The organism is Mesorhizobium sp. WSM4808, from assembly GCF_055811675.1.
In genome coordinates this window covers 460388-504934 of sequence record NZ_JBVVQX010000003.1, presented here as the reverse complement: position 1 = coordinate 504934, position 44547 = coordinate 460388, and the positions used below count along the sequence as shown (strand labels likewise).

Annotated in this window: 47 protein-coding genes (1 of these 47 running past the window's edge); 32 read left to right on the top strand and 15 right to left on the bottom strand. The window is 63.1% G+C overall.

Going from position 1 to position 44547, the window contains the following annotated elements; genetic code table 11:
• Positions 1 to 51: 51 nt before the first annotated feature.
• The 5 genes from AC0L2U_RS07750 to AC0L2U_RS07730 all read right to left on the bottom strand — a co-directional run bounded on the left by AC0L2U_RS07750 (position 52) and on the right by AC0L2U_RS07730 (position 3799).
• A complete protein-coding gene (locus AC0L2U_RS07750) occupies positions 52 to 1632 on the bottom strand; it encodes an AAA family ATPase (RefSeq protein ID WP_473601696.1) in 1581 nt (526 codons plus the stop codon).
• Positions 1619 to 1861 carry a hypothetical protein gene (locus tag AC0L2U_RS07745; protein ID WP_473601695.1) on the bottom strand — a complete coding sequence of 81 codons (243 nt, stop codon included), beginning with the start codon at positions 1859 to 1861 and terminating at the stop codon, positions 1619 to 1621. Before AC0L2U_RS07745 ends, AC0L2U_RS07750 begins: the two co-directional genes overlap by 14 nt.
• Positions 1862 to 1972: 111 nt before the next feature.
• Positions 1973 to 2176, bottom strand: coding sequence for a hypothetical protein (locus AC0L2U_RS07740; RefSeq protein ID WP_473601694.1), 204 nt, complete (start codon positions 2174 to 2176; stop codon positions 1973 to 1975).
• Positions 2173 to 2343 (bottom strand): helix-turn-helix transcriptional regulator, encoded by a 171-nt coding sequence (locus AC0L2U_RS07735; RefSeq protein ID WP_473601702.1) that lies wholly within the window; start codon positions 2341 to 2343, stop codon positions 2173 to 2175. The genes AC0L2U_RS07740 and AC0L2U_RS07735 overlap by 4 nt, the downstream gene beginning before the upstream one ends.
• A 238-nt stretch (positions 2344 to 2581) precedes the next feature.
• Positions 2582 to 3799: a tyrosine-type recombinase/integrase gene (locus tag AC0L2U_RS07730; RefSeq protein WP_473601693.1), complete on the bottom strand. Its 1218-nt coding sequence runs from the start codon at positions 3797 to 3799 to the stop codon at positions 2582 to 2584.
• 36 nt (positions 3800 to 3835) lie between these two features.
• On the opposite strand from AC0L2U_RS07730, the gene AC0L2U_RS07725 reads away from it, so the two are divergent.
• Positions 3836 to 4096, top strand: coding sequence for a zinc-binding dehydrogenase (locus AC0L2U_RS07725; protein ID WP_473601692.1), 261 nt, complete (start codon positions 3836 to 3838; stop codon positions 4094 to 4096).
• 45 nt (positions 4097 to 4141) lie between these two features.
• Here AC0L2U_RS07725 and AC0L2U_RS07720 read toward each other — a convergent pair whose 3' ends face one another.
• Both AC0L2U_RS07720 and AC0L2U_RS07715 read right to left on the bottom strand, forming a co-directional pair.
• On the bottom strand, positions 4142 to 5359 hold the full coding sequence (locus AC0L2U_RS07720; RefSeq protein ID WP_127395400.1) for an NAD(P)/FAD-dependent oxidoreductase: 1218 nt from the start codon (positions 5357 to 5359) through the stop codon (positions 4142 to 4144).
• Between the two features lie 15 nt (positions 5360 to 5374).
• On the bottom strand, positions 5375 to 6139 hold the full coding sequence (locus AC0L2U_RS07715) for an HpcH/HpaI aldolase family protein (RefSeq protein ID WP_127395399.1): 765 nt from the start codon (positions 6137 to 6139) through the stop codon (positions 5375 to 5377).
• 109 nt (positions 6140 to 6248) lie between these two features.
• On the opposite strand from AC0L2U_RS07715, the gene AC0L2U_RS07710 reads away from it, so the two are divergent.
• Genes AC0L2U_RS07710 through AC0L2U_RS07690 form a run of 5 tightly spaced genes read left to right on the top strand, consistent with a single transcriptional unit; the run spans position 6249 to position 9975 of the window.
• A complete protein-coding gene (locus tag AC0L2U_RS07710; protein WP_473601691.1) occupies positions 6249 to 7139 on the top strand; it encodes a 2-hydroxy-3-oxopropionate reductase in 891 nt (296 codons plus the stop codon).
• Positions 7140 to 7145: 6 nt separating this feature from the next.
• Entirely contained in the window at positions 7146 to 7958 is an 813-nt protein-coding gene (locus tag AC0L2U_RS07705) for a shikimate dehydrogenase family protein (protein WP_473601689.1), read from the top strand.
• Complete coding sequence (locus AC0L2U_RS07700) at positions 7951 to 8757, top strand: SDR family NAD(P)-dependent oxidoreductase (RefSeq protein ID WP_473601688.1); 807 nt, start codon at positions 7951 to 7953, stop codon at positions 8755 to 8757. Before AC0L2U_RS07705 ends, AC0L2U_RS07700 begins: the two co-directional genes overlap by 8 nt.
• Positions 8758 to 8788: 31 nt before the next feature.
• A complete protein-coding gene (locus AC0L2U_RS07695; protein ID WP_023810158.1) occupies positions 8789 to 9136 on the top strand; it encodes a RidA family protein in 348 nt (115 codons plus the stop codon).
• Positions 9137 to 9186: 50 nt separating this feature from the next.
• Positions 9187 to 9975 carry a FadR/GntR family transcriptional regulator gene (locus tag AC0L2U_RS07690; RefSeq protein WP_164749433.1) on the top strand — a complete coding sequence of 263 codons (789 nt, stop codon included), beginning with the start codon at positions 9187 to 9189 and terminating at the stop codon, positions 9973 to 9975.
• A gap of 42 nt (positions 9976 to 10017) precedes the next feature.
• Here the strand turns inward: AC0L2U_RS07690 and AC0L2U_RS07685 are convergent, their stop codons facing one another.
• On the bottom strand, positions 10018 to 10281 hold the full coding sequence (locus AC0L2U_RS07685; protein ID WP_292139170.1) for a hypothetical protein: 264 nt from the start codon (positions 10279 to 10281) through the stop codon (positions 10018 to 10020).
• On the opposite strand from AC0L2U_RS07685, the gene AC0L2U_RS07680 reads away from it, so the two are divergent.
• From AC0L2U_RS07680 to AC0L2U_RS07575, 22 genes are all read left to right on the top strand, one after another.
• Positions 10265 to 10975 carry an SDR family oxidoreductase gene (locus tag AC0L2U_RS07680; protein WP_127321703.1) on the top strand — a complete coding sequence of 237 codons (711 nt, stop codon included), beginning with the start codon at positions 10265 to 10267 and terminating at the stop codon, positions 10973 to 10975. The two genes, AC0L2U_RS07685 and AC0L2U_RS07680, sit on opposite strands and share 17 nt — an antisense overlap.
• An 11-nt stretch (positions 10976 to 10986) precedes the next feature.
• Positions 10987 to 11736: an SDR family NAD(P)-dependent oxidoreductase gene (locus AC0L2U_RS07675; RefSeq protein WP_127321702.1), complete on the top strand. Its 750-nt coding sequence runs from the start codon at positions 10987 to 10989 to the stop codon at positions 11734 to 11736.
• Positions 11737 to 11832: 96 nt separating this feature from the next.
• Complete coding sequence (locus tag AC0L2U_RS07670) at positions 11833 to 12783, top strand: LysR substrate-binding domain-containing protein (RefSeq protein ID WP_023810154.1); 951 nt, start codon at positions 11833 to 11835, stop codon at positions 12781 to 12783.
• An 86-nt stretch (positions 12784 to 12869) separates the two neighbouring features.
• A complete protein-coding gene (locus AC0L2U_RS07665) occupies positions 12870 to 13904 on the top strand; it encodes an amino acid ABC transporter substrate-binding protein (RefSeq protein WP_023810153.1) in 1035 nt (344 codons plus the stop codon).
• An 82-nt stretch (positions 13905 to 13986) separates the two neighbouring features.
• Positions 13987 to 15150 (top strand): ABC transporter permease subunit, encoded by a 1164-nt coding sequence (locus tag AC0L2U_RS07660; protein ID WP_127809346.1) that lies wholly within the window; start codon positions 13987 to 13989, stop codon positions 15148 to 15150.
• A gap of 3 nt (positions 15151 to 15153) precedes the next feature.
• Positions 15154 to 16233: an amino acid ABC transporter permease gene (locus AC0L2U_RS07655; RefSeq protein WP_127395253.1), complete on the top strand. Its 1080-nt coding sequence runs from the start codon at positions 15154 to 15156 to the stop codon at positions 16231 to 16233.
• An 11-nt stretch (positions 16234 to 16244) separates the two neighbouring features.
• Positions 16245 to 17009 (top strand): amino acid ABC transporter ATP-binding protein, encoded by a 765-nt coding sequence (locus tag AC0L2U_RS07650; RefSeq protein WP_473601686.1) that lies wholly within the window; start codon positions 16245 to 16247, stop codon positions 17007 to 17009.
• 32 nt (positions 17010 to 17041) lie between these two features.
• Positions 17042 to 18472, top strand: a complete 1431-nt coding sequence (locus AC0L2U_RS07645; protein ID WP_473601685.1) for an FAD-binding oxidoreductase — start codon at positions 17042 to 17044, stop codon at positions 18470 to 18472.
• A 95-nt stretch (positions 18473 to 18567) separates the two neighbouring features.
• Positions 18568 to 20238 carry a thiamine pyrophosphate-binding protein gene (locus AC0L2U_RS07640; protein ID WP_473601684.1) on the top strand — a complete coding sequence of 557 codons (1671 nt, stop codon included), beginning with the start codon at positions 18568 to 18570 and terminating at the stop codon, positions 20236 to 20238.
• The gene (locus tag AC0L2U_RS07635) at positions 20235 to 22328 is read left to right on the top strand and encodes a hydantoinase/oxoprolinase family protein (protein ID WP_127395256.1); all 2094 of its coding nucleotides are present in this window, start codon (positions 20235 to 20237) and stop codon (positions 22326 to 22328) included. The genes AC0L2U_RS07640 and AC0L2U_RS07635 overlap by 4 nt, the downstream gene beginning before the upstream one ends.
• A complete protein-coding gene (locus tag AC0L2U_RS07630; RefSeq protein WP_127320509.1) occupies positions 22325 to 23944 on the top strand; it encodes a hydantoinase B/oxoprolinase family protein in 1620 nt (539 codons plus the stop codon). The genes AC0L2U_RS07635 and AC0L2U_RS07630 overlap by 4 nt, the downstream gene beginning before the upstream one ends.
• Complete coding sequence (locus tag AC0L2U_RS07625) at positions 23941 to 25143, top strand: pyridoxal phosphate-dependent aminotransferase (protein WP_473601683.1); 1203 nt, start codon at positions 23941 to 23943, stop codon at positions 25141 to 25143. The genes AC0L2U_RS07630 and AC0L2U_RS07625 overlap by 4 nt, the downstream gene beginning before the upstream one ends.
• A 3-nt stretch (positions 25144 to 25146) precedes the next feature.
• Complete coding sequence (locus tag AC0L2U_RS07620) at positions 25147 to 25959, top strand: NAD-dependent epimerase/dehydratase family protein (protein ID WP_127408347.1); 813 nt, start codon at positions 25147 to 25149, stop codon at positions 25957 to 25959.
• 355 nt (positions 25960 to 26314) lie between these two features.
• Positions 26315 to 26539 carry an alkylphosphonate utilization protein gene (locus AC0L2U_RS07615; protein ID WP_013529641.1) on the top strand — a complete coding sequence of 75 codons (225 nt, stop codon included), beginning with the start codon at positions 26315 to 26317 and terminating at the stop codon, positions 26537 to 26539.
• A gap of 259 nt (positions 26540 to 26798) precedes the next feature.
• Positions 26799 to 27101: a DUF982 domain-containing protein gene (locus tag AC0L2U_RS07610; RefSeq protein WP_127269540.1), complete on the top strand. Its 303-nt coding sequence runs from the start codon at positions 26799 to 26801 to the stop codon at positions 27099 to 27101.
• 447 nt (positions 27102 to 27548) lie between these two features.
• The gene (locus AC0L2U_RS07605) at positions 27549 to 27638 is read left to right on the top strand and encodes a K(+)-transporting ATPase subunit F (RefSeq protein ID WP_032808122.1); all 90 of its coding nucleotides are present in this window, start codon (positions 27549 to 27551) and stop codon (positions 27636 to 27638) included.
• Positions 27639 to 27658: 20 nt separating this feature from the next.
• Complete coding sequence (gene kdpA / locus AC0L2U_RS07600) at positions 27659 to 29362, top strand: potassium-transporting ATPase subunit KdpA (protein WP_473601682.1); 1704 nt, start codon at positions 27659 to 27661, stop codon at positions 29360 to 29362.
• A gap of 7 nt (positions 29363 to 29369) precedes the next feature.
• Positions 29370 to 29585: a hypothetical protein gene (locus tag AC0L2U_RS07595; protein WP_127270652.1), complete on the top strand. Its 216-nt coding sequence runs from the start codon at positions 29370 to 29372 to the stop codon at positions 29583 to 29585.
• Positions 29582 to 31675: a potassium-transporting ATPase subunit KdpB gene (gene kdpB / locus AC0L2U_RS07590; RefSeq protein ID WP_127321034.1), complete on the top strand. Its 2094-nt coding sequence runs from the start codon at positions 29582 to 29584 to the stop codon at positions 31673 to 31675. Before AC0L2U_RS07595 ends, kdpB begins: the two co-directional genes overlap by 4 nt.
• Before the next feature lie 12 nt (positions 31676 to 31687).
• The gene (gene kdpC, locus AC0L2U_RS07585) at positions 31688 to 32254 is read left to right on the top strand and encodes a potassium-transporting ATPase subunit KdpC (protein WP_128288342.1); all 567 of its coding nucleotides are present in this window, start codon (positions 31688 to 31690) and stop codon (positions 32252 to 32254) included.
• Positions 32255 to 32308: 54 nt separating this feature from the next.
• Positions 32309 to 35044 (top strand): sensor histidine kinase, encoded by a 2736-nt coding sequence (locus AC0L2U_RS07580; RefSeq protein WP_128288341.1) that lies wholly within the window; start codon positions 32309 to 32311, stop codon positions 35042 to 35044.
• Positions 35041 to 35733 carry a response regulator transcription factor gene (locus tag AC0L2U_RS07575; RefSeq protein ID WP_128288340.1) on the top strand — a complete coding sequence of 231 codons (693 nt, stop codon included), beginning with the start codon at positions 35041 to 35043 and terminating at the stop codon, positions 35731 to 35733. The genes AC0L2U_RS07580 and AC0L2U_RS07575 overlap by 4 nt, the downstream gene beginning before the upstream one ends.
• 21 nt (positions 35734 to 35754) lie before the next feature.
• Here AC0L2U_RS07575 and AC0L2U_RS07570 read toward each other — a convergent pair whose 3' ends face one another.
• The 7 genes from AC0L2U_RS07570 to AC0L2U_RS07540 all read right to left on the bottom strand — a co-directional run bounded on the left by AC0L2U_RS07570 (position 35755) and on the right by AC0L2U_RS07540 (position 41371).
• On the bottom strand, positions 35755 to 37191 hold the full coding sequence (locus AC0L2U_RS07570) for an MFS transporter (protein ID WP_473601680.1): 1437 nt from the start codon (positions 37189 to 37191) through the stop codon (positions 35755 to 35757).
• 211 nt (positions 37192 to 37402) lie between these two features.
• The gene (locus tag AC0L2U_RS07565) at positions 37403 to 37882 is read right to left on the bottom strand and encodes a DUF992 domain-containing protein (protein ID WP_023810132.1); all 480 of its coding nucleotides are present in this window, start codon (positions 37880 to 37882) and stop codon (positions 37403 to 37405) included.
• A gap of 95 nt (positions 37883 to 37977) precedes the next feature.
• Positions 37978 to 38454, bottom strand: a complete 477-nt coding sequence (locus tag AC0L2U_RS07560) for a DUF992 domain-containing protein (RefSeq protein WP_127290636.1) — start codon at positions 38452 to 38454, stop codon at positions 37978 to 37980.
• A gap of 202 nt (positions 38455 to 38656) precedes the next feature.
• Positions 38657 to 39499, bottom strand: a complete 843-nt coding sequence (locus tag AC0L2U_RS07555; protein WP_127267752.1) for a tetratricopeptide repeat protein — start codon at positions 39497 to 39499, stop codon at positions 38657 to 38659.
• A gap of 138 nt (positions 39500 to 39637) precedes the next feature.
• Positions 39638 to 39916: a 30S ribosomal protein S21 gene (gene rpsU, locus AC0L2U_RS07550; RefSeq protein ID WP_023810129.1), complete on the bottom strand. Its 279-nt coding sequence runs from the start codon at positions 39914 to 39916 to the stop codon at positions 39638 to 39640.
• Between the two features lie 201 nt (positions 39917 to 40117).
• On the bottom strand, positions 40118 to 40504 hold the full coding sequence (locus tag AC0L2U_RS07545) for an SET domain-containing protein (protein ID WP_127395264.1): 387 nt from the start codon (positions 40502 to 40504) through the stop codon (positions 40118 to 40120).
• 108 nt (positions 40505 to 40612) lie between these two features.
• Complete coding sequence (locus AC0L2U_RS07540; protein WP_128288338.1) at positions 40613 to 41371, bottom strand: SDR family oxidoreductase; 759 nt, start codon at positions 41369 to 41371, stop codon at positions 40613 to 40615.
• A 268-nt stretch (positions 41372 to 41639) separates the two neighbouring features.
• Between AC0L2U_RS07540 and AC0L2U_RS07535 the strand changes: the two genes are divergently transcribed.
• The 4 genes in view from AC0L2U_RS07535 to AC0L2U_RS07520 are tightly spaced (at most 11 nt apart) and all read left to right on the top strand, a layout consistent with a single transcriptional unit that may run on beyond the window.
• Positions 41640 to 42893, top strand: a complete 1254-nt coding sequence (locus AC0L2U_RS07535) for a sarcosine oxidase subunit beta (protein WP_127809352.1) — start codon at positions 41640 to 41642, stop codon at positions 42891 to 42893.
• Entirely contained in the window at positions 42893 to 43333 is a 441-nt protein-coding gene (locus AC0L2U_RS07530) for a hypothetical protein (protein ID WP_127395266.1), read from the top strand. The genes AC0L2U_RS07535 and AC0L2U_RS07530 overlap by 1 nt, the downstream gene beginning before the upstream one ends.
• 11 nt (positions 43334 to 43344) lie before the next feature.
• Positions 43345 to 43641, top strand: coding sequence for a sarcosine oxidase subunit delta (locus tag AC0L2U_RS07525; RefSeq protein ID WP_015315781.1), 297 nt, complete (start codon positions 43345 to 43347; stop codon positions 43639 to 43641).
• On the top strand, positions 43638 to 44547 hold the start of the coding sequence (locus AC0L2U_RS07520; RefSeq protein ID WP_128288337.1) for a sarcosine oxidase subunit alpha. The gene runs 2084 nt beyond the window's last position; the window shows 910 of its 2994 coding nt (coding positions 1-910); it begins with the start codon at positions 43638 to 43640; the stop codon falls past the right edge of the window. Before AC0L2U_RS07525 ends, AC0L2U_RS07520 begins: the two co-directional genes overlap by 4 nt.

Here is a 44547-nt window from a genome sequence, read left to right as displayed (position 1 = left end):
GAACAGGGGGGTGGAACAGGGTGGTAGGGGGGTGGAATGTGAGGTGGAACATCAATCTTCCGCCTCTGACCCCGCGCCGAAATCCTCTGCCGATACAATGAGACGCTGCCTCTGTTTCGATGGCGGACCCTCCCAAACAACTTTGACGATGCCCTCCGCCAGAAGCCGTTGCATGGCCGCCTCAAACTGCCTCTTGGTGACACCTTCCACGTCCGGACGGGCCGCCAGTACGGCTGGCGCATAGTTGACGCCGCGGGTTGAAGCGACGCGCTGGCCGGTTCGATTTACTGCGGAAAGCAAACTGCGGAAGGCTTCGTCGTGGCGCCTGTTCAGCAGGCTGCTAGTTGCGGTTGGCTTGCCGTCGTCCAGTACGAAGACGCCCTCTTGCCATCGCATCCGTATCTCGCTGCCGACCCTGCCATAATTAGTCTTCTTCGTGGTCAGTACGCGAGCGTCAGGGTCAACGTCGTCCCTCCCTTCCGGTCTGGTCAGATAGAGCCGGGAACGCACCGAGTTGTTCCAAGCCGTTGAGCCTGATGAGCCTGTGCCTGACTGCATACCGGCAACAGATGGATGGGCTAGGAGTATGATTGCGCAGTCACTTTCCATGGCCACCTTCCGAAGCATGGCGATGAACTGACGAACTTGAGCGCGCTTTATTTCGTCGCCGCCAAAAAGGTCGGCTGCCGTGTCGAGGACGACAAGGCCTGGCTTGAGATCCTTAATCGTCACAACGACGCGCTTCCAAAGCGCGGTCGGTTCCATGACACCAAGACGATTTGGAACGCATAAAAGGGCATCGCGATCGGCCAGCGGGAGCAGGCGGAAACGAAAGAGATCATCAAAGCCCGCGCCATGGTGGGTCAGGATATCAGCGAGCCGCCGCTGGAACTCATCGGCGCCGTCTTCCGCGCCCAGATAAAGGACGGGCCTGGCCAGCGGCTCGAGACCTAACGTATCAACCGAGAGGGCGCTCGCCGCGGCGATCTGTAGGGCAAGGAGCGATTTCCCGACGCCGCCGTCACCGTTCAAAATTGTGACCTGGCGCATCGGGATCATGTCACCGACAAACCACTCGCGCGCAGGGACCGGCTTGCCGTACCAGTCTGCCGGATTGATCAGAAAGATTTCTTGGTTGTCGTTCGCAGCCTTGGGTGGCTCTTTCTTGGGCTCCTCTTTTGGAGGTGTCGCCTGGCGCACCTTAAGCGGCTCGTCATCAATGATGGCGTCTGTAATGAGGTGGTGAGCGGCGGGACAGTCACCGCCACCGATCTGGCGAACATCCGGCGTGCCGCCCCGCCATAACGTTACAAATGAGACGTCGTCGGTTCCATCGCCCAAGAATCGCGCGAAGCTGTCTGTGAGGATTCCAAGACGCGGAACGTCTTCAGGCTCGATCTCAGACCAGTGGCCAGCGAATTTAGCAATGGTATCGCGAGTGACGTTGTCCCAATCGGGCTTGCCGTCCGCGAGGGGCACCAGAATGATGTCGCCGTGGAGCAATTCAGCATAGTCAGCAAGGCTGTCCAGCGCGTGTTCTCGCTCGTCTACAGCGACATGATCCACAGTCGGTTCGACGCCCTCGCCGAAACCGTCAGGCAGTTCGAATGCCTTCATTTCAAGATGCGTCATTGGCTGCTGCCCCTAAGGCAGCTACCGCGGCCTCTGTGATTTGTTGGGCAAGCACCGGATGAAACGAGGCAGCGTGCCGGCCGATAGCATGCGGAGCAAAGGCGCGAATGCGACCGTCTGCCGTCCTCTTAAGGTTCAGGCTGAAAAGGCGTAGATGTTCGCTTATCTCAATATCAAAACGCGCTATTGCGCCCGACCCCTGCAGGCGCCGGATGTTCAGAATTTTCAAGTTGGTGTTCCTGTTCAACAGGGTGGCTGCCCGTAGGCAGTAAAAACCGCGCCCCAGCGGTCGACGCTAGGGTTTCGCTTGCCGGATGGCCGCGACGCGGGGTGGGGAGTTTCAGTCGTCTTCTGTCACGACGCACGATGCGACGAACTCGGCCATCTCTTTGACCTTGTCTTGTGACTCAATGCGAATGGCGCCCTGTATGACGAGGAGCGCGGCAGCACCGTCGAGGGTGAAGCCAACGGCAACCAACTGGCTGATTGCGTCCTCTATGATTTCGCGGGTCTTGTCCGTCTTGTACTCGCCGACGTTGGTCATCCGGCGGCCCTCTCGTTGATGCGTGCGTCAATCCAAGCTTCGACTTCGGTTCGGATCCATGCCACTCGCCTCTCGCCTAACGCTACAGCGGTCGGGAACTTTCCCGCCGCTCTCAGCCGGTTTATCATAGTGCGGCTCAAGCTCGTCTGCTTGGCAGCCTCTTTCATACTAATCAGTCTCGGGGTGTTGTCGTTCGCGTGCATGACATCTCCTCGCCGCATGGCGGCGGTTCAAGAACCAATATGATTGATGAAGGGACGCCACATCGTGGCGGCAGGAGGGGTTTTTTAGAAAGGTGCTCCGCGCAACAAGCGGCAGCGGGGTCAGGCAGGTTTTCGACGCACCAAAGACCGTAAATTCCTTATAGGCGTTTTCGCCTATGTTGTCAACACCCACCAAAACGACTTATGCGTCAAGTGCATTTTTCAGATGCGGCGTTTTGCCGCAATACTCGGCCCATTCATTCATCAACGCCCGTCGCTTCTCCAATGCGTCGCTACGCCGATACGCGGCCTCGACGGCATCAAGCGTGTGCGCCAATGCGGACTCCGCAACGTCTCGCGGGTGGCTGGTCATATCGCCTGCCCAATCCCGGAAAGTAGACCGCATCCCATGCACTGTGCACGCCACGCCATCTGGTGCTGCAAGGCGGAGCGCCTTCATTAGTGCCGTGTCGGAAACTGACTTGTCGTCCTTTTGACCAGCAAATATGAAATCGCCAAACCGCCGTTCCTTCATCTCAACGAGAATTGTCAACGCTCTATCAGAAAGTGGGACACGATGCTCAACTCCCGCCTTCATGTGGTCGGCGGGGCGAGTCCAAACTTTGGCGTCGAAGTCGACTTCATGCCAGGTGGCTTCTCTCGCTTCGCCGGTTCTGGCCGCGGTAAGCGAGATGAATTCCACAGCGCGCGCCGCCGTACCCTTAGAAGCCCGTAGCCTCGCCATCATTGCAGGCGCATCAACATAGGGCAAAGATGCGTGATGCCCCCTAGACAGTTTCTGGCGGGCAGGCATGACCTTTTCAAGTCTACCCTTCCAGACGGCAGGATTGGGCGTCGTGCGCCACTCATGGGCAATGGCATAGTCGATGACGGCTTGTATTCTACTCCGTAGCCGATCTGCGGTTTCGGGTCTCGCTGTCCAATGCTCCTCAAGGCAAGCCTTGACGTCGCCAAGGCTGATATCAGCAACGGCCATTTTGTGCAGCGGCTCGGCGTAGGTGCGAAGAGTCATGCTCCACTGGGCTTGGTGCTTGGCATTGGCCAGTTCTTTTCCCTTCTCCCGGAGCACGTCTTCCATGCACTCGTGAAAGGTCTTGGCCTTCGGCGCCGCGACGCGGGCGGCCTTTGGATCTATACCCTCAGCAATCTGTTGTCGTATCGCCTCGGCCTTTGTGCGGGCCAGCGCAAGGCTGACTGGAGCCGTTCCGCGATTGTAGCCGCCAAGCCAAATTTCTAGACGTTTCCCACCGCGCTTGCTGATAAAAAGCCAACTCTTAGCGCCAACCTTTTCATTCTGTTTGGGCGCTAGAACACGAAGGAAGAGGCCGTCACCGTCACTGTGCACGCCTACTGTTGTAAGCGCCCTCGCCTTCGTGTCGGTCAACTTATTTTTCGCCATCAACCTAACCCACAACATAACTTTCTATGTGTCAGTATGCGCAATATGGGCGCGCGGCAAGGCCGATATCCATGCTTTGCAAGGGTTCCGGCAGAACCGGTTGTCACTATGTGCCGTAGGTTCGGCGGAGAGGCGGACGCTCTCTCCGCCAGTTTGCACCTAGGTGTGATCAAGATAGGCGCGCCCAGGCAATATGATCTGGCGCAGGCTGCCGACGCTCATCGCGATCTCGAGGCCAGGAGGACAACCGGGGCGCTTGTGCTTGGTGCAATCTCGAACACGACCGACGTCCCGTAGTCAATTGCATCGCCAAATCAAAACGGGGTGGTCGATCGTCTCGCCCTAGATCACCGCTTCCTCGAGGAACGGCTCGTTGCGCTCTATGCGCTCGTAACAGAATGGCGACAGATCGAGCGTCTGGAAAGCCCCGTGAACGATAAGTTCTGAAACTCCCCGGCCCACGGCTGGCGACTGTTGCAGCCCGTGCCCCGAGAAGCCGTTGGCAAACATGAAATTGGTCACCTGCGGGTGGAAGCCGACGATGCCGTTGTGGTCGAGCATGTTGTACTCGTAGTGGCCGGTCCAACTGGTCTGGACCTTGAGTGCGTCGAAAGACGGAATGCGGTGCCAGAGTGCCGGCCAGATGTGGTCGTCGAACTCTTCATGATGCATTTCAAAGTCGTCGTAGCCGGCCGGTCCGTCGCCCTGCGGCGTGTTGCCGGTGAGAAAAAGCTCGCCTTCGGGACGCACGAATGTTCCGGAAAGGTCGATGACATTGGGCATCCGGCCGGGGATCGGGTTGGCGCTGGCGAAGACGAAGCTGTAGCGCTTGTAGGGCGCGACCGGGATCGACAGGCCGGCCATGGCTGCCACCTGCTGCGCGCGCGGGCCCGCGGCGTTGACCAATGTTCCGCAACGAACCGTCTGTCCGGTCGCGAGGCGCACCGAGATGACCCGTCCATCGGCAATATCCAGCCCTGTCGCTGCATTGTCGATATACTCGACGCCGCTGGCGCGGGCGGCGCGGCGGAAACCGTTCATCAGCCCCACGGAATCGAACCAGCCCTCTTCCCTAGCCCCCCAGGAACCGCCACCGAGATCCTCCACATTGAGCCAGGGGAAGCGATCCTTCAGCGGGCCCGGCTCGAGGAACACTGTGTGGGCCCCAAAACTGCGCTGCAGATCGACGCGCTCGCGGGCCGCTTCGACGCCGTCGGGTGAACAGCAGTAAAGATATCCATGCTCCTTGAAGCCGAGGTCGGGCGCCGGTTCGTCCTTGTAGAAAGGTGCCATACGCTCCTGAAATCCGCGGATGATCTCGATGCCGAACTGGCTGATCTTCACATTGATCGGATTGGAATATTGCTGCCGGATCGCGCTGGTGGACAGCGCCGTCGATGAAAACTCGTAACTGCTATCGCGCTCGACCACGAGGATCGAGGCACCGCTGCCCAGCGCCTGGCTCAGCCAGTAGGCCGTGGACGAGCCGACAACCGCTCCGCCGACGATGACGATGTCGTAGGCGTTGCGCGATGGCGCTTTGTAAGGCGGGATCCCCATGGCTCCGACTCCAAGCTACTGGTTGAACAAAGCGATCAGGGCATCCGAGCCCCGCGCAAGAAGGCCAAGGTCCGAACCGACGGCAACCATGGTGAAGCCTTCGGCAAGGTAGCGGTCGGCATCGGCCTTCGCCGGCGCCAGGATGCCGCTTGCCTTGCCTGCCGCCGTCGCGGCCTTGCGCACGGACGAGATTGCCTCCTGGACATGTGCCGCGCCGGGATTGCCCATCGCGCCCATATTGGTGGAAAGATCGCCGGGACCGACGAAGAGAACGTCGACGCCGTCGACCGCCGCGATCTCGGCGGCATTCGCCACGCCCAATTGATCCTCGATCTGCACGGCGAGAAGTTGCTGCTCACGCGCCTTGGCGTGGTAGCCGGCGATGCGGCCGAAGGCGTTGGCGCGGTGACCGACCGAGAAGCCGCGAAATCCGCCGGGCGCATAGGTCATGGCCGCGACGATGGCGCGGGCCTGATCGGCGGTTCGTACATTGGGGATCATCAGGCTGCGTGCGCCGATATCCAGCGCCTGCTTGATCAGATTGGGATCGTCGGAGGGCAGCCTGACGACAGCCTCGCTGTCGAAGCCGCCCATCACCTGAAGCTGCGCCATGATGCTGCGCAGATGGTTGGGGCTGTGCTCGCCGTCGATCAGAACCCAATCGGCTCCAGAGCCGGCGACGATCTCCGTGGTGAGCGCCGAAGCCAGCGAGCACCAGATGCCGATGTGAGCCCGGCCAGCCGCGGTGGCGGCTTTCAGCGTGTTGAGGCGTTCTTGCATCTTGCGATCGTCTCCAATCATCTGGTTGAAATTTGTATGATGTCCTATATCATATGGCTACAAAACGCTGCAAGATGCGATGTACGGACTTTCGAATGGGAGCTGGAGAATGAGGATCGGGTTCATCGGGCTTGGCGTCATGGGAGCACCGATGGCGCGTCACCTGGCCGATGCCGGGCATGAGATCGTCACCGTTCTCAATCGCTCCCCTCTGCCGCAGGGCCTGACCGCATCGGTGGTCGCGTCCGCCGCCGAAGTGGCACGGGAGTCCGAGATCGTCGTCACCATGCTGCCCGACACGCCTGACGTCGAACGCGTCCTGTTGGGCGAGGACGGCGTCCTGGAAGGACTGTCAGCCGGCAAGCTGGTCATCGACATGAGCTCGATCAGCCCCATCGCCACGGCGGCGTTCGCGGCGAAACTGCGAGAGAAGGGAGCCGGCTACCTCGACGCCCCGGTCTCGGGCGGCGAGGTCGGCGCCAAGGCGGCAAGCCTCACCATCATGGTCGGCGGCCCGGCCGCCGAGTTCGAGCGGGCGCTGCCGATCTTTGAGACACTCGGCAAGAACGTCACTTTGATCGGCGAGCAGAATGGCGCCGGGCAGACCTGCAAGATCGCCAACCAGATCATCGTTGCGCTCAACATCGAGGCCGTGGCCGAAGCGCTTGTCTTCGCCAGCAAGGCCGGGTGCGACCCGGCGAAGGTTCGCGGCGCCCTGATGGGTGGCTTCGCCGCTTCCCGCGTCCTGGAAGTGCATGGCCAGCGCATGATCGACCGGACCTTCGCCCCAGGCTTTCGCATCAAGCTCCACCAGAAGGATCTCAACCTGGCCCTTGACAGTGCCCGCGCCCTTGGCGTGGCGCTGCCGAACACCGCCATGGCGCAGCAACTGATGAATGCCTGTTCGGCCCATCCAGGTGGCGCCGAGGCCGATCACTCGTCTCTCGTCCGGGCGCTGGAGATCCTCGGCGGCCACGAACTGTCAAAAGAAAAGGAGTAAAAACCGATGCGCGGAACCGGCAAGGCCGAGATCTTCGTGATGCTGGCCCATCCCGTGGCCCATGCCAAGAGTCCCGGCATATTCAACGAGATCTTCGAGCAGAAGGGCCTCGACAGCCTCATGGTGCCCTTGAGCTGCCGCCCGGAGGATTTCGAGACCTTCTGGGCCGGCATCACGGCAGCCGAGAATATCAGGGGCGTGATCATCTCGGTGCCGTACAAGGTTGCGGTCTACCACAAATGCTCCGCCGCGCATGACCGCGCCGCGCGGGTGGAAAGCGCCAACTCGGTGCGACGGCTGCCGGATGGCAGCTGGTATGCCGACAATTTCGACGGCGTCGGCTTCATCGATGCGCTCAAGGCGAACGGACATCAGATCGCCGGCCGCCGCATTCTTCAAGTCGGTGCCGGTGGCGCCGGTGCCTCGCTCGCCTATTGTCTCGCGGAAGCCGGCGCCGACGAAATCCGCCTTACCGACATCGATACGGCGCGCGCCGGGAAACTGGCGGCGCTGGTTGGCCGCGCGTTCCCGAAATGCCGCATCCAGGTCGGAGAGGCCGAGCCTTCCGGCATGCATATAGCGATCAACGCCACGCCTGTCGGCATGCATGCCGGCGATCCGCTGCCGCTTGACGTCAGCCGGCTGACCCCGGATATGACGGTCGTGGACATCATCATGGAGCCTGCGGAAACCGCTCTGCTGCGGGCGGCCAAGGGGATCGGCTGCCGCGTTCAACCGGGACGCCCGATGATGGATTTCCAGGTCCGGGCGATGTCCGAATTCTTCGACATCGAAGGCAAGGACCGCGGCCATGGCTGAGACACCGACTGCCGTCGTCATCGGCGGCACCTCCGGCATCGGACGCGCTATCGCGCAGCGCTTCGCAGAAGACGGTTATCATGTGGTCGTCTCCGGCCGGGATGCGACGAGGGGCAATGAGGCGGCCGGCTCCTGTCAGGCGACGGGCGCGCCGCGTGCGCTGTTTGTCCAGACAGATGTCGCAGATAGCGGCTCAGTCGAGGCTCTGGCACGGATTGTCAGCGACGGGTTCGGCACGCCTCACGTCGTCGTCAACTGCGCCGGCATCTTGCAGAGCGGCAAGTACGTCCTTGATCAGGATCTGGACGAGGACGAGAAGATGTGGCGGGTGAATTATCGCGGCACGCTGTTGGGGTGCCAGGTGTTTGGCCGGCTGATGTCGGCCGCCCGGCGAGGCGCGATCCTGAATGTCGGCTCGCTCGCCTCTTTCGCGCCGCTGTCGCTGCCGGCCTACACGCCGGGAAAGCATGCGGTCCTGGCCCTGACCCAGATCCTCGCCGCCGAACTCGGCCCGCATGGCGTTCGCGTCAATGCGGTCGCCCCTGGCTATACACTTTCCGATGGTTTGAAGACCAAGATCGCCAGGGGCGAACGCAACCCCGAAGCCATACAGGCCACCACGGCACTGCGACGCTTCGTCGAGCCGCGCGATGTCGCCGAGGCGGCATTGTTCCTCTGCTCGGAGCGCGCTGCTTCGATTACCGGCGTCACCTTGCCGGTCGACGCCGGCTGGCTGGTTCAGGCGCCTTACGCACAATATCTGCAGGGAAATCCCATCCGGCAAACGCCGGCTATCTGACAAGGATAATCCAGTGATCAATATCCCGCCAGTGAGCGACATCCAGCGCTTCGACTTCGATACCCGCATCCACCATGGCGTCATCCATAACGGCACGCTCTACCTCACCGGCCAGGTCGCGAGGCCCGGCCAGTCCGCGGCCGACCAGATGCGCGAGGTGCTCGGCAAGATCGATGCGCTGCTTGGCAAGGCGGGCACGGACAAGACCCGCATCCTTCATGTGCAGATGTGGCTGGACGACATCAGGGATTTCGACGAGGTCAATGCGGTGTGGGACGCCTGGATGCCCGGGGAGCACGCACCGGCGCGCTCATCGGGCGAAGGACGGATGGCGAAGCCCGGAATGCTGGTCGAGCTGATCGTCACCGCGGCGGTTTGAATGGTCCTGCCGGTTCGGGCATCATCCCGAATCTGGCGAGAGGGAGACTGATGACGAAGCGCAAGCCGCTTTCCACCGTCGTGGCGGAGAGCCTGTCCGAGAAGATCCGTTCCGGACAGCTGCTGCCCGGCGCGCAATTGCCGACTGAGGCGGAGCTTTGCGCCGAGTACGATGTCAGCCGCACCGTGGTGCGGGAAGCTGTGGCGCGACTGCGTTCCGAAGGCCTGGTGGTGCCGCAGCAGGGGCGCGGCATGTTCGTCAGCGAGACGCCGGCGCCGCGCAACTTCTCGATACCGGACGAAGCGCTCAGGACCTTGCCGGAAACCATTGCGCTGCTCGAGCTGAGGTTGAGCGTCGAGGTGGAGTCGGCAGGATTGTGCGCGGAACGGCGCACCGATGCGGAAGCCAGCGCGATCCGCACCTTGATGGAACAGGTCGACGCCCAGCAGGCCGATCCCGCCGTCGTCCAGATCCACTACGACTATGATTTCCACCTGGCGATCGCCAAGGCGGCACGAAATGAATTCATCCACGGTTTCCTAAGCTATCTCGGGCCGATGATCGTGCCGCGCTTCCAGCTCGGCTATCTGGTCACGCCCGAACTCAAGGACAGCTACTACGCGCGCATACACAGCGAACATAAGACAATCGTCGACGCCATCGAAAGGCAGGATGGCCGCGCCGCCCGCCAGGCCATGCGCAAGCACCTGCACAACAGTCTCGGGCGGGTGCGCGCCCTGGCCCGAGCCTCTGGCGTGGAGGCAATCGAAGCCGAGCAGAAGGCGGCGGCGGCCTCACTTTTCACCGACATGAAAAGGCCTGCCTCGACAGGCGGATGAGGCCTCGCGAATTCGATCGCATCGGCGCGCCTGGGCTGAAAATTAGACATCCGTTGCGAAAGCCGTGTTTTTTGTTCCGTCACCGGCTGCGCGGGTTTCCCAAGGGCTGAAGGCGCCAGCTTGCCAGCGTTTCCCTGGGTTTTCGGCTGCTGCGGTTATCCGAACACCCCAAGGGATTTTGGAGGCATCCGAAATTTTCGAAAGTTTATCTTTCCTTTTTGCTGGTTTTCTTGGTTTCGCGGCATCGGCCCGGGCCGCAAACTGAAAACGGACAATCAGGAAAGCCCACGTGACGACAGCCTTCATCACCGGTGCGACGAGCGGCATAGGGCGGGCCATAGCGATCGCGCTGAGCGACGCCGGCTACGACGTCTATGCGGTCGGGCGCAGCCAGGCCGCGCTCAAGGAGCTGCAGGCACAGCGGCCCGGCATCGTGCCGATTGCCGTCGACGTCACCGACCGCGAGGCCCTGGAAGCCGCCCTGGCGGATCTCACCATCGACGTGCTGATCAACAATGCCGGGGTCATGCCGCCGCTCGGCAACTTCGCCGATATGAAGATCGCTGACATCGACACCACGCTCGAGGTGAACCTCAGCGCGGCAATCCTGCTCACGCGCCTCGTCGTCCCGCAAATGCGCGAGCGGCAGTCCGGGCATGTATTGTTCACCGGCTCCACGGCGGGCCACGCGGCATACTCCAACATTGCCGTCTATTCAGCGACCAAGGCGGCGATATCAGGCTTTGCAGCAGCGCTGCGCGCCGACCTCTCCCCATCGGGCGTACGCGTCACCGAGATCGTTGCCGGCCGTGTCGAGACGCAGCTCTACCAGGACATCCTCGACGCCAACGCGCGCGCAGCCATGTACGCCAGCAAAGTGGTGCAGCCGGATGACGTGGCCAGGATGGTCGTCGCTGTGCTTGGGCTCCCCGCGTGGGCCGACGTTACCCGTTTCGACATCATGCCGACTTGGCCAACCTCGCCAAGCGGTACCAAGTAAGGAAAACTGGGATGAAAGATCTTTCCGTTCTGATCGTTGGCGGTGGTGCCGGCCTCGGTGCCCTCTTAGCCGAGATGGCTGTCGAGGCCGGAGCGGCAAAGATCGGCATCATCGACATCAACCAGGAAGCCGCCGAGTCCGCGCTGGCGACCGCGAAGGCCAGGGGACTGCCTACCGCAACCGCCCTTTGCGACATCCAGGTAGGCCCACAGTGCCACGCCGCATTCGAGGCGATCGTTTCGAAACTCGGGCGCGTCGACACGCTGATCAATTGTGCCGCGATCTACCCTCGCCGCCCGCTCCTCGAAATCACCGACGCCGACTGGGATGCCTCCAACGGCATCAACATCAAGGGCACCTATCATATGATGGTGGCGGCGGTTCGCCACATGCAATCGCAGGAGCCGAAGAGCCACGTCCGCGGGCGGATCGTGAACCTGACCTCGGTCGACGCCTTCAAGGCGCATCCGCAGAACGCTCACTATGCGGCGACCAAGGCCGCCGTCGTCAGCCTTACCCGATCCTTTGCCCATCACGTGGCGAAGGACGGCATTCTGGTGAATTCGGTGGCGCCGGCCGGCATGGCGACGGAGAAGGCAAAAGCGCTCGGCTTCCTGGAGGAACTGGCCAAGGCGAGCCCGCTCGGCCGCGGTGCCGAGCCAAAGGAAATTGCCGAGTGGGTGCTGATGACGGGCAGCCCCAAGAACACTTACATGACCGGTGAAAACGTAATTGTTTCAGGTGGTTACATATACGCCTAAGCCTCTTTCGCCGCGGGCGACTGAACTCTGGGAGTGCATGACCGAGGCAGTGCATGACCGACCGGGCCACAAGCAGGGAAAGGAACGGAATTTTCGATGACCGGCAAGCTGCGCCTCCCCTCGCTGAATGCTCTGCGCGTGTTCCACGCGGTCGCGCAGCACAAGAGCTTTCGGCAGGCGGCGGATGAATTGCTGGTCACGCCGCAGGCCGTCGGACAGCAGATCAAGCTTCTGGAGGATACGCTCCAGGTAACGCTGTTCGAGCGTAAGGGCCGGTCGATCGAACTGACCGAGTCGGCCATTCTTCTGTCGCACTATGTCAAAGCCGGCTTCAACGAGTTTGCCGAAGGCGTTCGCCGCGTCACCAAGTCGAACTATCGGGACCGCATCAACCTGAATGCGAGCCCATACTTCGCCACGCACTATCTCCTGCCGCGGCTTTCGTTGTTCCGGGAAATCTTGCCGGGCGCGGACCTGCGCCTGACGACGATGGTCGACCTGCCCGATTTCGGGCGCGACGATATCGATATGACGGTCCAGTGGGGCTACGGCAACTGGTCCGACTATGAAACCACGTTGCTGGTGCCGGATCCGAAGATCATCTGCTGCACGCCGGCGATCGGCGAAAGGATCAAGTCGGCGCATGATCTGACACAGTTCACGTTGCTCGACACCGTCAAGTCGAAGCGTCTGTGGCCGGACATATTGCGCCACCTTGGCGTGGAGCTGACGGATGGCGACCGCAGCATCAGCTTCGACGACGCCGCGACCATGCGCCGGGCGACCTTGCAAGGCATAGGTGTGGGCTTGGTTTCCGTCATCGACGCCGAGGAAGATTTCCGGGCGGGCACGCTGGTCGCGCCGATCGGCCGCGACGCCATTGCCGACATGAAGCCGGAGGAAGTCCCGGGCTTCTATCTTGTCGTCCCGCGCGGACATCTGCGCGTGAAGGCGGTCGCGGCACTTCACCGATGGCTGGCTCAGCAGGATTGGCGCGGCGACCTCACGATTTCCTCGTTACCGAAACCGGCCCCGCTTTCCGACTAGAAGCGGCTTCGAGACCGAGGCCTGAAAGACGCCTTTCGGGCCTCCAACAACAAGAAACCAAACAACCTCAACAGTGGAGACGGAACATGAAAATGATGAAATGGGGGGCTTCGGCCCTGGCGCTTGGCCTCGTGCATTTTGCGGCGCCGGCGGAAGCCGCCGGCGGCAAGACGCTCGAAACCGTCAAGGCACGCGGCATGCTGAACTGCACCGGCCATGACGGCTCCTATCTCGGCTTCGCCGAGGTGGACGACAAGGGCAACTGGAAGGGCATGGACATCGACCTCTGCAAGGCGGTGGCCGCGGCCGTGTTCGGCGACCCGGCGAAGCTGAAGGTCGTTCCGATCAGCTGGGCCCAGCGCTGGCCGGCCCTGCAGTCCGGCGATGTCGACATCATCATCAAGGCCTCGGGCGGCACGCTCAGCCGCGACACCGAACTTGGGCTGCAGTTCTCGATGTCCTACTATCTCGGTACCACCAAGGTGATGGCGCACAAGGAGCTGAACCTCAAGTCGCTCAAGGATGCCGCAGGCGGCACGATCTGCATTCCCGCCGGCACCTCGCAGGAACAGCAGGTCGCTGCCTATACGGCCAAGCTCGGCATCAAGCTCGAACCGGTGCTCATCGAGAAGACCGAGGAGCTCGAGCAGGCCTATTTCTCGGGACGCTGCGATCTTTATGCGCAGTGGGGTCCGACACTGGCCATTGCGCGCATCGCCAAGAGCAAGGTCGACGACCATGTCATCCTGCCAGACGTGCTCGCCGTCGAGCCTGAAGTCATGATCATGCGGCAAGGCGACGACAACTGGGTCGACATCGCCAACTGGACGCTGAGCACGCTGATCTTCGCCGAACAGGAAGGCATCACCTCGAAGAACGTCGACGAGATAAAGGCCAAGCCGACTTCACCGCAGGTCGCCAAATTCCTCGGCGTCACGCCAGGCATGGGCAAGGGTCTCGGGCTCTCCGACGACTGGGCCTACAAGGTGATCAAGAACGTCGGCAACTACGGCGAAATCTTCGATCGCGATCTCGGCAAGGACTCGCCCTACAAGATGGATCGCGAACTGACCAATTTGTGGAACAATGGCGGTGTCCTGTTCCCGCTGGTTGTTGATTGATCCGTTCTGAACGCATCCCGCTCCAGGTCCCACCCGGCTCCCGCCGGGCGGGACCGCGCGGCAATTCGGGAAGGATTTCTGAATGGTCAGCCTGCTGAGAAATCAAAAAGTCCGCAACGCACTGTTGCAGATCCTGTATGTCGGCTCGATCGCCGCGATGGTGCTTGCCGGCATTGTGATCGCCAGACAGAACCTGGCGGCGCAGGGGATCACCTCCGGATTCGACTTCCTGTTCAAGTCGACGGGCTGGGACCTGAACTTCTCGCTGCTGCCCGCCACGGCCAACGACCCTTATTGGTGGTACTTCCTCATCGGGATCATCAATACGCTGTTTCTGGGAACCGTCGGCCTGACGCTGGCGACGATCGTCGGAACGATCGTCGGCCTGGCGCGGACTTCCTCGAACGAATTGGCCCGGCTGCTCGGCCGCACCTATGTGGACATCTTCCGAAACATCCCGCTGATCCTCCAGGTTTTTTTCTGGTATGCCGTTATCACCCATCTGCCGACGCCGCGCGCCGCGCATGAGGGATGGGGCTTTCTCCTCACCAGCCGGGGGCTTTACATCCCGTTCCCCAATGTCAGCAGCGCCGCGCTCGCTGCGGCGACATTGGCTGTGATTGCCGCCATCGCGCTGCCGATCTGGCTGGGCAGGACATCGCGCCTCAGCCTGCCGGTCGGCCAGCGTGGCGGCATTCAGCTTGCCGGCACGGCGGCGGCACTTGCCTGCGCGGCCATCGTTCTGGTGGCCGGCCGCCTGGCCGACTCGCCGCTGCTCGATTTTCCGGCGCTGCAAGGTCTCAATCTGCGAGGCGGCCTGCGCATTCCGCCGGAGTTTGCGACACTGGCCATCGCGATCGCCATCTATGGCGGCTCCTACATCGCCGAGATCGTGCGCGGCGGGTTCAAGGCTGTCGGCAAGGGCCAGGTCGAGGCGGCTCTTTCCCTGGGCCTCGGCCCGTGGCGGGTCTTCATGCTGGTGCGGCTGCCGCTGGCACTACGCGCCATGCTGCCAATCCTCGCCAACCAGTATGTCTGGCTGATGAAGGCGACCACAATGGGCATCGCGGTGGGCTTCACCGATTTCTTCATGATCGTGGCGCTGACGATCAACCATTCCGGCCAGACAATCGAAGCGATCGGCATCCTGATGGCTGGCTTCCTCGTCATCAACCTCAGCCTCGCCGCCATCTTCAACCGCATCAACAAAGCAATCGCCCTCAAGGGCAACCAGTTGAGGGGGTGAGGGATGGAAATGGTCGTTGTCGCCCCTCCTGCCATTGGCAAGATCGAGGATCTGAGGCGGCGCTTCTTTGCGACGCCCCTGCAGGCATTGCTGTCGCTGGCTTCCCTGGCGGTCATGGTCTTCCTGGCCTGGAAGCTCCTGAATTGGGCGGTTTTCTCGGCTGTCTTCACGACGAGCGGCGGACCCGAAGCCTGCCAGGCGGCGGCGGGAGCCTGCTGGTCGGTCATTGCCGCGCGATGGCGCATCATCCTGTTCGGCCTCTATCCCTATGACGAGCAGTGGCGGTCGGCCCTGGCTTGCCTGATCGTCGTGGTCATGACGGTGCTAAGTTGCGTTCCAGCCTTCTGGTCGGGTCGCCGCATCGCACTCGTATGGGGAGCCGGAACGGCGCTTTTCTACGTGCTGATGAAGGGCGGCGTGCTTGGTCTGCCCTATGTCGGCGAGGAGGCCTGGGGCGGACTGGCGCTGACCCTGTTCATCTTCGTGACCACCTGCCTGATCGGCTTCCCGCTGGCGATCTGCCTGGCGCTGCTGCGCCGCTCCGGCCTGCCATGGATTTCCCGCACCTCCGGCCTCATTATCGACGGGGTGCGTTCATTGCCTCTGATCTCGATCCTGTTCACCTTCGCCATCGTGCTGCCGTTCGCACTGCCGCAATGGCTGGTGGGCGACAAGCTGTACCGGGTGATCCTGGGCTCGGCCCTGTTTTTTTCCGCCTATCAGGCGGAGATCGTCAGGGGTGGGATGCAGGGCGTTCCCAGTGGGCAAGAAGAGGCAGCCATGGCGCTTGGCATGCGCTATTGGCAGCGCGTCGGCCGCATTCTTCTACCGCAGGCCATGCGCAATGCGCTGCCGGCGACGATCAACCAGTTCGTGATCTCGTTCAAGGAAACCTCGCTGGTGATCATCGTCGGCTTCTTCGAGATCCTGGCCTCCGGCAATGCCGCCTACGGCACCGGCGAGTGGCGCTTCGCCTATGTCGAGGTCTATGCCTTCATCGCCTTCATCTACTTCATCTTCGTGTTCAGCCTGTCCCGCTATGGCGCTTTTCTCGAGCGCCGTATGTCGGTCGGCGAACGATAGGGGGCGTTTACGTGCTTTCAGGAAACTCGCCCCGATCCAGCGGGCCCGCGGTGCTGATCGAAAATCTCGACAAATATTACGGGACATTCCAGGCGCTGCGAAAGTTGAGCTTGTCCGTGGATCGCGGCGAGAGGATCGTCGTCTGCGGCCCGTCCGGCTCCGGCAAGTCCACCATGATCCGCTGCATCAACCGTCTGGAGCAGCACAATGGCGGCCGGATCACCGTGCTCGGCACCGAGCTCAACGACGATGTCGGCAACATCGACGGGATCAGGCGGGAAGTCGGCATGGTGTTCCAGCACTTCAACCTGTTTCCACACATGACGGTGCTGGAGAACTGCATGCTCGCGCCCATGATCGTGCGCAAGGTGCCGCGCGCGGATGCCGAGGCGACCGCCCGGCGCTATCTGGAGAAGGTACGCATTCCGGAACAGGCGATGAAGTATCCCGGTCAGTTATCCGGCGGCCAGCAACAGCGGGTCGCGATAGCGCGTGCCCTTTGCATGCAGCCCGAGATCATGCTGTTCGATGAGCCGACCTCTGCGCTCGACCCGGAAATGATCGCGGAAGTGCTCGACGTCATAGTCACGCTCGCCTCTGAAGGCATGACAATGATCTGCGTCACGCATGAGATGGGTTTTGCGCGCCGGGTTGCCGACCGGGTAATTTTCATGGATGGAGGCGAGATCGTCGAACAGGCGCCTTCCGATGAATTCTTCACCTCCTCCCGCAACGAGCGCACGCGGCAGTTCCTGTCGCAGGTGCTTGGTCACTGATCGATGCAACGATCCCGCGTCAGGCCGCAGCCATGTCCGTGACTGATCCCGTCACCGCCTTGCGCGAGATGCTCGGACCGAAAGGCTGGCTTTCGGGCAGCGATGCAAGGCCCTATCAGCGCGATTGGCTCGATCGCTACGGCGTCGCGGCTCTGGGCGTGGCCAGGCCTGCGGATACCTCCGAAGTAGCCAGTGTCGTAAAGACATGCCACGCGGCCGGCCTGGCGGTCGTGCCGCAAGGCGGCAACACCGGGCTTTGCGGCGGCGCCGTCGCCGATCGGCCGGATGCGGTGATCGTTTCGCTTTCGCGCATGACGGCGATCGGCAAACCGGACTTGGACAGCGGCTCGATCCTCATCGAAGCGGGGGCCGTGCTTGCCGCATTGCACGAGGCGCTGGAACCGCACGGCCTGATGTTTCCGATGCATCTCGGCGCGGAAGGCAGCGCCAGGATCGGCGGCCTGGTCGGCACCAATGCCGGCGGCAGCCAGGCATTCCGGTATGGCATGATGCAAGACCTCGTGCTTGGCCTGGAGGTCGTGACCCCCGACGGGGCGATATGGAACGGGCTGCGCGCGGTGCAGAAAGACAATGCCGGCTACCAGTTGCGCAAGCTCTATTGCGGCGCGGAAGGAACGCTTGGCATCGTGACGCGCGCGATCCTGCGGCTCTACCCGATGCCGCGGCGGCAGGCGAGCGCGCTTGTCGTCATGCCCGATTTCGCCGCGGCGGTTTCGTTTGGCACCTTTCTGCGGGGCGAGGCGGGGGAATTCCTGACCGGCCTCGAGTTCTTCTCCGACATCGGGCTGGGACTGGCCCTCAAACACCTGCCCGACCTGGCCTACCAGTTGGAGGCACGCGGCGAGGTCTATGTGCTGGTCGAACTGGCATCGGGCGCCCCCCGCGTTCCACTTGACGAGATACTGGCTTCGGCGCTGGAGTGGGGGGTGGAGCAAGGCCTGGTGCTGGACGGAGCATTGGCGGCGACGGGCGCGCATCGCGCACAATTCTGGCGGCTGCGAGAGGAGCAGCCGGAAGGACAGAGGCTGGAAGGAGAGCAGCTGAAGCACGACATCTCGGTGCCTCCGGGCGCTATCGCCCGTTTCGTCGAGGCCGGCGCAGAGATCTGCGACGACATTCTTCCCGGCGTGCGGATAAACCCGTTCGGGCATCTCGGCGACGGCAACATCCACTACAATCTGTCGCCGCCGGAAGGCCACGCCGATTTTGACGGCAAGGCCGAGCGGTTCGCCGAGGCGCTATCGTCGCTCGCCACGGAAATGGGCGGCAGTTTCGCGGCCGAGCATGGACTTGGCCGCGCAAAGGTCGCCATGGCCAACCGAAACCGCAGTCCGTTGGAGCGCGAACTCATGGCGCGGCTCAAGGATGCATTCGATCCACGGGACACGATGAATCCGGGCGTGCTGGTGCACGCTGCTCGGCAAAGAAAAACTTTCGAATAGACGGCATTTCTTGATTTCGCCCCGAACCGCCTGCGTGCACCTATGAACCGAAGGCAGGCTCGATCGACCTGCCGCCAAAGTGAGGATGTCGAAGCATGATCCGCAATGGCGGCCGCCTTCTCGTCGAGTGCCTGATCGGGCTTGGCGCGACCAGGAGCTTCGGCGTGCCCGGAGAAAGTTATCTGGCCGTCCTGGACGCGCTGCACGACACGCAGGGAAAGCTGGACTACACGCTTTGCCGCAATGAAGGCGGCGCGGCGTTCATGGCCTCGGCCTACGGCAAGTTGACCGGCTCGCCAGGCATCTGTTTCGTGACGCGCGGCCCAGGCGCCACCAACGCCAGCATCGGCGTTCACACGGCCATGCAGGACAGTTCGCCGATGATCCTGTTCGTCGGCCAGGTCGGCACCGACATGAAGGGCCGCGAAGCGTTTCAGGAAATCGACTACCGGGCGGTGTTCGGCACGGTCGCCAAATGGGCGGTCGAGATCGACGATGTCGCGCGCCTGCCCGAGATTGTGGCGCGGGCATGGACGACCGCATTGACCGGACGACCTGGTCCCGTCGTGGTCGCGCTGCCCGAGGACATGCTGACCACCATGACTGAAGCGGCTCCGCTCAGCGCACCGGCGGCCATTTTCGAGCCGGCACCGGCGCCGGAAGCGATCGCTTCGGCCTTCAAGCTGCTGGCCAAGGCCGAGAGGCCGGTCCTGCTCATGGGCGGCGCCAACTGGACCGTGGACGGACGCGCGGCGCTACAGGCTTTCGCAGAGGCTTCCGACATTCCTGTCGTGGCGGCCTTTCGCTATCAGGACCAGTTCGACAACCATTCGCCGGTCTTTGTCGGCGAGGCCGGCGTCGGCATGGTGGCGCATGTCAAAGCCCTGCTCCGCGAGGCCGACGTGATCCTGGCCGTCAATGTGCGTTTTGGCGAGATGACCACGGATGGCTATACGCTGCTGTCCGTGCCGGTGCCGCGCCAGAAACTGATCCATGTCCATGGCTCCGATCGCGAGATCGGCAAGGTCTATGTGCCGGCCATCGGTATCCATGCCGGGCCGAACGTTTTTGCCCGGGCGTTGACGCCCGTCAAAGGCGGCTGGGCGGACTGGCGCGCCGCGGCCCGCAAAGCCTATGAAGGGACATTCGGCGCGCCCGTCCAGCCCGGCCCGGTGGACATGGTGGAGGTCAGCGCCTGGCTGCGCGAAAACCTGCCTGCCGACGTCATTCTCACCAACGGCGCCGGCAATTTCACCGTCTGGCCGAACAAGTTCTTCAAGTTCGGGCCGGACGCACGGCTGCTCGCCCCGCAGTCTGGCGCCATGGGCTACGGCCTGCCGGCGGCAATTGCCGCCAAGGTTGCGTTTCCAGAACGCACGGTCGTCTGCTTTGCCGGCGACGGCGACTTCCAGATGAATTGCCAGGAACTCGGAACCGCCATGCAGGCTGGCGCGCAGCCGATCGTGCTGATCCTCAACAACGGCATCTACGGCACGATCCGCGCCCATCAGGAGCGCCACTATCCGGCGCGCGTTTCGGGCACGTCGCTCGAAAACCCTGATTTCGTGACACTGGCAAAGGCCTATGGCTTCCATGCCGAGCGGGTCGAGGCGACGCGCGATTTCGCGGCGGCGTTCGATCGGGCGCTCGGATCCGTGACGGGAGCGGTCCTCGACATCGCCATATCTCCCGAAGCGCTGACGCCCCGACAGACCCTTTCCCAGATGCGTGACGCCGCGCTCGCTTCCCAGAAGGCCAAGGCATGACCTCCAAAGACGACATCCGTCTCGGCGCGGACATCGGCGGCACGTTCACCGACGTCGCGCTCGACCTCAGGGGAACGATCTTCTCCACCAAGGTGTTGACCAATTATGCGGCGCCCGAGCAGGCGATCCTGGACGGCATTGCCGTCGTCACGCGCGATGCCGGTATCGCGCTTGCCGAGATCGGCATCATCATCCACGGCACGACGCTGGCGACGAATGCGCTCATCGAACGCCGTGGCGCCAAGACCGCGCTGGTCACCACCGAAGGGTTCCGCGATGTCATCGAGATGCGCACGGAAAACCGCTTCGAGCAGTATGACCTCGACCTGCAGCTGCCGGCGCCGCTAATCCCGCGCGAGCACCGTTTCACGGTAAAGGGCCGGATCGGTGCGGAAGGCCAGGAGCTTCAGCCGCTCGACGAAGCCGCCCTGGAAGGCATTGCCGACCGGATCGCGGCCGGCGGCTTCGGCTCCGTGGCGATCGGCTTCATCCATGCCTACACCAACCCTGATCATGAGCGCCGGGCACGCGCTATCCTGTCCCGCAAGCTTACCATCCCGATTTCGATCAGCGCCGAAGTCTCGCCGCAGATGCGCGAGTTCGAACGCTTCAACACGGTCTGCGCCAACGCCTATGTGCGGCCGCAGATGGCGGACTATCTCGCGCGTTTCCAGACCCGCTTGAAGGAGATGGGCGCCGAGTGCCCGGTCTTCATGATCCATTCGGGCGGCGGTCTGATCTCGGTGGAGACGGCCTCGGAATTTCCCGTGCGCCTCGTTGAGTCCGGCCCGGCCGGCGGCGCCATCTTCGCCGCCGACATCGCCAGGCGATTCGGCCTGGAAAAGGTCGTCTCCTATGACATGGGCGGCACCACTGCAAAGATTTGCCTGATCGAGGATTATGCGCCGCGCACCGCCAGAACCTTCGAAGTGGCGCGTACCTATCGCTTCTGCAAAGGTTCCGGCATGCCGATCTCCATTCCCGTGATCGAGATGATCGAGATCGGCGCCGGCGGCGGGTCGATCGCCTGGGTCGACGCCATGGGCCGCATCCAGACCGGTCCCGAAAGTGCCGGATCGGAACCTGGCCCGGCCTGCTACGGCCGCGGCGGCAGGCGCCCGGCCATCACAGATGCCGACCTGGTGCTCGGCAAGCTCGATCCCGACAATTTCGCCGGCGGCGCCATCAGGCTGGACACGTCCGCATCCGAACAGGCGATCCTGCGCGATGTCGGCGAACGCCTGTCGCTCGATGCCATGGCGACGGCCTTCGGCATCTGCGAGGTGGTGGACGAGAACATGGCCAATGCCGCCCGCGTCCATGCCGTCGAAAACGGCAAAAACATTTCCGACAACGTGATGATCGCCTTCGGTGGCGCGGCCCCGCTTCACGCCGCAAGGCTTTGCGAGAAACTCGGCATCGACCAGTGCATCGTCCCCAAGGGCGCGGGCGTCGGATCGGCGATCGGCTTCCTCAAGGCTCCGTTCGGCTACGAAGCCCTGGCATCCCGGCTGACGCGGCTGTCGCAGTTCAAGCCGGCCGAGGCCAATGCTTTGCTCGATGACCTCAAAGTGTCAGCCGAAAGCTTCGTGCGGGCAGGGGCCAACGGTACGATCACATGCGAAATCACCGCCTTCATGCGCTACGCCGGCCAGGGCTGGGAAATCCCCGTGCCGCTGCCGGACGAGCCGTTCGGCAATGATGCCGCAACCACGCTCGAGGATTTGTTCCAGGCGAATTACCAACGCTTCTTCGGCCGCGCCATCGAAGGACTTGGCGGCCTGGAAATCGAGATCGTCACCTGGTCCGTGAAGGCGACGGATGTCCGGCCTGCTGTCGCCAGGCACGAGCTGATCACCGGCAAGCGGACCACTCAGCCGGCAACAAGCCGCGCGGTGTTCGATCCGGCCAGCGGTGCGCCACGGACCTATGGCATCGTCGAACGGGAGGGGCTGTGCACCGGCGATCGGGTGGCGGGCCCGGTCATCATCGTCGAACGCGAGACGTCCACCGTCGTCACCACGAGCTTCGACGCCGTCATCCAGAGCGACGGAGCGATCCTTCTGATCCGCAAAGGCAGCCAGGCATGAGCGACATCAGTGAAATCCGCATGCAGGTTATGTGGAACCGGTTGATCTCGGTGGTCGAGGAGCAGGCCCTCACCTTGCTGCGCACGGCTTTCTCGACATCGGTGCGCGAATCCGGCGACCTGTCGGCGGGCGTGTTCGATCCCCGCGGCCAGATGCTGGCACAGGCGGTGACGGGAACGCCCGGCCATGTCAACACCATGGCCGAGGCGGTGCTGCATTTCATGAACGAAATCCCGCGCGAAACCATGTTCGAGGGCGACACCTACGTCACCAATGACCCCTGGTTGGGCACGGGCCACCTGCACGATATCACCATGGTGTCGCCGTCGTTCCTGAACGGCGAATTGGTTGCGTTCTTCGCCTGCACGGCGCATGTGGTCGATGTCGGTGGGCGCGGCTTCGGCGCTGACGGCAAGTCGGTCTACGAGGAAGGCATCCAGATCCCGATCATGAAGTTCGCGGAGAAGGGCAAGGTCAATCTCGATCTCGTCAGGATCCTGCGCGCCAACGTCCGCGAGCCGAACCAGGTCGTCGGCGATTTCTATTCGCTCGCCGCCTGCAACGAAGTCGGCCACCGACGCCTCGTCGACATGATGAAGGAGATCGGCCTGGCATCGCTGGACGGGCTTGGCGAGTTCATCTTCTCGCGCACCCGCGACGCCATGGTCGAACGCATCAAGGCGATGCCCAAAGGCAGCTGGTCGAACGCGCTGGTGACCGACGGCTACGACGAGCCGGTGAAACTCGCGGCGACCGTCACGGTTCGGGACGCCGGCGTCGAGGTTGATTTCACCGGTACCGACCCGATGAGCCGATGGGGCATCAACTGCCCGATCATCTACAGCAAGGCCTATGCCTGCTACGCGTTGAAATGCGTGGTGGCGCCCGATATTCCTAACAATGCCGCGTCGCTCGCCTTCTTCACCGTGTCGTCTCCGGTCAACATCCTGAACGCCGTGCGGCCGGCGCCGGTGGCGCTCAGGCACATCTTCGGCCATATGGTTCCCGATCTGGTGCTCGGCGCGATCGCCAAGGCGATGCCCGGCAAGATCCTTGCCGAGGGCGCCGGCGCACTGTGGAACATCCATATCTCGGTTCGGCCGGTCTCCGGCGGTTCGGGCCGCCGCGCCGAGGTGTTGATGTTCAATTCCGGCGGCATGGGCGCGCGCCCCGGCCTCGACGGATTGTCGGCGACGGCCTTCCCCTCCGGCGTCCATACGATGCCGATCGAGGCAACGGAGCACACCGGCCCGATCGTCATCTGGCGCAAGGAGCTGCGGCCCGATTCCGGCGGCGACGGCGAGTTCCGCGGCGGGCTCGGGCAGGTTATCGAAATCGAGGCGATCGAGGGCCATGAATTCGATTTCTCGGCCATGTTCGACCGCGTCAATCATCCCGCCCACGGGCGCAACGGCGGCGGACCTGGAGTGGCCGGCGTGGTCAGGCTGGACGATGGCACGCAGATGCGACCCAAAGGCTGGCAGCATGTTCCGGCTGGCCGTCGGCTGATCCTCCAATTGCCGGGCGGCGGCGGCTATGGCGATCCGTCCAAGCGCAGCACCGAGGCGCGGGCGAACGACCGCTCCAAGGAATACATTTCGGAGAACGGCAAATGAGCTACATTGCCTCGCGCCTGTCTGCGGTGAAGCCTTCGGCGTCCATGGCTGCTTCGCAAGCAGCCAAGGCCCTGCGCGCCAAGGGCGTCGACGTTATCGATCTTGGCCTGGGCGAGCCGGATTTCCCGACACCGAGCCATATCATCGAAGCGGCGCATTTCGCCGCGAAGGCCGGCCAGACGCTATACACGGGTGCCGCCGGCACGGCCGAGGTGCGCGAAGCCGTGGCCGGCAAGTTCCGCCGCGAAAACGGACTGGACTACACGGCGGACGACGTCGTCGTGGCCAATGGCGCCAAGCAGATCATCTTCAACGCGCTGATGGCGACGCTGGAGTCTGGTGACGAAGCGATCCTGCCGGCGCCCTACTTCGTCTCCTATCCCGAGATGGTGAAGCTGCTCGGCGGCACGCCTGTCGTTATCGAGTGCCCGGAAACTTCCGGCTTCCGGCTGACGCCGGAGCTGCTCGAAAAAGCCATCACTCCAAGGACGAAATGGCTGTTCCTCAATATGCCCGGCAACCCCTCCGGCGCCATATATTCGCAATCGGACCTGCGGGCACTCGGAGCGGTTTTGGCAAGGCATCCGCAGGTGCTGGTGCTTTCCGACGAGATTTACGAGCACATCCTGTTCGACGGACGCGACTTCGTCTCCTTCGGCAAGGCTTGCCCGGAACTCAGGGACCGTACCCTGATCGTCAACGGCGTCTCCAAATCCTATGCGATGACCGGGTGGCGTGTCGGCTATGCCGCCGGGCCGGCGCCGCTCACCAGGGCGATGGCGACCATCCAGAGCCAATCCTGCACGTCCGTCTGCTCGATCGCGCAAGCGGCGACGGTGGCCGCGCTCAACGGCCCCCAGGACGAGGTGGCACGCTTTCGGCAGGCGTTCGAGGCGCGCCGCGACCTTGTCGTCGACGGCATCAGGCGGATCAACGGTCTTACGCTTTCGCCACCGGAAGGCGCCTTCTATGCCTATATCGGCTGCGCCAGCCTGATCGGCGGCAGGACCCCAAAAGGCGTCGTGCTCGAGGACGACACGGCAGTGGCGAATTATCTCCTGAACGAAGGGCGCGTGGCCTCGGTGCCGGGCGCCGCCTATGGACTTTCCCCCTATTTCCGCATCTCGACCGCGACCGGCGAAGAGGTGCTGACCGAAGCGATCGCGCGCATCAACGCCGCCGTCGCGCAAGTGGAGTAAATCATGCCGCATTACGAACGCATCCTGATCACCGGCGCGGCCGGCCGCCTCGGTTCGGAACTGCGAAAGGGGCTGGTGCCGCTGGCAAAAACGATCCGCCTGGCCGGCCGCGAACCGTTCGGCGATCTTGCTCCACACGAGGAAGAAGCGGTCTTCGACCTCGCCGATATGGAGGCGACGATTGCCGCCACCAAGGATTGCGACGCGATCGTGCATTTCGGCGGCGCACCACTCGAATGCGAATGGCAAACCATCCTGGATTCCAGCATCCGCGGCTCCTATCACATCTACGAGGGCGCCCGGAAACACGGGGTGAAACGAGTCATCTATGCCTCCTCCGTGCATGCCGTCGGCTATCACGAGGTCGAGGCGCATATCGGCGTCGACGCGCCGGTGCGTCCCGACAGCCTCTATGGCGTGTCGAAGAACTTCGTCGAGAGCCTGAGCCGGCTTTACTGGGACAAGTTCGGCATCGAGACGGCGTGCCTGCGCATCTTTTCGTCCTTCCCCGAACCGGCGGACCGTCGCATGTTGTGGTCATACCTCTCCTTCGCCGATTGTGTGCGTCTGGTCGAGGCAGCTCTCACCGCGCCGCGCGTCGGCCATACGATCTCCTTCGGCCTTTCCGACAACAAGGTGAAAACGGTCGACAACAGCGGCGCCAACCATCTGGGGTTTTCTCCGCAGGATAGTGCCGAGCCGTTCCGCGCCGCGGTCGAGGCGAAAACGCAGGTTCCGGATCCCAAGGCGCCATCGGTGAAGTATCTGGGCGGGTGGTTCTGCGAGCTTGGCCATCCGGACGACAAACAGGCGTAGCTGCCAATCCGCTCGATGGCGCAGAGCGGAAGCCGAGATGCGGCAGGCGACGGATTCACGCGTGGTGGCGGAGATCGAGGAGGTTGTCGGCGGCGCCGGCTTCGATGTGCCACGCCGACCACGGTCATGGATCAGATCTGGCAGCGGTACCTGCAGACGATGCCGGACTTCCCCCAAGCGTTCATCCACCTCGGGCGTCGAAGACTTAGGCATTTACGTGCTGAGCGTCTTCTCGTCGCACATGTTTCACGCCGCCCACCAGATGGGCCCCCTGAAATATTGACGGTTGCCGGTCGTCATCGGTTTTGGGATTCTCATCTGATCTGATAGTGGGATCCAAATCACAGGAGATGGCATGCCGAACGATGTAATCGTGCGCGACAGCAATGGCGCTCAATTGAATGACGGTGATTCCGTAACGCTGATCAAAGACCTCAAAGTCAAAGGCACTTCGGAGACGATCAAGCGCGGCACGTTGGTGAAGGCCATCCGCCTGAACGGCAATCCCGGCGAGATCGAATGCAACACCAAGCAAGTGAAAGGCCTGGTGCTCAAGACCGAGTTCGTGAAGAAGGCGTGAGCCTCAAGGCGGCAAGCGATCTCGATGGCTCCTTCGGGATTTTGGAGAGCCTGCCGTCGCCAAGGGGGCTGCGGAGCCGTTGAGCGTCCGGCACGCGATCGTTGCGCCGCGAATTGATAACTTCGCCGACCAGGCACAATCAAAAAAATCGCCAAGTCCCAAGCTGGAACCTCCGGCCTCATTGCGCGTTTCACGGCGTCCCGTTCGCGGACCCGCCCGGATATCTCTCCAAGCGCGCGAAAAACCAGGAGCCCGCTTCATGCACGACAAGCTGTTTCATTCACCGGTCGCACTGTCGGTCGGCCTCGGCTTCAAGCGCGAGATTGCCTCGCTGGCCGAAATGCACGATTTCCTCACCAATTGGACGACCTCCCGCCGCGGCCCGCTTTACCGAAACGCGGTGGAGACATGTGATCTGGCCGTTCCAGGTTATGTGAGCGTCGAGCAGGCGCGCCGGGCGTTGCTCGAATTCGCGCAAGCCGCCGGCATCCTGTGGCCGGACCTCGAGCCGGTGGCGGGCGTGCACGCCGTTGCGCGTGGCTATGGCGGCTACGCCGCCTGAAGATTGATGTTCTCCGTGGCGGCTAAAGCCACACCACCATAGAAAGCCCGGCTGGCCCTCAGCCGGGCTTTCGCGTTTCCGGCAGCTCGCAAGGAAATCGCCATCCTGTAGCCGTGTGTCTTGGGCGACAATCCCTGCGTGGAGTGTCGGGAAGAGCCCGAGCAAAAATCTTTATGAAATTCCTATTTCTTTCCACTGCGCCCCGTCTCGAACCTTTATGGCGATCGGGTCCATACTCCTTTTAGAAAATACAACCGGCTCCGTCGCCAAAGGTGCGACGGGACACTTTCGAGATATTGCGAACTCTCTTGTCAAATTCGCAAGTACAAAAGAACAAAAGGAATAAACACAATGGATATGGCCGTTATCGGAATCGGAATTTTGTTCTTTGCCCTTTGTTTCGCCTACATAAAAGCTTGTGACGCGCTCTAGAGCGAGGCTGAAAAAATGATCGTCGACTATATTCTCGGTGGCGGCGTTACGCTGTTCCTGCTCGCCTACCTGACATACGCCCTCGTTCGTCCAGAACGCTTCTGAAGGCACGGAAAGCCACACCCATGACACTGAACGGTTGGATACAGATCCTGGTCTATTGCGGGATCGTCGTTTTGCTGGTGAAGCCGCTCGGCGGCTACATGCACCGCGTCTTCAACGGCGACCGCACGCTGCTTTCGCCGGTCCTTCGCCCGCTTGAGCGTGGGCTTTATCGTATTTGCGGAACCAGCGAACGCGAGGAACAGCACTGGACCACCTACGCGGTCGCCCTGCTGCTCTTCAACCTCGCCGGCTTCCTGGTGCTTTATGCGCTGCAGCGCCTGCAGGGCAGCCTGCCTTACAACCCTGCCGGCATGACAGCGGTTGAACCAGGGTTGGCCTTCAACACCGCCGCCAGCTTCATGACCAACACCAACTGGCAGAACTATGGTGGCGAGAGCACGATGTCCTATCTCGTGCAGATGGCCGGGCTGACGGTGCAGAACTTCGTTTCGGCGGCCACCGGCATTGCCATCGCCATTGCGCTGATCCGCGGCTTTGCCCGGGCGTCCGGCAAGTCGATCGGCAATTTCTGGGTCGATATGACCCGCTCCACACTCTATCTGCTGCTGCCGTTCTGCATCGTGCTGACGCTGGTCTATGTCTGGCTCGGCATGCCGCAGACGCTCGGCGCCTACGTCAACGCCACGACGCTGGAAGGCGCGCAGCAGACCATCGCCGTCGGCCCGGTCGCTTCGCAGGTGGCCATCAAGATGCTCGGCACCAATGGCGGCGGTTTCTTCAACGCCAATGCCGCGCACCCGTTCGAGAACCCCGACGCGATCTCCAACCTGATCCAGATGGTGTCGATCTTCGCCATCGGCGCCGCCTTGACCAATGTCTTCGGCCGCATGATCGGCAACCAGCGCCAGGGCTGGGCGATCCTCTCGGCCATGGGCGTCATGTTCATCGCCGGTGTCGCCATCTGCTACTGGGCGGAAGCCGCCGGCAACCCGCTGGTGCATGCGCTGGGCATCGACGGCGGCAACATGGAGGGCAAGGAGAGCCGCTTCGGCATCGCCCTGTCGGCGCTGTTTGCCGTCATCACCACGGCCGCTTCCTGCGGCGCCGTCAACGCCATGCACGGCTCGTTCACCGCGCTCGGCGGCATGATCCCGATCATCAACATGCAGCTTGGCGAAGTCATCGTCGGCGGTGTCGGCGCCGGTCTCTACGGCATCCTGATGTACATCGTCGTCGCCGTCTTCGTCGCCGGCCTGATGGTCGGCCGCACGCCCGAATATCTGGGCAAGAAGATCGAGGCCAAGGAGGTCAAGATGGCTATGCTGGCCATACTGTGCCTGCCGCTGGCGATGCTGATCTTCACGGCCATCGCCGTCGTGCTGCCGACCGGCGTGGCGTCGATGGGCAATGCCGGCCCGCACGGCTTCTCCGAGGTTCTGTATGCCTACACTTCGGCGGCGGCCAACAACGGTTCGGCCTTTGGCGGCCTCAGCGGCAACACGCCCTGGTACAACATCACGATCGGCATCGGCATGCTGATGGGCCGCTTCCTGGTGATCATCCCGGCGCTGGCCATTGCCGGCTCGCTGGTGGCGAAGAAAACGGTTCCGGCTTCCGCCGGCACCTTCCCGACCGATGGCCCTCTGTTCGTCGGGCTGCTGGTCGGCGTCATCCTGATCGTCGGTGGCCTCACCTTCTTCCCGGCGCTCGCCGTAGGGCCGATCATCGAGCACCTGGCGATGACTCACGGGCAGACCTTCTGAGACCGTCATGTCCTGGTTCAATGCCATGCGCCGCAAGGTCGGCCACAGGGACGATCACCGAAAGGAGGAGAGACCTCCTCCTTTCCCGACCCTGTCGACGTTTCTCGGCCTTGCGGCAGTCATGCTCGTCCTCTGGCTGCTGGCCTACGGGCCGCCGCATTTCCTTTCTGCATCCAATCATCGGGTGCCGTCCAACAACACCGAAGCCGGAGCTTCAAAATGAGCAACTCGAAATCAGCCAGCATCATGGATGCCCGCATCCTGGTTCCCGCCATTGGCGGCGCCTTCCGCAAGCTCGATCCGCGCACGCTGGCCAGGAACCCGGTGATGTTCGTCGTTGCCGTCGTCTCGGCGCTCACCACGGTGCTGTTCGTGAAGGACCTGGTCACCGGAGGCGGCAATCTCGGCTTTACGCTGCAGATCATCATCTGGCTTTGGTTCACCGTGCTGTTCGCCAACTTCGCCGAAGCGGTCGCAGAAGGCCGCGGCAAGGCGCAGGCGGATTCGCTGCGCAAGGCACGCACCGAGACCCAGGCCAAGCTCTTGACCGGTGAGGACCGCACCAAATACAAACTCGTGCCCGGCACCAGCCTCAAGGTCGGCGATGCCGTCCTGGTCGAGGCCGGCGACATCATCCCGTCGGACGGCGAAGTTGTCGAGGGCGTCGCGTCGGTCAATGAGGCGGCGATAACAGGCGAATCGGCGCCGGTCATCCGCGAATCCGGTGGCGACCGTTCGGCGGTCACCGGTGGCACCCAGGTGCTGTCAGACTGGGTCCGCGTCCGCATCACCGCCGCCTCCGGCCATACCTTCCTCGACCGCATGATCTCGCTGGTCGAAGGTGCCGAGCGCCAGAAGACGCCGAACGAGATCGCGCTCAACATCCTGCTCGTCGGCATGACGCTGATCTTCGTGCTGGCCACCGCGACGATCCCGAGTTTTGCCTCCTACTCGGGCGGCTATATCTCGGTGACCGTTCTGGTGGCGCTGTTCGTCACCTTGATCCCGACCACGATCGGCGCGCTGCTTTCGGCCATCGGCATCGCCGGCATGGACCGTCTGGTGCGATTCAACGTGCTGGCCATGTCGGGTCGCGCCGTGGAAGCCGCAGGCGACGTCGACACGCTGCTGCTCGACAAGACCGGCACGATCACACTCGGCAACCGCCAGGCGACGCAGTTTCGCCCGGTCAAGGGCGTCACCGAACAGGAACTGGCCGACGCGGCTCAGCTAGCCTCGCTCGCCGACGAGACGCCGGAAGGCCGCTCCATCGTCGTGCTGGCCAAGGAGAAATACGCCATCCGCGCCCGCGACATGGCAACGCTGCACGCCACTTTCGTGCCCTTCACAGCGCAGACCCGTATGAGCGGCGTCGACATCGATGGTTCATCGGTGCGCAAGGGCGCCGTCGATTCCGTGCTTGCCCATGTCAACCAGTCGGCAGCTGCCGCCCATGGCACGCGCCCAAGCAGCGAATCCATCCGCGATCTCCAGTCCATCGCCGACGAGATCGCCAAGTCCGGCGGCACGCCGCTGGCGGTCGAACGCGACGGGCGCCTGCTCGGCGTCATCCACCTCAAGGACATCGTCAAGGGCGGTATCCGGGAGCGCTTCACCGAACTGCGCCGCATGGGCATCCGCACGGTGATGATCACCGGTGACAACCCGATGACGGCGGCGGCGATCGCCGCGGAAGCCGGCGTCGACGACTTCCTCGCGCAGGCCACACCGGAGGACAAGCTGAAGCTGATCCGCGACGAACAGGCCAAGGGTAAGCTGGTGGCCATGTGCGGCGACGGCACCAACGATGCACCCGCCCTTGCACAAGCCGATGTCGGCGTCGCCATGAACACCGGCACGGTTGCCGCCCGCGAGGCCGGCAACATGATCGATCTCGACAGCGATCCGACCAAGCTCATCGAGATCGTCGAGATCGGCAAGGCGCTCTTGATGACGCGAGGTTCGCTGACGACCTTCTCGATCGCCAACGATGTGGCCAAGTATTTCGCCATCATTCCGGCGATGTTCGCCGTCTTCTACGTCGCGCCGGGACAGACGACCGGCCCGCTGCAGGCGCTCAACGTCATGCATCTGGCGACGCCGCAAAGCGCCATCCTGTCGGCTATCATCTTCAACGCACTGATCATCATCGCGCTGATCCCGCTGTCGCTGAAGGGCGTCAAATACCGCGCCATCGGCGCCGGCGCGCTGCTCAGCCGCAATCTTCTCGTCTACGGCCTCGGCGGCCTCATCGTGCCTTTCGTAGGCATCAAGGCGATCGACATGATCGTCACCGCGCTTGGCCTTGCTTAAGGAATTACGCTCATGTTCAAACAGATAAGACCCGCGATCATCATGATCGTCTTCTTCACGGTCCTGACCGGCCTGATCTATCCCTTGGGCATGACCGGCATCGCCCAGGCGATCTTCCCGCGCCAGGCCAATGGCAGCCTGATCGAGAAGGATGGCAAGGTTATCGGCTCCGAGCTGATCGGCCAGGGCTTTGCCAGCGACAAGTATTTCCATGGCCGCCCCTCGGCCGCCGGCGACGGCTACAACGCCGCCGCCTCGAGCGGCAGCAATCTCGGCCCGACCAATCCCAAGCTGATCGACCGCATCAAGGGCGACGCGGAAAGATTGAAGGCGGAGAATCCGAACCAGCCCGTCCCGATGGACCTGGTGACGACGTCCGGCAGTGGCCTCGATCCCGATATCAGTCCCGAAGCAGCCTACTTCCAGGCCGCCAGGGTGGCCAAGGCCAGGGGGATCGATGAAGCCAAGGTCAAGGCGCTTGTCGATGCCCAAGTCGAGGGCAGGGAACTCGGCTTCATGGGCGAACCGGTGGTCAATGTGCTCGGTCTCAACCTTGCGCTGGACGCCGGGAAACAGTGAATGGTGCGGGCCGGGGATCGACAGTATCCCCGGCGCCATCCATGATCGGTCCCGATGCCGGACGACAGAAGCAACGACGCCAGACCTTCTCCCGACGCACTGCTTGACCATGCCGAGCGGGAAGGTCGCGGCCGGCTGCGGATATTCCTGGGTGCCGCTCCCGGCGTAGGCAAGACCTACGAGATGCTGATGTCGGGCCGCGCCAGGCTGACCGACGGCGTGGATGTGGTGATCGGTGTCGTCGAGACGCATGGGCGCAAGGAGACACTGGCCCTGGTCGAGGGTTATGAGGTCATTCCCCGCCGCAAGGTCGACTACAAGGGGCGCATCCTCGACGAGATGGATATCGACGCCATCCTCGCCCGGCGCCCGGCGCTGGTTCTCGTCGACGAACTCGCCCACACAAATGCGCCTGGCAGCCGGCACCCCAAGCGCTATCTCGATGTCCAGGAAATCCTGACGCACGGTATCGACGTCTACACGACGCTCAACATCCAGCATGTCGAAAGCCTGAACGACGTCGTCGCCCAGATCACCAAGGTCAGGGTTCGCGAGACGGTTCCCGATTCCATCATAGACCAGGCCGACGATGTCGAGATCATCGATCTCACCCCCGACGACCTGATCAAGCGGCTCGAGGAAGGCAAGGTCTATTTCCCCAACACCGCGCAGCGCGCGATCGAGAACTATTTCTCGCCGGGCAATCTGACGGCGCTCAGGGAACTGGCGCTGCGCCGCACCGCGCAGCGCGTCGACGACCAGTTGCTGATCCATATGCAGGCCCACGCCATTCCCGGACCGTGGGCCGCGGGGGAAAGGGTTCTCGTCTGCGTCGACGCGCGTCCGGGCGGGGCGGCGCGTATTCGCTACGCGCGCAGGCTGGCAGACCGGCTCCGTGCCCCGTGGACGGCGCTGCATGTCGACAGCCCTCGCTCGGCCAGCATGCCCGAAGCGGACAAGGATCGGCTGGCTACAAACCTGCGGCTTGCCGAACAGCTCGGCGCCGAGGTGACCACCATTCCCGGTCAGAACATCGCGCAGGACATTGTTCGCCATGCGACGGCGAACAATTTCACCCATATCGTGGTCGGCAGGCCGATCCGGTCGCGCTGGCGGGAATTGATCGAAGGTTCGCTCACCTACGATCTCATCCGCAATGCCGGCGACATCAGCGTCCATGTCATTTCAGGAACCGAACGCAATGCCGAGGTGACGTCGAGGAGTGTCAAGGCGGCGGACGAGCAGTGGCAGTTCGAGATCTGGCCCTATCTCAAGGCCACGGCCTTTGTCATCGGTTCGCTCGCCTTCGCCGTCGTTCTCGACCAGTTTCTCGACGTTCGCAACCTGGCGATCATTCTTCTCATCGGCGTACTGGCATCGGCGGTAACCGGCGGTCTGTGGCCGGCTCTGTACGCTTGTTTCGCCAGCGCCCTTGCTTTCAATTATTTCTTCCTGGAGCCTCGTTATACGCTGACGATCCGGGATCCGGAGAGCATCGTCGCGCTTGGCGTCTTTCTCGTCGTTGCGGTCATCGCCAGCAATCTGACGGCGCGCGTGCAGCGCCAGGCGGTCGCCGCCCGCTCGCGGGCGCGGGCCACGGAAGACATCTACCTCTTTTCAAAGAAGCTCGCCGGCGCCGGCACGCTCGACGACGTCCTTTGGGCCACGGCCTTCCAGATCGCCTCGATGCTGAAGCTGCGGGTGGTGCTGCTTTTGCCGGAAGACGGGACCATCACCGTCAAGGCCGGCTATCCGCCCGACGACACGCTGGCCGAGGCCGACATCGCCGCCGCCCGCTGGGCCTGGGAGCACAATCGTGCGGCGGGTCGTGGCGCCGACACGCTTCCGGGCGCCAAGCGCCTCTATTTGCCCTTGCGGACGGGGCGCACGGCCATCGGGGTCGTCGGCCTCGACAACGACAAGCAGGGTCCGCTGCTGACGCCCGAGCAGCAGCGGCTGCTTGACGCACTGGCCGACCAGGCGGCGGTCGCCATCGAGCGTATTCAGTTGGTTGCCGACGTCGACCGCGCCAAGCTCGCCGCTGAGGCGGACAGGCTGCGCTCGGCGCTGCTCACCTCCATTTCCCATGATCTGAAAACGCCGCTCGCCGCCATCATGGGCGCAGCCGGCACGCTGCGGGATTTTTCAGCAGCGCTTCCCGAACCGGACCGGGCCGAACTGCTGTCGACGGTGCTCGACGAATCCGAGCGGTTGAACCGCTTCATCGCCAATCTGCTCGACATGACCAAGATCGAGTCCGGCGCGATGGAGCCGAACTACGCCTTTCACTATGTCGGCGACATCGTCGGCTCCGCCTTGCAAAGGGCCAGGAAAATCATTGGCGAGCACAAGATCGAGACCGACATCCCCAGGGATTTGCCGATGTTGAAGGTCGACCCGGTGCTGTTCGAGCAAGCGTTGTTCAATCTTCTCGACAATGCGGCGAAATATGCCCCGGCAAGCTCGACGATTCGCATGCAGGGTTGGACCGACAATGGCTCCGTCCTGCTGCAAATCATGGATGAAGGGCCAGGCATTCCTCCCGGCGATCTGGAACGGATTTTCGACACGTTCTATCGAGTGCGCAAGGGCGACCAGATCCGCGCCGGTACGGGGCTCGGCCTGTCGATCTGCCGCGGCTTCGTCGAAGCGATGGGTGGCACGATCATGGCGGCAAACCGGACCGACGGTTCGGGCGCGGTGTTCACCATCAAAATGCCCAGGCCGGCAAATCCGCCCAATTTCGACGCTTCGAATACCGACGACCACGACGTGGGTGACCTGGCATGACAAACTCGAACGTCAGGATATTGGTCGTCGATGACGAGCCGCCGATCCGCAAGCTACTGCGCGTCGGGCTCGGCAGCCAGGGCTACGCGATCAGCGAGGCGCCGAACGCCAGGGTGGCGATAGAGCTGATGGAGGCCGAGAAGCCGGACCTCGTCCTGCTCGACCTCGGGTTGCCCGGCATGAGCGGCCATGAGCTGCTGCGCAAATGGCGCGATGATGGTCTCGACATTCCAGTGGTCATGCTGTCCAGCCGGACCGACGAGGCCGGCATCGTCCAGGCCCTGGAACTCGGCGCCGACGACTATGTCACCAAACCTTTCGGCATGAACGAGCTGGTGGCGCGCCTTCGCGTGGCGCTCCGCCACAAGTTCCAGCAACAGGGCGAGAAGCCGATTTTCCAGACCGGCGATCTCAGCGTCGACCTGGTCAAGCGCATCGTCAAGGTCGAGGGCACGGAGGTAAAGCTGTCGCCGAAGGAATACGACATCCTGCGCATGCTGGTGCAGCACGCCGGCAAGGTGCTGACACACCATTTCCTGCTGAAGCAGGTCTGGGGCGACTCGACCGATGTGCAGTATCTCAGGGTCTATGTCCGGCAGCTCAGGCAAAAGATCGAGAAGAGCCCCGACCAGCCGCGCTACATCACCACCGAGACCGGCGTCGGCTACCGCCTGCGCGAGGTCGAGTGAGAGCGGCTAAGATCTTGAAGTTTAGCCGATAGCTTCCAGCGGCTGGCCAAGCGGTCTGGAAACCCGCAAAGCCGCGAGGCAGCCGACAATGCCGAGCGGCACGAAGGCAAGAAACAACCACGACGCGACATTCGCCGCCGCGTCGTGGTTCAGGCCTTGCGAAAAGCCGCTGGCGTTGGCGACGATGCCGGCGAGTGCGGCGCCCACGGCATAGCCGATGCGCTGCATGGTCGGCACCGCCGCCGAGGCGATGGTCTGCTCGCCCTCCGGGGCGGAGGCGACGATGACGCGCGTCAGGAACGGCCAGGCGATGCCGAAGCCGCCGCCCTGCAACAGGGCACATATCAGGATCAGCGGGATGGAGCCCAGGGGTATCGCATACGCAAAGCCGGCGATGCCGGCCGCGATCATCACTGCGCCGCCGACGATGATCAGCCGCTCGCGCTGCGGCGGCGCGTTGGCGACCAGGATCGAGAGGATCGACCAGGCTATCGATTCGGCGGCGATGATGTAGCCGGTGGTCAGCAGCGGAATGTCGTGAAGGCTGGTCAGCAACAGCGGTCCGTAGACGCCGAAGGAACAGGTCGCCACCGAAAAGGCGGCAACCATGGTCATGCCGGCGCCGACCGGCGTGCGCCATGAGAACAGCCGCGCCGGGAACAGCCGCGAACGCGGCTTCAGCGCGTCGATGGTGAAGAACAGCACCAGGCCGATGAGGCCGAAGGCCATCAGCAGCGAAGAGCGCAGCAAGGCGATGTCGACGCCGGCCGAGGCGATCAACACCACGGCGACGGCAAGGCAGCCAAGGGCCGCGAACGGGAAGGGCGGCGCCTTACCCGTGCTCGTCTTGGGTTTCGTCGCCTGCGGCGTGTCGAGCACGAGGAAGCTTGCCAGCGCCATGGCGGCGCCGCCGAGTGTGAAGATGCCGAAGGCCCAGCGCCATGACAACAGCTCGGTCATGATCGCGCCGAGCAATGGTCCGCTGAAGGCGGCGACGCCCCAGATCGCCGACATGATGCCGAAAAGCTGCGGCCAGATGGCGCGCGAGAACAGTCGTTCGACCGAGACGAAGGCCAGCGACACCAGCGCACCGCCGCCAAGTCCTTCGATCAGGCGGCCGGCGAGGAACAGTTGCATGGAAGGCGAGGTGGCGCATATCAGCGCGCCTGTTGCGTAGAGCAGCGCGGCGACCACCATGTTGGTGCGCAAGGGGACATAACTCACCAGTCGTCCGGCGGCCGCGCCGGCAACGATGGCGCCGAGTTCGTAGATCGCCAGCGACCAGCCGACGAGCTGTACGCCCGCCAGTTCGCCGACCATGGTCGGCATCACCGTTGCCGCCATCGTTTCGTTGGTGGCGTGCAGCAGGATGCCGAGGCTGATGAAGCAGAAGCGCGCCAGGTCGCCGCTTGCCCACAATACGCGCCAGTCGACCCTGTTTGTGCTGATCCCGGTCATTTCCACCCCCGTCTTGCATATCTCGACGCCAGCGCAGGACGCCAGAAGCCAGTACGGGTTTCCGGCAGGACCATGCGAATCGACAGCGCTGGATCGAGGCGTTGTTGCGCTCGGGGCAGGCTTGTAAAACCTCAACCGGGGTTGAGCTCAAGCGGTTTTTTGAGGGTCGTTCGCGCGGATGCCCCTTCCGTTGGCGGGCTTCGTTGCGCGATCAATTCTCGGTGCTGCGCAGCTGGAATTGGCTGACGCCGATCGCGAGGTTCATGCCGGTCTGCGTCTGCAAGCTGAGCGGCTGCAAGGTGAAGGCCTGAGAGGAGCCGCCGACCAGCAGATTGGCGCCGGCGCCGACGGCGGCCGTCACCTCCGCGCTGGCGCCGATATAGTCGCCGGCCAGCGCACCCGGCGCATAGATGTTCTTCAGCGGCGTCAGCACGATCCACTGCATGACCGTCTGCTTCGTCGTGCCGATGTCGAGGCCGTATTTGTTGACGGCGCCGAAATAGGCTTCCGGCGCGAAGCTTTTGTCGGCGGGGTTGAAGGTGCAGCTCAGATCCTTGCTCGAGCCGAAGATGAAGCCGGTGCCGCCGCCTATGGCGCAGTCAAGCGTACCGACTTCCATGCCTCGGTCCTGCGCCTGCACCGCTCCGGATAGCGTGGTGAACATGGCGGCAGCTATGGCTGTCTTCAGCATGATGGTTCCCCCCCCCCAAATCAAACGGCGCGAAACCATCCTATCTGGTTCCGCGCCGCGGGGTGAGGGGTCATGGAGCGCACGGCTCCATGCAATCACTTGAATGAGTGGATCAGCTGGAGCGAGGTCACGGCCACGGCAAGGTTGACGCCGGTCTGCGCCTGGACGCTGAGCGGCTCCAGCATGACGGCGCTGTCCAGGCCGCCAACCAGCAGATTGGCGCCGCCGCCGGTCACCACGCTCGCCTCGGCGTTGACACCGTAGTAGCTGCCGGCGAGATCGCCTCCGTCACGATCCCGGGTCGCGGCCAGCACGGCCCAGACGAGCTGGCCCTGATGCGTCTGGCCGACATCGAGGCCGATCTTGGAGATGACGCCTGTGTAAATCTCGGACGGCCCGTGATGATGAGGCCGGAAGACACAGGACACGCCCTTGTTGGAAGCGACGATATAAGCGGTGCCGCCGTCGATGGTGCAATCGAGCGTGCCGAGTTGCAGCTTGCCGGCGCTGGCCGGAGCCACCGCGAACATCGTCGTGGCGAGGGCAGCGGCGCAGGCGAGTTTCTTGATCACGGGAGGGTCCTTTCGCAAAATACTTTCAACAACGGCTTGGGTGGGTAGACCGTTCCGCTGAAAACTTGGCGCGATCAAGGCAGGGGCCGAAAGCCTCCTGCCGGGGTTAATGACCGGTTGCGAAGTGCGTCCTTTAGGACACGCAAAGGATCCCGCGGCACTTGGATGTCACGCGGATTTGTATGGGAAGCCGAAACCGAGATCAGCTGACGCGGGCGAGGCCATCCTTGGCCGGCTGGTAGGTAGGGTCGAGGCGAACGGCTTCCTTATAGGATTTCGCGGCCTTCGCCTTGTCGCCGCGCCGCTCATAGATCAGCGCCTGGTTGGACCAGGCCTCGGCATTCCTGCCGTCGAGCTTGATCGCCATGTTGAAATCGGAAAAGGCGTTGTCCTCGTCGTTGGTCGCCAGATAGGAGAGGCCGCGGCCGTTGTAGGGCTCGGCGGCGTCCGGCGCCAGCGAGATGGCGGTCGAGAAGTCCTCGATGGCGAATTTGTGCTGGCCCTGGCTCTGATAGATCAGGCCTCGATTGTGGTAGGCGCGCGCGTCGGTCGTATCGAGCTGGATTGCCTTCTGGAAGTCGTTGAAGGCGTCCTGGGTGCGACCCGCCTTGCGGTAGAGATTGCCGCGGCCGATATAGGCGGCGTCGTAGTTGCCGTTGATCTGGATCGAACGGTTGTAGTCCGCGAGCGCGGCTTCCTGATTGCCGAGGAAGCGCTGGATGAGCGCGCGGTTCGAATAGGCCTGGAAGAAATTCGGGTTGAGCTGGATGGCTTGATTGAAATCCTTGAGCGCCGCCTGGTACTGACCGCCACGGCCATAGGCCGAGCCGCGCACATTGTAGCCTTCGGGATCCTGGGGATTGCGCTGGATGACCGCCGACAGCGAGGAAATGTTCTCGCTCGACCCTTGCGCCTTGTCGATGTTGTTGAATTCACCGGTCGGGCCCGCCGTTTGGCAGCCGGCAAGCGCCAGTCCGGAGAGCAGGGCCGCTGTCAGGGCGAAACCACGCAATGCGGTCCCGCGCTCCACGCTTGTTGCGTTCATGTCTGCCCTGTCCTCACTTCAAGCCGCGTCGTTCAGGTCCGGCTCCCCCTCCGGACCGGTCACATCAAAACAAAAAGGTGGCGGCGATTCTACATCGCGCCACCTCTGATATCCTTCGAAAAGGACGAAAAATTGGCGTTAGAACCGCGGCGGACGCGGAGCGCCACCTGCACCGCCGGCGGCGCCAGCAGCGACCGGGCGCGGCGTCATCGGCAGCAGGCCTTCGCGCTGGGCGCGCTTGCGGGCCAGCTTGCGGGCGCGGCGGACGGCTTCAGCCTTTTCACGGGCGCGCTTCTCGGACGGCTTCTCGTAGTGACCGCGCATCTTCATTTCGCGGAAAATGCCTTCGCGCTGCATCTTCTTCTTGAGAGCGCGAAGCGCCTGATCAACGTTATTGTCGCGGACGAGTACCTGCACGGGCAATCCTGTCTTTCGGGTTTGATATCAACAGGCAAGCGGCCATAGCCACTAGCCTCCGCGGCGGTTTACACCACGAATTGGGGCGGCTGATAGCAGAATCATGCCGCGCTGTCCACAGTGGAAATGAATTTGCGGGGCCAGCCGCCGTCTGTTTGCCCTGGGACAAGTGTGCCACTTGCCCATGATATAAGGAGCCGACTAGGCCGTCGCGAGGTGCAGCAGCTCGAAATCCTCGAAGAACTCGCCGTAGTCGCAGGTGATCTCCTCGCCCACGGCGATGTCGCGGGTCGCGGTGGCTCCGCCATATTGCGAAAAATCCGTATTCGGATTGCTGGAATGGTTCATGAAGCGGCCATTGTCGACTTCATAAACCATGAAACCCGGCCGGTCCGGGCTCGGATAGGCATAGCGGTCGAGCAGTTCCCTGAGATGCGGGGGTGCCGTCTCGTATTTGTCCATGGGGATCAGCCGGTCGAAATCCGGATCGAGCCGCCAGATCGAAGCGCCTTTCCCGATCGGCTCCGCGGCGAACACGCCGACGCCTTCGATCGCGCTCGCAGTCACATAGGTTCTGATCAGCATCATGGTTCCAGACCCGCTTTTAGACAGGAACGGAATCGCCAAATCGCGGCGAAAAATCAAGAGCGGCTGTTTGCCTGGCGGCTATGAACATGCATCCCGCCGCTGGAATCTTCACGTCCGATTGATCGACACGCCGCCATCGGCAAACAGAGCCGCTCCGGTGGTGAAGCTCGAGGCGTCGGAGGCGAGATAGAGCGCCGAGCGGGCGATCTCCTCCGGCATAGCGATACGCTTCAAAGCATGCAGGCCTTCGACGAAGGTCCGCGATTCCGGAGTCTTGAAGGTTGCCGCCGGCGTGTCCGTGCCGCCGGGCAGCAGCGCGTTGACCCGCACACCTTTCGGGCCGTATTCGGCGGCAAGCACCTGTGTCAGTCCGATCAGGCCGGCCTTGCTCGCGGCATAGCTGGTCATGCCTGGCATGCCCACGGTGTGGCCGACGAAGGTGGAGGTGAAGATCAGCGAACCACCGCCACGCTCGATCATTGCCGGCACCTGGTATTTGGCGCCGAGAAACGCGCTGGTGAGATTGGTGTCGAGCGTCTCGCGCCAGCCTTCCAGCGGCAGGTCCGAAATCGGCCCCATCCGGCCGACGGCGCCGGCATTGTTGAAGGCGATGTCGAGCCCACCGAACTTTTCGACCGCCAGATCGACCAGGGCTTTTGCGTAGGCTTCGTCGCGAACATCGCCGGCAAGCGCGATGGCGATGCCGTCGGCGTCCGCGATTTCGGCGACGAGCGTATCGAGCTCGGCCTGACGGCGGGCGGCGACGATGACCTTGGCGCCTTCCTCGGCAAAGAGTTTTGCCGAGGCCCGGCCGATGCCGGAGCTGGCGCCGGTGACGATGGCGATCTTGTTGGCGAGTGCGAACATTTTTGCATCCTTTCTTCGCGCCGGCCTGACCGGCAGTTGGGATGCTTGGTCGCAGATCGAGGCAAGGCGAGCCACCCGATACGTGCCAAGATGCTGGAAAGCGCCGACGCGCCGGATGCGTCTTTTCCGCCACGGCGCAAAACGGCAAGCGCCGTCGCAAACAGCGCAAGGGTGGAAGCGCTGTTTCGCTAGTGATACACCTCGCGCGCCGGGACCGAATGAACGCCGGCCGCCATTCGCGAAGCCTTTTTGGGGCGAGGTTGGGACGTTGAAGAAATATTCGGTATTCGCCATCGCCCGTGAAGCCATGCGCGGTCACAAGGGCTGGGAGGAACAGTGGTCCTCGCCTGAGCCCAGGAAAGAATACGACGTCATCATCGTCGGCGCCGGCGGCCATGGCCTGGCCACCGCCTATTACCTCGCCACCGTGCACGGCATCACCAATGTCGCGGTGCTGGAAAAGGGCTGGCTCGGCGGCGGCAACACCGGCCGCAACACCACCATCATCCGTTCCAACTATCTCTATGACGAGAGCGCCGGCATCTACGACCATGCGCTGAAGCTGTGGGATGGTTTGAGCCAGGAACTCAACTACAACGTCATGTATTCGGCGCGCGGCGTCATGATGCTCGCCCACAATGTGCACGACGTCCAGGTGCTGAAGCGCCACGTGCACGCCAACCGGCTGAACGGCATCGACAATGAATGGCTGACGCCGGAGCAGGCGAAGGAATTCTGCCCACCGCTCAACACCTCCAAGGATGCGCGCTATCCGGTGGTCGGTGCGTCGCTGCAGCGGCGCGGCGGCACGGCCCGTCATGATGCCGTTGCCTGGGGCTATGCGCGCGGCGCCTCGGCGCGCGGCGTCCACATCATCCAGAATTGCGAGGTCACCGGGGTCAAGCGGGCGCCAAATGGCGCGGTCATGGGCGTGGACACGACGCGCGGCTTCATCGGCGCCAAGAAGGTCGGCGTCGTTGCCGCCGGCCATTCCTCCGTCATCATGAACATGGCAGGCGTGCGCATGCCGCTGGAAAGTTACCCGCTGCAGGCGCTGGTGTCGGAACCGGTCAAGCCGGTGGTGCCCTGCGTGGTGATGTCGAACACGGTGCACGCCTATATCTCGCAGTCCGACAAGGGCGAGCTGGTGATCGGCGCCGGCACCGACCAGTATGTCTCCTATTCGCAGACCGGCGGCTTGCACATATTGCAACATACGCTCGACGCCATCTGCGAGATGTTCCCGATCTTCACGCGCATGAAGATGCTGCGCTCGTGGGGCGGCATTGTCGACGTCACGCCCGACCGCTCGCCGATCCTGGCCAAGACGCCGGTGCCGGGCCTCTATGTCAATTGCGGTTGGGGCACGGGCGGCTTCAAGGCAACGCCGGGTTCGGGCCATGTCTTTGCCCACACCATCGCGAAAGACGATCCGCATCCGATCAACTCGCCCTTCACCATCGAGCGTTTCCGCACCGGCCGGCTCATCGACGAGGCGGCGGCGGCGGCGGTGGCGCACTGATGATGGCTGAGATGGCTGTCGCGATGCCGCTGATGCTGGCGGGGGAGCAAGTGCTGGCGGGAGAACGGGGCATGTTCCATTTTCCCTCGCCGGATGAAGTGCGCACGCAGCCGATCAGCCGTGCCGGCAACGAAGCCGGCTGGCCGTTTTCGGTCGATGACGGCACGTTGGCCTGCGTCTGGAGCGGCGGCCAGAGGGTGGTGATGTTCTTCGAGGGACGACCCGAAGGGCTCGAAGAAGACGAGACATTCCAGCCGCGTCAAGTCATCGTCACAACCGATCCGATCCAGCTCACCCTCGGCAACATGGCGTCCCGCGATCTTTTTCGTCCCGCTGCAAGCGTGGAAGAGCGCATCCGGCTCGTCGCACCGTTCGCGACCCTGGGACAGAAGCTTTGCGATCAACCGGCGGGCGCCCGCGTCGGCCACGGCGAATTGTAGGAACGAACCAAATGCTTCTCATCCGCTGCCCCTATTGCGAGGAAGAGCGTCCGGAACTCGAGTTCCGCAACGCCGGCGAGGCGCATATCGCGCGCTCGGCCAACATATCAGGCGAGAGCGACGACGATTTCGAAAAATTCTTCTTCATCCGCTCCAACCCCAAGGGCATCATTTATGAGCGCTGGCGGCACATGCATGGCTGTGCGCGCTTCTTCAATGCCGTACGCGACACCGTCACCGACAAATTCGTCATGACCTACAAGGCCGGCGAGCCGAAGCCGTCGAAGCTCCCGGGAGTTGCCAAATGAGCGGCGCGTTCCGCATTCCCGGCGCTGGCCGCTTCAGCCAAGCCAAGACCGCGCGGTTCAGCTTCGATGGCCGGTCCTATGCCGGCATCGAGGGCGACACGCTGGCCTCGGCGCTGCTCGCCAATGGCGTCCATCTCGTCGGCCGTTCGTTCAAGTACCACCGTCCGCGCGGCATCCTGTCGGCGGGCGCCGAGGAGCCGAACGCCCTGGTCGAAATCAAGCGCGACGCGGCACGCAAGACGCCGAACGTGCGGGCGACCGTGCAGGAGCTCTATGACGGGCTTGATGGGCAGTCGCAGAACCGCTGGCCGTCACTGTCCTTCGACCTCGGTGCGGTCAGCGATATCGCCTCGCCGCTGCTTTCGGCCGGCTTCTACTACAAGACCTTCATGTGGCCGAAAGCGGCGTGGAAGAGGCTCTACGAGCCAAAGATCCGCGCCGCAGCCGGTCTTGGCGTTTCCCCGGACCAGCCGGATCCCGACCATTATTCATCGCGCTATGCGCATTGCGACGTGCTGGTGCTGGGCGGCGGTGCGGCAGGCATCGCGGCAGCGCTTGCGGCGGCTGAGACCGGCGTGCGCGTCATCCTCGCCGACGAGCAGGCCGAGTTCGGCGGCAGCCTGCGTTTCGAGAGCGGCGCGAAAATCGACGGCCAGGACGGTTTTGCCTGGGCGCAAGCTGCCGTGGCGAAGCTCGCCGCAATGGACAATGTCCGCGTGCTGTCGCGAACGACGGCGTTCGGCTACTATGCGCAGAATTTTGTGGGGCTGGTCGAGCGTGTCAGCGAGCATCTGAGGACCCCCGGCCACGATCTGGCGCGCGAGCGGCTGTGGCAGGTCCGGGCCAAGCGCGTGGTGCTGGCCTCGGGCGCGATCGAGCGCCACATGGTGTTTGCCGACAATGACC

Bases quoted from the DNA above. Each gene is read 5' to 3' on its own strand.
- AC0L2U_RS07655 (WP_127395253.1), top strand. From the start codon at position 15,154: ATGGAAATGGTCGTTGTCGCCCCTCCTGCCATTGGCAAGATCGAGGAT.
- AC0L2U_RS07530 (WP_127395266.1), top strand. From the start codon at position 42,893: ATGATGGCTGAGATGGCTGTCGCGATGCCGCTGATGCTGGCGGGGGAG.
- AC0L2U_RS07555 (WP_127267752.1), bottom strand. From the start codon at position 39,499: ATGAACGCAACAAGCGTGGAGCGCGGGACCGCATTGCGTGGTTTCGCC.
- AC0L2U_RS07740 (WP_473601694.1), bottom strand. From the start codon at position 2,176: ATGACCAACGTCGGCGAGTACAAGACGGACAAGACCCGCGAAATCATA.
- AC0L2U_RS07685 (WP_292139170.1), bottom strand. From the start codon at position 10,281: ATGAAGGCTGTCGTCACGTGGGCTTTCCTGATTGTCCGTTTTCAGTTT.
- AC0L2U_RS07720 (WP_127395400.1), bottom strand. From the start codon at position 5,359: ATGGGGATCCCGCCTTACAAAGCGCCATCGCGCAACGCCTACGACATC.
- AC0L2U_RS07705 (WP_473601689.1), top strand. From the start codon at position 7,146: ATGCGCGGAACCGGCAAGGCCGAGATCTTCGTGATGCTGGCCCATCCC.
- AC0L2U_RS07545 (WP_127395264.1), bottom strand. From the start codon at position 40,504: ATGATGCTGATCAGAACCTATGTGACTGCGAGCGCGATCGAAGGCGTC.
- AC0L2U_RS07750 (WP_473601696.1), bottom strand. From the start codon at position 1,632: ATGACGCATCTTGAAATGAAGGCATTCGAACTGCCTGACGGTTTCGGC.
- AC0L2U_RS07615 (WP_013529641.1), top strand. From the start codon at position 26,315: ATGCCGAACGATGTAATCGTGCGCGACAGCAATGGCGCTCAATTGAAT.
- kdpB (WP_127321034.1), top strand. From the start codon at position 29,582: ATGAGCAACTCGAAATCAGCCAGCATCATGGATGCCCGCATCCTGGTT.
- AC0L2U_RS07715 (WP_127395399.1), bottom strand. From the start codon at position 6,139: ATGCAAGAACGCCTCAACACGCTGAAAGCCGCCACCGCGGCTGGCCGG.
- AC0L2U_RS07630 (WP_127320509.1), top strand. From the start codon at position 22,325: ATGAGCGACATCAGTGAAATCCGCATGCAGGTTATGTGGAACCGGTTG.
- kdpC (WP_128288342.1), top strand. From the start codon at position 31,688: ATGTTCAAACAGATAAGACCCGCGATCATCATGATCGTCTTCTTCACG.
- AC0L2U_RS07725 (WP_473601692.1), top strand. From the start codon at position 3,836: ATGCGCAATATGGGCGCGCGGCAAGGCCGATATCCATGCTTTGCAAGG.
- AC0L2U_RS07665 (WP_023810153.1), top strand. From the start codon at position 12,870: ATGAAAATGATGAAATGGGGGGCTTCGGCCCTGGCGCTTGGCCTCGTG.
- AC0L2U_RS07580 (WP_128288341.1), top strand. From the start codon at position 32,309: ATGCCGGACGACAGAAGCAACGACGCCAGACCTTCTCCCGACGCACTG.
- AC0L2U_RS07570 (WP_473601680.1), bottom strand. From the start codon at position 37,191: ATGACCGGGATCAGCACAAACAGGGTCGACTGGCGCGTATTGTGGGCA.
- AC0L2U_RS07735 (WP_473601702.1), bottom strand. From the start codon at position 2,343: ATGAAAGAGGCTGCCAAGCAGACGAGCTTGAGCCGCACTATGATAAAC.
- AC0L2U_RS07620 (WP_127408347.1), top strand. From the start codon at position 25,147: ATGCCGCATTACGAACGCATCCTGATCACCGGCGCGGCCGGCCGCCTC.
- AC0L2U_RS07700 (WP_473601688.1), top strand. From the start codon at position 7,951: ATGGCTGAGACACCGACTGCCGTCGTCATCGGCGGCACCTCCGGCATC.
- AC0L2U_RS07610 (WP_127269540.1), top strand. From the start codon at position 26,799: ATGCACGACAAGCTGTTTCATTCACCGGTCGCACTGTCGGTCGGCCTC.
- AC0L2U_RS07675 (WP_127321702.1), top strand. From the start codon at position 10,987: ATGAAAGATCTTTCCGTTCTGATCGTTGGCGGTGGTGCCGGCCTCGGT.
- kdpA (WP_473601682.1), top strand. From the start codon at position 27,659: ATGACACTGAACGGTTGGATACAGATCCTGGTCTATTGCGGGATCGTC.
- AC0L2U_RS07690 (WP_164749433.1), top strand. From the start codon at position 9,187: ATGACGAAGCGCAAGCCGCTTTCCACCGTCGTGGCGGAGAGCCTGTCC.
- AC0L2U_RS07660 (WP_127809346.1), top strand. From the start codon at position 13,987: ATGGTCAGCCTGCTGAGAAATCAAAAAGTCCGCAACGCACTGTTGCAG.
- AC0L2U_RS07595 (WP_127270652.1), top strand. From the start codon at position 29,370: ATGTCCTGGTTCAATGCCATGCGCCGCAAGGTCGGCCACAGGGACGAT.
- AC0L2U_RS07640 (WP_473601684.1), top strand. From the start codon at position 18,568: ATGATCCGCAATGGCGGCCGCCTTCTCGTCGAGTGCCTGATCGGGCTT.
- AC0L2U_RS07635 (WP_127395256.1), top strand. From the start codon at position 20,235: ATGACCTCCAAAGACGACATCCGTCTCGGCGCGGACATCGGCGGCACG.
- AC0L2U_RS07670 (WP_023810154.1), top strand. From the start codon at position 11,833: ATGACCGGCAAGCTGCGCCTCCCCTCGCTGAATGCTCTGCGCGTGTTC.
- AC0L2U_RS07575 (WP_128288340.1), top strand. From the start codon at position 35,041: ATGACAAACTCGAACGTCAGGATATTGGTCGTCGATGACGAGCCGCCG.
- AC0L2U_RS07605 (WP_032808122.1), top strand. From the start codon at position 27,549: ATGATCGTCGACTATATTCTCGGTGGCGGCGTTACGCTGTTCCTGCTC.
- AC0L2U_RS07625 (WP_473601683.1), top strand. From the start codon at position 23,941: ATGAGCTACATTGCCTCGCGCCTGTCTGCGGTGAAGCCTTCGGCGTCC.
- AC0L2U_RS07645 (WP_473601685.1), top strand. From the start codon at position 17,042: ATGTCCGTGACTGATCCCGTCACCGCCTTGCGCGAGATGCTCGGACCG.
- AC0L2U_RS07730 (WP_473601693.1), bottom strand. From the start codon at position 3,799: ATGGCGAAAAATAAGTTGACCGACACGAAGGCGAGGGCGCTTACAACA.
- AC0L2U_RS07540 (WP_128288338.1), bottom strand. From the start codon at position 41,371: ATGTTCGCACTCGCCAACAAGATCGCCATCGTCACCGGCGCCAGCTCC.
- AC0L2U_RS07565 (WP_023810132.1), bottom strand. From the start codon at position 37,882: ATGCTGAAGACAGCCATAGCTGCCGCCATGTTCACCACGCTATCCGGA.
- AC0L2U_RS07710 (WP_473601691.1), top strand. From the start codon at position 6,249: ATGAGGATCGGGTTCATCGGGCTTGGCGTCATGGGAGCACCGATGGCG.
- AC0L2U_RS07525 (WP_015315781.1), top strand. From the start codon at position 43,345: ATGCTTCTCATCCGCTGCCCCTATTGCGAGGAAGAGCGTCCGGAACTC.